Annotated in this window: 43 protein-coding genes and 17 pseudogenes (1 of these 60 running past the window's edge); 34 read left to right on the top strand and 26 right to left on the bottom strand. The window is 58.0% G+C overall.

The window, feature by feature from the left end; translation table 11 throughout:
- Positions 1 to 1,729, bottom strand: a pseudogene (locus QA648_RS34715) (Tn3 family transposase); its annotated part reaches 1,012 nt to the left of the window's first position; the annotation flags it as partial.
- A gap of 185 nt (positions 1,730 to 1,914) precedes the next feature.
- Here QA648_RS34715 and QA648_RS34710 point away from each other — a divergent pair.
- From QA648_RS34710 to QA648_RS34695, 4 genes and pseudogenes are all read left to right on the top strand, one after another.
- Positions 1,915 to 2,483, top strand: a pseudogene (locus tag QA648_RS34710) (recombinase family protein).
- A 126-nt stretch (positions 2,484 to 2,609) separates the two neighbouring features.
- A complete protein-coding gene (locus tag QA648_RS34705) occupies positions 2,610 to 2,921 on the top strand; it encodes a hypothetical protein (RefSeq protein ID WP_283054900.1) in 312 nt (103 codons plus the stop codon).
- A 42-nt stretch (positions 2,922 to 2,963) separates the two neighbouring features.
- Positions 2,964 to 3,263, top strand: a pseudogene (locus tag QA648_RS34700) (sugar kinase); the annotation flags it as partial.
- A gap of 306 nt (positions 3,264 to 3,569) precedes the next feature.
- Positions 3,570 to 3,836 (top strand): annotated as a pseudogene (locus QA648_RS34695) (GntR family transcriptional regulator); the annotation flags it as partial.
- 141 nt (positions 3,837 to 3,977) lie between these two features.
- On the opposite strand, the gene QA648_RS34690 reads toward QA648_RS34695, so the two are convergent.
- Entirely contained in the window at positions 3,978 to 4,673 is a 696-nt protein-coding gene (locus QA648_RS34690; protein WP_283054898.1) for a pirin family protein, read from the bottom strand.
- Positions 4,674 to 4,794: 121 nt separating this feature from the next.
- The gene (locus QA648_RS34685) at positions 4,795 to 5,190 is read right to left on the bottom strand and encodes a DoxX family protein (protein ID WP_283054897.1); all 396 of its coding nucleotides are present in this window, start codon (positions 5,188 to 5,190) and stop codon (positions 4,795 to 4,797) included.
- A gap of 102 nt (positions 5,191 to 5,292) precedes the next feature.
- Here QA648_RS34685 and QA648_RS34680 point away from each other — a divergent pair, with 102 nt between their 5' ends.
- The 5 genes and pseudogenes from QA648_RS34680 to QA648_RS34660 form a co-directional block, all read left to right on the top strand.
- Positions 5,293 to 6,189, top strand: a complete 897-nt coding sequence (locus QA648_RS34680) for a LysR family transcriptional regulator (RefSeq protein WP_283054896.1) — start codon at positions 5,293 to 5,295, stop codon at positions 6,187 to 6,189.
- A 414-nt stretch (positions 6,190 to 6,603) separates the two neighbouring features.
- Positions 6,604 to 7,355, top strand: a pseudogene (locus tag QA648_RS34675) (IS6 family transposase).
- Positions 7,356 to 7,962: 607 nt separating this feature from the next.
- Positions 7,963 to 8,655, top strand: a complete 693-nt coding sequence (locus QA648_RS34670; RefSeq protein ID WP_283054895.1) for a sugar transferase — start codon at positions 7,963 to 7,965, stop codon at positions 8,653 to 8,655.
- 129 nt (positions 8,656 to 8,784) lie between these two features.
- Positions 8,785 to 9,183 (top strand): annotated as a pseudogene (locus QA648_RS34665) (DDE-type integrase/transposase/recombinase); the annotation flags it as partial.
- Between the two features lie 52 nt (positions 9,184 to 9,235).
- Positions 9,236 to 10,602: pseudogene (locus QA648_RS34660) on the top strand (prolyl oligopeptidase family serine peptidase); the annotation flags it as partial.
- 221 nt (positions 10,603 to 10,823) lie between these two features.
- Here the strand turns inward: QA648_RS34660 and QA648_RS34655 are convergent.
- The 3 genes from QA648_RS34655 to QA648_RS34645 all read right to left on the bottom strand — a co-directional run bounded on the left by QA648_RS34655 (position 10,824) and on the right by QA648_RS34645 (position 14,120).
- Positions 10,824 to 11,279, bottom strand: a complete 456-nt coding sequence (locus tag QA648_RS34655; RefSeq protein WP_283054894.1) for a hypothetical protein — start codon at positions 11,277 to 11,279, stop codon at positions 10,824 to 10,826.
- Positions 11,280 to 11,311: 32 nt separating this feature from the next.
- The gene (locus QA648_RS34650) at positions 11,312 to 12,691 is read right to left on the bottom strand and encodes a tyrosinase family protein (protein WP_283054893.1); all 1,380 of its coding nucleotides are present in this window, start codon (positions 12,689 to 12,691) and stop codon (positions 11,312 to 11,314) included.
- A gap of 241 nt (positions 12,692 to 12,932) precedes the next feature.
- Positions 12,933 to 14,120 (bottom strand): IS701 family transposase, encoded by a 1,188-nt coding sequence (locus QA648_RS34645; protein WP_283052815.1) that lies wholly within the window; start codon positions 14,118 to 14,120, stop codon positions 12,933 to 12,935.
- Between the two features lie 593 nt (positions 14,121 to 14,713).
- Here QA648_RS34645 and QA648_RS34640 point away from each other — a divergent pair.
- Entirely contained in the window at positions 14,714 to 15,010 is a 297-nt protein-coding gene (locus QA648_RS34640; RefSeq protein WP_283054892.1) for a hypothetical protein, read from the top strand.
- Between the two features lie 659 nt (positions 15,011 to 15,669).
- Positions 15,670 to 16,737 (top strand): annotated as a pseudogene (locus QA648_RS37115) (methyl-accepting chemotaxis protein); the annotation flags it as partial.
- A 99-nt stretch (positions 16,738 to 16,836) separates the two neighbouring features.
- Here QA648_RS37115 and QA648_RS34630 read toward each other — a convergent pair.
- From QA648_RS34630 to QA648_RS34605, 6 genes and pseudogenes are all read right to left on the bottom strand, one after another.
- Positions 16,837 to 17,166: a group II intron maturase-specific domain-containing protein gene (locus QA648_RS34630; protein ID WP_283054933.1), complete on the bottom strand. Its 330-nt coding sequence runs from the start codon at positions 17,164 to 17,166 to the stop codon at positions 16,837 to 16,839.
- Positions 17,167 to 17,274: 108 nt separating this feature from the next.
- Positions 17,275 to 18,023: pseudogene (locus QA648_RS34625) on the bottom strand (IS6 family transposase).
- A gap of 219 nt (positions 18,024 to 18,242) precedes the next feature.
- Positions 18,243 to 19,718: a lipopolysaccharide biosynthesis protein gene (locus QA648_RS34620; protein ID WP_283054890.1), complete on the bottom strand. Its 1,476-nt coding sequence runs from the start codon at positions 19,716 to 19,718 to the stop codon at positions 18,243 to 18,245.
- A complete protein-coding gene (locus QA648_RS34615) occupies positions 19,711 to 20,892 on the bottom strand; it encodes a glycosyltransferase (protein WP_283054889.1) in 1,182 nt (393 codons plus the stop codon). Before QA648_RS34615 ends, QA648_RS34620 begins: the two co-directional genes overlap by 8 nt.
- Before the next feature lie 114 nt (positions 20,893 to 21,006).
- Complete coding sequence (locus tag QA648_RS34610) at positions 21,007 to 22,080, bottom strand: glycosyltransferase (RefSeq protein WP_283054932.1); 1,074 nt, start codon at positions 22,078 to 22,080, stop codon at positions 21,007 to 21,009.
- A 219-nt stretch (positions 22,081 to 22,299) separates the two neighbouring features.
- Positions 22,300 to 22,719, bottom strand: coding sequence for a MucR family transcriptional regulator (locus QA648_RS34605; RefSeq protein WP_283054888.1), 420 nt, complete (start codon positions 22,717 to 22,719; stop codon positions 22,300 to 22,302).
- Between the two features lie 525 nt (positions 22,720 to 23,244).
- On the opposite strand from QA648_RS34605, the pseudogene QA648_RS34600 reads away from it, so the two are divergent.
- From QA648_RS34600 to QA648_RS34575, 6 genes and pseudogenes are all read left to right on the top strand, one after another.
- Positions 23,245 to 23,370, top strand: a pseudogene (locus tag QA648_RS34600) (prevent-host-death protein); the annotation flags it as partial.
- Positions 23,367 to 23,744: a type II toxin-antitoxin system VapC family toxin gene (locus QA648_RS34595; protein ID WP_283054887.1), complete on the top strand. Its 378-nt coding sequence runs from the start codon at positions 23,367 to 23,369 to the stop codon at positions 23,742 to 23,744. The pseudogene QA648_RS34600 and the gene QA648_RS34595, both read left to right, overlap by 4 nt.
- Before the next feature lie 11 nt (positions 23,745 to 23,755).
- A pseudogene (locus tag QA648_RS34590) lies at positions 23,756 to 24,003 on the top strand (prevent-host-death family protein).
- Positions 24,000 to 25,157, top strand: a complete 1,158-nt coding sequence (locus QA648_RS34585) for a tyrosine-type recombinase/integrase (RefSeq protein WP_283054886.1) — start codon at positions 24,000 to 24,002, stop codon at positions 25,155 to 25,157. Before QA648_RS34590 ends, QA648_RS34585 begins: the two are co-directional and overlap by 4 nt.
- Before the next feature lie 356 nt (positions 25,158 to 25,513).
- Positions 25,514 to 26,329, top strand: coding sequence for a calcium-binding protein (locus tag QA648_RS34580; protein ID WP_283054885.1), 816 nt, complete (start codon positions 25,514 to 25,516; stop codon positions 26,327 to 26,329).
- 207 nt (positions 26,330 to 26,536) lie between these two features.
- Positions 26,537 to 26,680: pseudogene (locus QA648_RS34575) on the top strand (ATPase); the annotation flags it as partial.
- Positions 26,681 to 26,946: 266 nt separating this feature from the next.
- Here the strand turns inward: QA648_RS34575 and QA648_RS34570 are convergent.
- Positions 26,947 to 28,347: an ISKra4 family transposase gene (locus tag QA648_RS34570; RefSeq protein ID WP_283054884.1), complete on the bottom strand. Its 1,401-nt coding sequence runs from the start codon at positions 28,345 to 28,347 to the stop codon at positions 26,947 to 26,949.
- Positions 28,348 to 28,489: 142 nt separating this feature from the next.
- Between QA648_RS34570 and QA648_RS34565 the strand changes: the two genes are divergently transcribed.
- Positions 28,490 to 29,296 (top strand): tyrosine-type recombinase/integrase, encoded by an 807-nt coding sequence (locus QA648_RS34565; RefSeq protein ID WP_283054883.1) that lies wholly within the window; start codon positions 28,490 to 28,492, stop codon positions 29,294 to 29,296.
- Here QA648_RS34565 and QA648_RS34560 read toward each other — a convergent pair.
- Complete coding sequence (locus QA648_RS34560) at positions 29,277 to 29,915, bottom strand: plasmid pRiA4b ORF-3 family protein (RefSeq protein ID WP_283054931.1); 639 nt, start codon at positions 29,913 to 29,915, stop codon at positions 29,277 to 29,279. The genes QA648_RS34565 and QA648_RS34560 overlap by 20 nt on opposite strands.
- Before the next feature lie 124 nt (positions 29,916 to 30,039).
- Positions 30,040 to 30,753, bottom strand: coding sequence for a DUF6791 domain-containing protein (locus QA648_RS34555; protein WP_283054882.1), 714 nt, complete (start codon positions 30,751 to 30,753; stop codon positions 30,040 to 30,042).
- A 70-nt stretch (positions 30,754 to 30,823) separates the two neighbouring features.
- Here QA648_RS34555 and QA648_RS34550 point away from each other — a divergent pair, with 70 nt between their 5' ends.
- Together QA648_RS34550 and QA648_RS34545 are read left to right on the top strand one after the other, a co-directional pair.
- The gene (locus QA648_RS34550) at positions 30,824 to 31,081 is read left to right on the top strand and encodes a type II toxin-antitoxin system VapB family antitoxin (protein ID WP_283054881.1); all 258 of its coding nucleotides are present in this window, start codon (positions 30,824 to 30,826) and stop codon (positions 31,079 to 31,081) included.
- The gene (locus QA648_RS34545) at positions 31,078 to 31,479 is read left to right on the top strand and encodes a type II toxin-antitoxin system VapC family toxin (RefSeq protein WP_283054880.1); all 402 of its coding nucleotides are present in this window, start codon (positions 31,078 to 31,080) and stop codon (positions 31,477 to 31,479) included. Before QA648_RS34550 ends, QA648_RS34545 begins: the two co-directional genes overlap by 4 nt.
- Here the strand turns inward: QA648_RS34545 and QA648_RS37110 are convergent.
- Positions 31,468 to 31,668 (bottom strand): hypothetical protein, encoded by a 201-nt coding sequence (locus QA648_RS37110; RefSeq protein ID WP_349254344.1) that lies wholly within the window; start codon positions 31,666 to 31,668, stop codon positions 31,468 to 31,470. The two genes, QA648_RS34545 and QA648_RS37110, sit on opposite strands and share 12 nt — an antisense overlap.
- Here QA648_RS37110 and QA648_RS37105 point away from each other — a divergent pair, their 5' ends adjacent.
- The 5 genes and pseudogenes from QA648_RS37105 to QA648_RS34520 all read left to right on the top strand — a co-directional run.
- The gene (locus QA648_RS37105; RefSeq protein ID WP_349254343.1) at positions 31,669 to 31,797 is read left to right on the top strand and encodes a hypothetical protein; all 129 of its coding nucleotides are present in this window, start codon (positions 31,669 to 31,671) and stop codon (positions 31,795 to 31,797) included.
- Between the two features lie 37 nt (positions 31,798 to 31,834).
- Positions 31,835 to 32,461, top strand: a pseudogene (locus QA648_RS34535) (integrase); the annotation flags it as partial.
- 402 nt (positions 32,462 to 32,863) lie between these two features.
- On the top strand, positions 32,864 to 34,906 hold the full coding sequence (locus QA648_RS34530) for a methyl-accepting chemotaxis protein (protein ID WP_283054879.1): 2,043 nt from the start codon (positions 32,864 to 32,866) through the stop codon (positions 34,904 to 34,906).
- On the top strand, positions 34,906 to 35,370 hold the full coding sequence (locus QA648_RS34525) for a chemotaxis protein CheW (RefSeq protein ID WP_283054878.1): 465 nt from the start codon (positions 34,906 to 34,908) through the stop codon (positions 35,368 to 35,370). The genes QA648_RS34530 and QA648_RS34525 overlap by 1 nt, the downstream gene beginning before the upstream one ends.
- 58 nt (positions 35,371 to 35,428) lie before the next feature.
- Positions 35,429 to 35,602, top strand: a pseudogene (locus QA648_RS34520) (integrase); the annotation flags it as partial.
- 127 nt (positions 35,603 to 35,729) lie between these two features.
- Here QA648_RS34520 and QA648_RS34515 read toward each other — a convergent pair.
- The 3 genes from QA648_RS34515 to QA648_RS34505 form a co-directional block, all read right to left on the bottom strand.
- Positions 35,730 to 36,203 (bottom strand): chemotaxis protein CheW, encoded by a 474-nt coding sequence (locus tag QA648_RS34515; RefSeq protein WP_283054877.1) that lies wholly within the window; start codon positions 36,201 to 36,203, stop codon positions 35,730 to 35,732.
- A gap of 162 nt (positions 36,204 to 36,365) precedes the next feature.
- The gene (locus QA648_RS34510) at positions 36,366 to 37,007 is read right to left on the bottom strand and encodes an HAD-IA family hydrolase (protein WP_283054876.1); all 642 of its coding nucleotides are present in this window, start codon (positions 37,005 to 37,007) and stop codon (positions 36,366 to 36,368) included.
- Entirely contained in the window at positions 36,908 to 37,408 is a 501-nt protein-coding gene (locus QA648_RS34505) for a recombinase family protein (protein WP_283054875.1), read from the bottom strand. Before QA648_RS34505 ends, QA648_RS34510 begins: the two co-directional genes overlap by 100 nt.
- 95 nt (positions 37,409 to 37,503) lie before the next feature.
- On the opposite strand from QA648_RS34505, the pseudogene QA648_RS34500 reads away from it, so the two are divergent.
- The 4 genes and pseudogenes from QA648_RS34500 (at position 37,504) to QA648_RS34485 (ending at position 42,950) form a co-directional block, all read left to right on the top strand.
- Positions 37,504 to 40,405 (top strand): annotated as a pseudogene (locus QA648_RS34500) (Tn3 family transposase).
- Positions 40,406 to 40,575: 170 nt separating this feature from the next.
- Positions 40,576 to 40,971 (top strand): annotated as a pseudogene (locus tag QA648_RS34495) (integrase); the annotation flags it as partial.
- Between the two features lie 183 nt (positions 40,972 to 41,154).
- Positions 41,155 to 41,385 (top strand): hypothetical protein, encoded by a 231-nt coding sequence (locus tag QA648_RS34490; RefSeq protein ID WP_283054874.1) that lies wholly within the window; start codon positions 41,155 to 41,157, stop codon positions 41,383 to 41,385.
- Between the two features lie 569 nt (positions 41,386 to 41,954).
- The gene (locus QA648_RS34485) at positions 41,955 to 42,950 is read left to right on the top strand and encodes a helix-turn-helix transcriptional regulator (protein WP_283054873.1); all 996 of its coding nucleotides are present in this window, start codon (positions 41,955 to 41,957) and stop codon (positions 42,948 to 42,950) included.
- Positions 42,951 to 43,427: 477 nt separating this feature from the next.
- On the opposite strand, the gene QA648_RS34480 is transcribed toward QA648_RS34485, so the two are convergent.
- From QA648_RS34480 to QA648_RS34465, 4 genes are all read right to left on the bottom strand, one after another.
- Positions 43,428 to 44,675: an MFS transporter gene (locus QA648_RS34480; protein WP_283054872.1), complete on the bottom strand. Its 1,248-nt coding sequence runs from the start codon at positions 44,673 to 44,675 to the stop codon at positions 43,428 to 43,430.
- 2 nt (positions 44,676 to 44,677) lie between these two features.
- Entirely contained in the window at positions 44,678 to 44,941 is a 264-nt protein-coding gene (locus QA648_RS34475; RefSeq protein WP_283054871.1) for a tautomerase family protein, read from the bottom strand.
- Positions 44,942 to 44,944: 3 nt separating this feature from the next.
- Complete coding sequence (locus tag QA648_RS34470) at positions 44,945 to 48,850, bottom strand: amino acid adenylation domain-containing protein (RefSeq protein WP_283054870.1); 3,906 nt, start codon at positions 48,848 to 48,850, stop codon at positions 44,945 to 44,947.
- A 119-nt stretch (positions 48,851 to 48,969) separates the two neighbouring features.
- Entirely contained in the window at positions 48,970 to 49,644 is a 675-nt protein-coding gene (locus QA648_RS34465; RefSeq protein ID WP_349254342.1) for a hypothetical protein, read from the bottom strand.
- A 763-nt stretch (positions 49,645 to 50,407) separates the two neighbouring features.
- Between QA648_RS34465 and QA648_RS34460 the strand changes: the two genes are divergently transcribed.
- From QA648_RS34460 to QA648_RS34440, 5 genes and pseudogenes are all read left to right on the top strand, one after another.
- Positions 50,408 to 50,992, top strand: a complete 585-nt coding sequence (locus QA648_RS34460; protein WP_283054869.1) for a TetR/AcrR family transcriptional regulator — start codon at positions 50,408 to 50,410, stop codon at positions 50,990 to 50,992.
- A 139-nt stretch (positions 50,993 to 51,131) separates the two neighbouring features.
- Positions 51,132 to 51,516: pseudogene (locus QA648_RS34455) on the top strand (IS630 family transposase); the annotation flags it as partial.
- Between the two features lie 405 nt (positions 51,517 to 51,921).
- The gene (locus QA648_RS34450; RefSeq protein WP_283054929.1) at positions 51,922 to 52,839 is read left to right on the top strand and encodes a recombinase family protein; all 918 of its coding nucleotides are present in this window, start codon (positions 51,922 to 51,924) and stop codon (positions 52,837 to 52,839) included.
- Positions 52,840 to 53,039: 200 nt separating this feature from the next.
- On the top strand, positions 53,040 to 53,336 hold the full coding sequence (locus tag QA648_RS34445; RefSeq protein ID WP_283054928.1) for a type II toxin-antitoxin system RelE/ParE family toxin: 297 nt from the start codon (positions 53,040 to 53,042) through the stop codon (positions 53,334 to 53,336).
- A gap of 3 nt (positions 53,337 to 53,339) precedes the next feature.
- Positions 53,340 to 53,645, top strand: a complete 306-nt coding sequence (locus QA648_RS34440) for an addiction module antidote protein (RefSeq protein WP_283054868.1) — start codon at positions 53,340 to 53,342, stop codon at positions 53,643 to 53,645.
- A gap of 440 nt (positions 53,646 to 54,085) precedes the next feature.
- Here QA648_RS34440 and repC read toward each other — a convergent pair whose 3' ends face one another.
- From repC to repA, 3 genes are all read right to left on the bottom strand, one after another.
- On the bottom strand, positions 54,086 to 55,306 hold the full coding sequence (gene repC / locus QA648_RS34430; protein ID WP_283054866.1) for a plasmid replication protein RepC: 1,221 nt from the start codon (positions 55,304 to 55,306) through the stop codon (positions 54,086 to 54,088).
- 154 nt (positions 55,307 to 55,460) lie between these two features.
- Complete coding sequence (gene repB / locus QA648_RS34425; RefSeq protein ID WP_283054865.1) at positions 55,461 to 56,471, bottom strand: plasmid partitioning protein RepB; 1,011 nt, start codon at positions 56,469 to 56,471, stop codon at positions 55,461 to 55,463.
- Between the two features lie 3 nt (positions 56,472 to 56,474).
- Positions 56,475 to 57,671 (bottom strand): plasmid partitioning protein RepA, encoded by a 1,197-nt coding sequence (gene repA, locus QA648_RS34420; protein ID WP_283054863.1) that lies wholly within the window; start codon positions 57,669 to 57,671, stop codon positions 56,475 to 56,477.

Below are 57,671 nucleotides of genomic sequence, written 5' to 3'. Positions count from 1 at the left end.
ACCCGGTCTCGCGCGCGACTTCATGCAACAGTTCGGTGATGCGGATGCGCGGCATCATTGCGTCCAGGCGATCGGCAAGTGCTTCGGCTTCGGTGGAAACAATGGTCTTAACGGGCGAGATCTGTAATTGATCTTCGGCAAAGCGGACGCCTTCGAGCTGATTGCGGTTGAGGCGCTGTGCGAACTTTTTCAGCCGCCAGTCAAGTTCTCGGCCGCGCTGTTCAAGCCATTTATCAGCTACGGTCGGCAATCCGAGTTCGGCCACGATTGGAGCGGCGGCCGCCTCCGGCAGGAGATAGTTATCGAAGCGGCGGTAGGCAGACGACCGCTCAACCCACACGTCTCCCGAACGCAGCTTGTTACGCAAGTGCGCCAATATCGCCGTTTCATAGAGCCGGCGATTGATCTTACCATCCGGCTCTGTCATCAGCCTCCGCCATTCCTCCTTAAATGGCATGGGCGCATCCGGTGGCACTTCGCGCCTCCCCGATTTGTTAAGTTCGCGAAGCTTTTGAACGCCTGCGATCGTTCGCGCGCTCCCCCGACTGGCCTTGAATTCCAGCGCTTCGATCAGCGCCGGAGCAAACTTCCGCAATGTCGCATAGCGGTCTACCGCCACCATGAGGGGGTCGACATCCGCGGTTTCGGAGAGTTCAGCAATCTCATGCCTCGCCTTAAGAAGGTTGACCCAGCCGACAGTTTCATCGATTGCCTCGATCGGGTCCGAATCGTTGTCGACAGCACCGGAAAGTGCATCGATCGTACCGCGAAACAGCCGCATTAGTCGGGGACGTCTTTTGCGGTCGCCCCATAGCGGCGGGCCTGCTTGTTTTGGGCACGGCTGAAGGTGCCGCCAATCAGCTTGTCTGCCATTTCGATGGCCGCATCGGTAAGCCGTTCTTCCAGATCGATCAAAAACGCAACGAGCGTCGCCCGCCGGCGCGACGTCGTGTAACGCTCGATCATATAGGCGGGGGAAAGGCGCCCCTCGCGTACGAACTGCCGGTAGCGGTCTGGGTGAATGGCGGCGCTTAGTTTTGCCGGGATGCCGAGCTTTCTCACCACGCTCAAGCGATCGAGAATGCCTCTGACGTGATCGGGTTTTGCAGCCACCGGGATTGCCTTGAGCCAGGTGAGCGGCATGGTGCCTTTCGAATCGACAGCGAGAAGGGTATCGAGCGCCTGCAGTTGGTCCGCCCGCAGGCCGGAAAGAAGTGCATGAGCCGCCTGCTTTCTGGCACGCGCCCGGCCAGCAATGCCGGCGCGCTCGATTGTAGAGACAGCAGGCAGAAGTGTCTTGGCCTGGCGCAGCGCGTCGATGATACCGGCGGCGATCATGGCACCTCTGTCTGTTCCCCAAGCAAGCAGCCTTGGCGGCCGCCTCGATCATGAAGGGGATATCGATCCGGCTTGCGCCTCGAAGGCCGAGAGCTGAGGCGAGCTCGCGGGCATGATCGGTCATTGTCTGTTCGCGGACGGCATAATCGGCGAAAGCAGTTGCCGGTAGATCAAGCTGCTCGGCAATGAAGGACACGAGTTCTTCGGGAAGCCCAGCGCCGCGTTGAAGAATTTGTGCCAATGTCATGCCGGGATGGCGAAACAGCGCAAGTTGAACGGCGACACCGAGACGGTTGCGGTTCTCTCGGCGAAGCCCGATCAGTTCGAGGTCGCGCGGTTCGAAGGTGTAAAGTCGGGCAAGGTCGTCGCGGCTCGTCGGAAATCCCAGCAACTATTCCCGCTCGGCTTCGTTCAGCAGTTCGTGCTTGCGCATGGTGCTCCTTCCGCCGTCCATAAAAGGACTGGAAAATTCATGGACGGTTCGGGATAAAGAGACATATTCTGTGGACGGAATTACGGTATTCCGACAAACACAGCTTCGGTTGTCCACAAAACGGCCGTTTCGGAGACAGACGAATGGGAACAATACTTGGCTATGCGCGTGTCTCCACTGGAGATCAGGATGTCGCAGGACAAACAATACGGCTCGAACAGGCAGGCGCGATCAAGGTCTTCACCGACGTCAAATCCGGCAAGAGCATGGATAGACCGGGGCTCTCCGAACTTCTCGCCTATGCCCGTGCCGGGATACCCTCGCTGTCGTCCGCCTTGACCGACTGGGCCGATCACTGGCGGAATTACTGGAGACAGTCACGATGTTGCGGGAGCGGCAGATCGCGCTTCTCAGCCTCGAGGAGAAGATCGACACCTCCTCGGCCGCCGGCGAACTGGTCTTCCACGTCTTCGGCGCGATCGCACATTTCGAACGCCGCCTGATCTCGGAGCGGACCAAAGATGGAATCGCTGCGGCCAGAGCAAAGGGCAAACAGCCTGGCCGTCAGCCCCTCGACATGAAAAAGGTCGAAGCGGCTATCACGCTAATCCGGGCAGGAGCGTCACCTGTCGAAGCTGCCAGGCAACTCGGCCTCGGCCGCTCTACCGTTTACCGTGAAATGCGCCGACTGGGCGTCAGCCGTGCCGCATGACGGTACCTTGGTTGTTCGACCCATTGCCGACTAACTATGGCCTTGCAGAAATTTCATTCTGCGACATTGCAAAAATCAGACGCAAAATCGATTCAAAAGTCGGGACTTTCGCGAAGGCTACTCAAGATGACCGATACACTAGAGAAATTGTTATCGATTCTGCGCATAAGCTGGTCCACCGAGACGGGTAGTCAATGGTTGCCTGAGAACCCTGCTAGTGGGCAGTGCAACGTGACTTCGTTGGTTGTGCAGGACCTTCTTGGCGGAGATATTCTTAAAACGGAAGTTCCCGGTGCCTGGCACTTCTACAATCGCGTTGGCAGAGAGCGCTTCGATCTGACCGCAAGCCAGTTCGCAGCTCCGATCCAATACATGGATGTCGAGAGCAGTCGTGAAGACGCGCTCCTGCGAACTGGCAGCAGGCCATTTCCGACTTGATCCGCCGTAGCGTTGTTTAGCGGGAAATCAACGCGATCCCCTCAGGCAGCAGAAGGCTCCGAAGCTGCGAACGGTCTGCTGGACCGCTATACCCGAAACGTCGCGTTCGGGATCCTCAACCTGCAGCAAACCCTGTCGCTCAACTCCTATGTCCTGCATGGGGACATTGCAGGCGGGGGTGCGGACGCCGCTGAGCGCGTCAAGCAACATGTCGAGCGGCTGGTCAGGAAGCGTCCGAACCAGGAAATTTCCATTACTGTCAACGGCATCGGTGAAGGTCACACCGCGCTGCGCGGCGCAGCCGGCCTCGTTCTGTCCAGCCATCTAAAGCTGGTGATCTAGCCTGCAGGGATTGGGGAGCGTTGATGACAGCGGAGATCGAGCGACAATTTGATGCCGCGACGATCTCTATTTTCCATCGGGCCAAGGTCGGGCCACCAGCGAACTTGACGAAGCACGGACACGACTCCTGGCATATGACTACCCGCTGCAGGGGCAAAAGCCCTGACAATATCATTGGCGCGACGGGCGCTAGACCGGCTGGCCGACAAACGCGTAGGAAAAATCTGCCTTCTGGGCGGTCTTGCACCTCATTATCCAAAATGGCTCGCACAGCGCCATCGATCGCGTCTGGACCAGCCCGAGGAGATGCTCTTTCAGTGGCGGTGGCGCTCGCTCTCGCGCGTTTCGGTGTGCCTCAGGGCGAAACTCGATGAGCGACGAGGTTTGGCTTTCCTCTATCGGCAACTTCGGCGTTCGCTCGAAAAGGCTATCGTCTCCGGAAAGCTTAGCAAAGGCGGTGCGCTGTGCGCCGAGCGCGATCTTGCCTCCACCGTACAAGTCAGTCGCGTGACCGTTCGCAAAGCCATCTACGAACTTGTGCGTGATGGCCTGCTCGTGCCCCGAAGAGGCTCGGGAACCTTTGTCTCGCGCTCGTTTGCGCAAGGAAATCGACACGCTTCGCAGGCGTCACGGACGTGGACGGAAGACAACAAGCCCAGTCATGGTGATACGCCAAGCAGTGGAGCCGACCAGGCGTTAGCTGGGCCGCGGTGCTCAAATGAGTTCGACAAGGACGATTTCAGTGTCCCCTATCGCAGAAATCTCGAGGACGGCCTCCCCCTCGACCCTACAGCCGGAGCGTGGCTCGATCGTGACATCGTTGACGTCGACGGATGCTCTTGTCGATACGAGATAGGCGCGGCCTTTGGCGAGCGGCTGGGTGATTTTCTCGCCCGCCGCCATGCGGGCGCCAAGCACCCGTGCATCCGCATTGATGTGAACCGCATCCGCATCCTCAGCCGCCCCGCTCGCCAGAGCACGAAACCCGCCGGTGCTGTCGCCGTCGGGCAGACGCGTCATGTCCCAATTCGGGCTCGCCTCCTTTGACCGCGTCTCCAGCCAGATCTGAAAGAGACGAACTGGTTCATCGCCATCATTGTACTCGGCATGACGAAGGCCGGTTCCAGCCGACATGACCTGCACTTCGTTGGCCACGGCGCGTCCCTTGTTGCCGAGTGTGTCCTCATGCGTGATGGCCCCTTCCCTCACATAAGTGACAATTTCGACATTGTCGTGAGGATGCTCGGGAAATCCCGAACGCGGCGCGACTTCGTCGTCATTCCATGCAATCAGCGGGCCGAGCGCGTTGCCGGGACCAAGGCCCATGCCGTCGTGGACGAAATGGAACCGGGCGTTAAGCCAACCCCGCTTTGCAGCGGGCAGTTTGGTGAAGGGCCGGTGCTCAATCATGGCGATACTCTTGGTATAACTGTCTGCTGAGGTGCAAGTCGCTGCAAAGGGCTTGGACTCGTGGAACGCGCGCCGTTTGGTGGAAAGCCGCTTGGCGGCAGTTCGCGCAGTGGAAAATCTCTCACCGGCCGCCGCGGAGCTGTGCGGTGCCGGCGCGCTGCAGGTAAATGAGCAGGACGATAATCGCACCCAGCACCACGGTATGGATCCAGTCGATGTGAAGGACGGTCACCTGTGCAATAAAAGCGCCGACGTCCACGGCCAGAAGCAGCAGGGCGGCCATGATGGAGGTTCGTGGAACAAGAAGGGCAATGCCTCCGATCAATTCGAGGATACCGGTAAAATGACGGAACCATTGGCCGAGCCCAACCAACTCGAATTCAGCAACCATCTCAGGCTGCCCGCTGAGTTTCATAACCGCGAAGGCGATGAACGCCAGACCCAACACAATGCGCATAATCCAAATCGCGATCGTCTTAGCCTTGGCTATCGGGCGGGTGGTTGCAACGCGCTGCATTTGATCTCTCCTTGATTAATGGTTGCTGCTGCAGTATCACCCCACATCGATTTATGAAATAGATGGATTTTCGATGATATCCATCTTGATTTGAGATAGACCATGATTGGCGCGATCACCCTTGATCAGTTGCGGATTCTGGTAACCGTCGATGAGACAGGCAGCTTCTCAGCAGCTGGCCGCAAATTGCGGCGCGTTCAATCTGCCGTCAGCCATGCGATCCAGACCTTGGAAACCGCCCATGGCGTCGAGTTGTTCGACCGTACCTCCAGGACGCCCAGACTGACGGAGGCAGGACGTGTTTTGGTGAACCAGGCGCGCCAAGTGTTGCGCCAGACCGAACTGTTCGAACGCACCGCAAAGGCGATATCAGCTGGACTGGAGCCGCAGTTAGGATTTGCCATCGACAGCATGGTGCCCACAGAGCCGATAACGCGCAGTCTCAAAGGGTTACAGACAGAATTCCCGGATTTGACGGTTTCGCTTTTTACCGAAGGCCCCTGGTCGACAGAGCAGCGGTTGCGTGACGGAACCGTGACGCTGGCCATCGGCACGATTACTCCTGTGACAGCTCAAAGCCTGAGGGCATATCCCCTTACGTCAATCCAATTGGTTCCGGTCGTCGCCCCGGATCATCCCCTCGCGCAGGTAGACGGACCGGTCACACGAGACCAGCTGTCACAGCACGTGCAATTGATTTTGACGGACCCAACGCAGTCCGGCGGCCAAAGCTTTGGTGTCGTCAGTCCAAAGGTGTGGCGATTCATCGATATCGCGCGACGGCTTGAATTCATTCTTGCCGGCTTTGGATGGGGCAACATGCCCTCCCATCTTGTTGAACGATACCTGATAGATGGAGGGCTCAAACAGCTAGCTGTTGATGATCCCTCCGTTACGCCGACGGCATTGGCCATCTATGCAATTCATAGAAGGGATAATCCACCCGGTATCGCCACCACCTGGCTACTGAACAACTTGCTTGAACAAAACTGGCGATGAAATATCTGGCAAGGTTCGCACATAGCGGCGAGCGCCGTTTCTGCATCGAAGAAGGCGCGTCTCGGTCACGATGGACGTGCCTGTCGATCGAGTAACCGGGAGTTGGCCGGTCTTGATCTGCTGTAACGGCAGACCGGGGTAAACCTTAGGACGCGGGATTTTCTTGGCGCTTCGGCCTGTCGTTGAGTCGGGATTCAGCAATTCCACGAAGGAAATCCGCTCGGGTCACCGCCGACTGCAACAAGGCAATGCCCATGCCGGCTTCGACCAATCCCAAAACGGATGGGATCTCCGGCGCCTTATGGCGAACATCCGGAACGAAACCGTAAAAACCTCACGCCGCGACGAATCGTCCAGTTCGCGATGCACCCGATCCTGTTTCTCAACGAACGATTTCACAGCCCGCTGCCGGCGATGTCACGTTGTCTGCAGCTTAACGGTTGGCGGATAATTGGGCGAGGATGAGCTCGACGACGATCAGTTACAAGAACCACCGCTTTCCGCCGCAGATCATCGCCCATGCGGTGTGGCTGTATTTCCGGTTTCCGTTGAGCCTGCGGTTGGTCGAGGAAATGCTGTTGGAGCGAGGCATTGTCGTATCTTACGAAACGATCCGGCGATGGGGCCGTAAATTCGGGGCGGCTTATGCCAAGCAGTTGCGCAGAAAGAAGCCGTCGCGGAAAGATATCTGGTATTTGGACGAGGTGGCGATTTCCATCGGCGGCCGGAAACATTGGCTTTGGCGTGCCGTTGACCAGGACGGCTACGTTCTCGACGAGATCGTCCAGGCCCGCCGCGATACCAAGGCAGCCAAGCGATTGCTGGTCAGGCTGCTGAAGAAGCAGGGCCTGTCGCCGAAGCGCATCGTCAGCGACAAACTGCGCTCATACGGAGCAGCAAGGCGGGATGTAATGCCCGGCGTCGAACATCGATCACACAAGGGCCTGAACAATCGCGCGGAGAATTCTCACGTGCCGCTTCGAAAACGAGAGCGGATGATGCAGGGCTTCCGTTCCGTCGGCGGCTTGCAACATTACATCTCGGTCTTCTCAGCAATCAGAAATCTCTTCGTGCCGCCACATCAGAAACGCTCAGCCCTGGCCACCCACATTCATCGCATCCGCGCAATGGCGCATTGGAAAGTCGTGGCCGGCGCAACTGCGTAAATTCATCGGCAAACGTCTCGTCGGGGATTAAGCGAACAACGTGACATCGCCTTCGTGACAATTAATCTTTGGACCAGACGATATTGGCGAGCGACGGAGTGCTGTAGATCAGCGCTCGGCATCGAGCAGAACGAAACAATGACTAACCGCAGGGTCGGGGTATCAAGCCATCACTCTTAGCAACCTACCCGCATGGGTAGGTCAAATGCGCAGGCATCTGGTATACGCTCCAAAATCGGTTGCACTCAAACGCTCGAGCCAGCGAACGGACGCCCGAAGCGCGACAGGCAACGTTCGCGGGGAAGCCGGACGAACTGGATGGGGGCATCCGGCTTTTTCTTATGCTATAGATGCGAGCTTTCGGGAGGTTGTCCATTCGGAGTGGATTTAAGGATGATGTCCCGAGAGGTGGTGTAGCTCGATAGCGGTGGTCATCGGCTTTTTCCGGTAGGGTTGGGTTGTTCAAGCACAACCGGATGGAAAGACCACCGATGACCAATGACATGATGGACCTGCACAATGGTCAATACCCGCAGGGTCAATTGTCAAGCTTGAGGGCAACTGGCAGCTTTGTGAAACGGTTCGGCAATGTCGAGAGGTTCAAGAGATGCTGTCGGCTTTTGATGGCTATGCTCATGATGAGCAACCGCTTCGTGATTTGAAACAGACAGCAAGGCGCAGCCGCGCCAAGCGTAGCGTCGATATACTACTTTCGGCCGTAGGCCTGCTGTTTCTCGCCCCGGCGCTTCTTGTAATCGCCATCGCGCTGCTATTGGTCGATGGCCGCCCCATCATCTACCGCCATACCCGCGTCGGCCGAGAGGGCCGCCCGTTCCAATGCTTGAAGTTCCGTTCCATGCGCAAGGATGCAGACAAGCGCCTGGCTGAGTTGCTGGAGCGGGAGCCGGAACGGAAGAGGGAATGGCTGGCCACGCAGAAGCTGATGAACGATCCGCGCGTCCACTGGCTTGGCAAATATCTGCGCATGAGCAGCGCCGATGAACTGCCCCAGCTTCTCAACGTACTGCGTGGCGAGATGAGCTTGGTCGGGCCACGCCCGGTGGTGGCCGCAGAACTCGATCGCTACGGATCGCAATTGTACTGCTACCTGGCACTACAGCCCGGCATCGCCGGCCTATGGCAGGTCAACCGCTGCGCCGACACCTCCTATGAGGAGCGGGTACAGTTCGATGTCGACTACTACCATGCATGCTCATTCTGGACGGACGTCGCCATTCTCTGGAAGACCGTCGGCGTCGTGCTGCTTGCCCGCAATGAAAAGGAACGACTCACCAAATGAAGAAGATGGCGACCGCAGCCCAGACAGCGAGACAAAACAATATCAGCAGCCAACGAAGCACGAATTTCCGGCGCGGAAAGCGCCGGCGCCCGGCTGCCGTGCGATCGGGATCGACGTCCTTCATAACCTGTTCTCGACGAGATCGTCCAGGCCCGCCGCGATACCAAGGCAGCCAAGCGATTGCTGGTCAGGCTGCTGAAGAAGCAGGGCCTGTCGCCGAAGCGCATCGTCAGCGACAAACTGCGCTCATACGGAGCAGCAAGGCGGGATGTAATGCCCGGCGTCGAACATCGATCACACAAGGGCCTGAACAATCGCGCGGAGAATTCTCACGTGCCGCTTCGAAAACGAGAGCGGATGATGCAGGGCTTCCGTTCCGTCGGCGGCTTGCAACATTACATCTCGGTCTTCTCAGCAATCAGAAATCTCTTCGTGCCGCCACATCAGAAACGCTCAGCCCTGGCCACCCACATTCATCGCATCGGCGCAATGGCGCATTGGAAAGTCGTGACCGGCGCAACTGCGTAAATTCATCGGCAAACGTCTCGTCGGGGATTAAGCGAACAACGTGACATCGCCGCTCTATCGTCTGATCGAAGTGGACGCCGCCACCGGCCGCGCGCGATCGCTGATCGACGAGGTGAGCAGGACCTTCGTCGATTACCAATCACTGAGGAGGGACCAGTCGTGGACCGGGAAAACCTACCGTTATGATGTCGATGACGGCAAGGAGATCATCTGGGCGTCGGAACGTGACGGGCACGAACATCTATATCTATTTGATGGCAGGACCGGCGCGCTCAAGAATCAAATTACCCATGGCGATTGGGTGGTGCGGGCGGTCGACTACGTCGATCCGATCCAGCATCAGATTTGGTTCGAAGCAAGCGGTATGAACCCGGAGGAGGATCCCTATTTCGTGCACGCCTATCGCATCGGCTTCGATGGCAAGGGGCTAACCGCGCTTACACCTGATCCGGCCAACCACCACATCGAATTCTCGCCCAGCGGCCGCTACTATGTCGACCTCGCGTCGCGCGTCGATTTGCCGCCGCGCTTGGTGCTTTACCGTACCAAAGACAATACCAAACTGAAGGATGTCGAGACGGCGGAAACCTCCGAGCTCATCGCCGCCGGCTGGCAACCGCCGATCAGCTTTCATGCCAAAGGGCGGGATGGTAAGACTGATATCTGGGGCGTCATTCATCTGCCAGCCAGCTTCGATCCGAAGAAAAGATATCCAGTGGTGGAGCACATCTATGCCGGCCCGCAGGGCTCGTTTGTCCCGAAATCGTTCCGGGCGGTGACTGAGCCGCTCACGCAACTAGGTTTCATTGTCGTGCAGATCGATGGCATGGGCACTAACAACCGCTCGCGCGCCTTTCATGACGTAATCTGGAAAAACCTGAAGGAGGCGGGCTTCCAGATCGCATCCTCTGGCACAAGGCGGCGGCCGCGGAGTTTCCGTGGTATGACATCTCCAATGTCGGAATTTTCGGTGGGTCCGCCGGGGGGCAAAATGCAGTGGGCGCGCTGCTCTTCCACCCAGAGTTCTACAAGGTCGCGGTCGCCAACAGCGGTTGCTATGACAATCGCATGGACAAAATCTGGTGGAACGAACAATGGATGGGTTGGCCGCTCGGAATCGAATATTCGCAGTCATCCGACATAGACAATGCCTACAAACTACGCGGCAAACTGATGCTGGTCGTCGGCGAAATGGATAAAAATGTCGATCCGTCCTCCACTTTTCAGCTTGCTCATCAGTTAATCAAGGCGGGAAAAGAATTCGAGATGGTCTATGTGCCTGGTGCGGATCATGGTGCGCCCGGCACTTTTACTAACCGCAAACTGCTGGACTTTTTCGTTCGCAACATTCTCCGCCGGAACCCGCCCAACTGGAACGCCGTACCGGTGGAACTGCCGAAGGAGAAATCGAGCGGGTGATGCTTCGTCGTTTGACAGATGCATGATTGCGGCCCTTCCAGCCCTGCGGGCAAGGACGACACGCCGCGATTAGCTCGGCGGCGGGATGAAACACGGTTTAGATATCCGTCGTCGGTACGCTGCCTCCATCGCATCCGCCTAGCGATCCGGGTTTGCGGCGGGCCCATGGCAATTATTCCGGTAAGGCTTTTGCGCGGTCGTTTCTAGTCGCGGACGCTAATCTATTCGATGCTCGCGTCGCTGATAGTGATGCTGGCGCCCGCACCGCCGCCTGTTTGAGGCTCCAGCCGGATAATGGCGGTCTCTGGCTGACGGCAGGACGGGTCATCGGGCAAGGGAAAACCAAATCGTTGAGGCTTTGTCCCGTCCGATACCGAAAACGCCTTATTCGGAAAAATGCCAAACCGACCAATTTCACGGACGTCACTGCCGCAGCGAAGCGAAACGACCGTCGTAACTGGTCCTGCTGTCGATGGTTCATAGCCGGTGACAGTAACGACAAGCCGCGCACTGGCATCAGCCGATGCGTGGGCTGCTCTGCCCGAGATGGCTATTGTCACTGGCTTGCTGACAGTTGCCCGCACGTCGCTCTCGTTGGCTTGAACCGGGCTGACGATGCGCAGCACCGATAATGCTACCGCAAAAATAGCGATGGGCAGCCAACGATGATAGCGCATCGATATCTCCACAACTCAGCCCGGCCCGAATGTTAGGCGGACACTATGGCTATTTCTAGTTTCGCCGGTTCCACGACGCCGGGTTTGCCCGCTCCCGCTCCAACGGGAATGAGCTGCAGGTCGATGGCCTCGCCATCCGTTTGCCCCCTTCCGCCGTAAACCCGCTGGATCGCGTCCGTGAGATCGAGGACGAAGGATGGTTTGGGATGATGGTCGCCGCCATGACCGAGAACGGCGAAAGAACCAACATAATGGGGATCGGTGACGGGCGTATCGGCATTGAGGTCGTTCTTGCCAAGAAACACCCGAACGCTGGTCGTGCTGGCACTGGTGATCTCGACATCGCGCAGGAATGCCAACACACGGGGAGCGGAGGCCGCCTGCTCCTGTGCCGCGCCGAAGTCCATTGTTTCCATGCCGGATGGCAGAGGCGGTTGGCGGACGATCTCCTGCAATGCGCCCGCCGGGATCTTGATCGGCAGCGAAAGCGGCGCGTTTTCCGTTGCCGCCTTGCTGTTGTCCGTGGAGGTGGTCGTCACGCCGGCGATTGCAGCATTGGTCGCCGTCGCCGCGATCACGGACGTGAGTTTATCATTCAGGGCCAGCGTTTTGGCGCTCGCCGCCGCAACCTTGAAGTAGTTTCGGAAACCATAAGTGTATCCGAGTTCCTCTGGAACATAAAGGTCGGAGACCTTTGGGGACCAGAAGTTGCCGTCGACATCGTAGAAATTGTCGGTGAACGGCATGTCGGCCCAGAGCCGATCCGTGCTGTTGGCGTTGCGCAAATTCCAAGTCGCCCAGATGCGATCGATGTTGCAATGATGCATGAAGAAGATCGGATCGCGTGGCGACGACCACATCGGCATCCAGCCGCCGATATTGTTGTGCACTTGATTGTGCGGGTTGGATTCCAATGTCCCCTGGGTGCCGCTGCTGGTTATGACCCAAGAAGGATCGAGCGAATTCTGCCCCTCGGGGCGGGTGGTGCCGAAGACCTCGTATGGCGTCGCCGCCAGGATGGTGTTGAGAACCCCCTGTCCGACGATGTCGTCCGGCATCGGTAACGTGACCGGCCAGGTGCGCGAAGGCACGTAAAGAGGATTGTCCTTGCCGTCGGGCGTCTTTTGCATTGTGAACACTTCGGGCAGGTATGGATTGGCGGTCCAGTCCCAGAACGCCATGGCGAAGTCGTTGTTCTTGGTCACGTGCCGGACGATGCGCTCGTACATGGCCGTATAGGCCCTGTGCCATGGCAGGAAATACCAGTTGCCATGTGGGCAGTATTTGACGCCGGCATCGCTGCCGTGGATTTCCGAGAGTTTGACCCAGTTGAATTTGTCTCTGGCGGGCAGGGCCTTGAGAAGGCGCACTGCGTCGCGATAGGTCTCGATGATCGGGTCGTTCCAGGCCAAGCCGTGCAGTGAGCGCCGCCATGGGATCGACGGTATCTGCGCAAAAGCTTTTGTCCCTGCTAGTACTACAGTTGTAAATGACCTCGTTTTCTATAGTGGGCGAGCATGGCCTGCGCCTGATGGTTTCGTCGCCAGAGAGACCAGGCGAGAATGAATCCCCGCTTTGCGGGCTTTCGCATGATCAGCCGAGCGATGAGCGTGCGGATTTCGGCGACGGTGGGGATGAGCCTGATCTTGCGCGTCAGGCAGCGATTTTCGGATTTGGACTCGTTTCGTTCGGTTTGCCGCAGGCCGAACGGCGTAGATCGGCGCCGAGCTTGGCGAGGAAGGCCGCGGCCGCCATGACGAGCGTCATGTGGCGATGCCAGCCATGCCAGGAGCGCGCCTCGCAATGGTCAAGGCCGAGATCGTCCTTGGCGCGCTGGAAGCATTCCTCGATCGTCCAGCGCAATCCTGCCGCGCCGGCCAGTTCCGCAAGCGTAGCCTCGGCGGGTGCAAAAACCAGATAGTAGCTGAGGGCGCGCGGATCCGTTCGGCTTTTGCGGATGAGGACATAGCGGGCATAGCCTTCCTCGACGACATAAGGCAGCGCAATCCGGGCCCAGTCGTAGAGACGCAATCCTTTGGCGCCTTCGCCGGCAGGACAAGCAGTCCAGGCCGCAACGGGCAGTTCCTCGGCCATCTCTTTCGGGTCCGTCTGCAGCAGCCCCTGATCGGTCAGCATTCGCAAGGTATGGTTGGAGCGCACCGCAAGCACATAAGGCTGTCGGCGCTCCTCGAGCATGCGGCGCGTCTGGTAATCGCCGCCATAGGCCGCATCGGCCAGAACCCAGGCGCACGGCACGCCGCGATCAAGCGCCTGTGCCAGCATGGCGCGCGCCATTGCTGGCTTGGTCAAGAATTCCGTCTCCTGTGGAATCCCGGCCGCCTTGCGCCGCGCCTGGTCTTTCGCCCACGCCTCCGGCAGATAGAGCCGTCGGTCGATCAGCGTCTGGCCAAAGCGGCTGGCATAGGCGACAAACACGCCGATCTGGCAGCTCTCGATCCGGCCGGCGGTGCCCGAATATTGCCGCGCCACCCCGACCGAATGGGTGCCTTTCTTCAAAAAACCGGTTTCGTCCACCACCAGCACGCCCGATCGATCGCCGAGCGCCTCCATGGCGTAATCGCAAACGATGTCACGCAACCGGTCCGCATCCCATTGCGAGCGCCCCAGCAGGGCCTGGATTCGCCACGGGCGCCCAAGGCCGGCCTGCTCGGAAAGAAGCCAGCCCGTCTTGCGCTCAATCCCCGATAAAAGCCCGTCGATAAATGCCCCGCAGCCCTCCCGCGCCTCAGAACGTCGGAACACCACGCCAAGACGCGCCTTCAGCACCGACAGTTCCCCTTCCCAGGAAATCCCCGAACCCGACCATTCCGAAACAGACATGCCGCAGCCCCTTCAAAAAACTCCTTGAAGAGAATCATGATTTGCTCCCATTTACAACTGTAGTATTAGATTGGAGGCCGTGCAGCAGGAACTCGCGTTTGGTACTTCTGAACGTAATGTTTCAGCGATAGCGATGAAATGGGGCCAGGTTTGTCGCTCGGTTCCAATATCTACTGCTTGATCGAACGAGCAGAGGTGACGTCGCCCGTTTGGCCACCGATCATGGCAAGCGGCCCATAAGAAGGCGACATTAACTCGACGAAATGTCGACATTAATTCAAATTTTACCTCGTTCATGCAGTGTTGCTGCACATGCTAGCCGAGGTTGCGATGACTCTCCGTAATATGCTGAAGCTTAATTTGACGATCAGCAGAAAGATCCCAGTGTTAATGGTTGGCGTTACCGTTTTCGCCTGTGGCATCATGGCAGGTTATGCGGCTCTGTCTTCGCTCTCGACAGCCCAGGAGTCTGATCGGAACGCATCTCGAATATATAGCCAGCACCAAGAAAAATATGCTGGTCGCAAAATTGGAAGCGTCCAGACTCAATAAAGGCTAGTTGGAAAATTGAGAGAAACGGCAGGTCAGCTCCGATGAATCTAGGCTTGGTTTGCCTGAATTTCGGCATCTGTTTGACGATCGTTCTTGGAGCGTTGGTCGCCCCACGGGGCAAGGAACTGCAGGTGATTACCAGCCCTTTTGTGTCCGAAGCCGACAGGCTGAGCATAATATCAGCTGCGAATGGCAGTTACGTATCGGCGGGTCGCTATGACTGGATCACAATCGCCTATTCAGACGATCCTGGCTTCCCGCTTCGGCTCTTAAAGGCCGGCGCATTACTGGTACTCAACAATGATGCCGAGGTCGGCTGTGGTAGGAAATTACAATGACATCGCTGGATAAGCTGCGCACTCTTGCCGCGAAAGGCATCGTGACCATTCTCTGGATCAACGTGGTATTGATCATCCTGCGGGAATTGATTGGCAATGAATCCCACGGATTTCTAATGACCATGGCGGCGGTGACGGTTACTGCTCCAGCGACATTGTGTTGGTATCGCGACCCCACAGGCGCCACGACCAGAATGATAACAGCGACAACCTTGGCAGCGACTACGGCTCTGCTGGTTTACAGCTTCCATGGTTCGCCGCTTCAGATCGACATTCATATGTACTTCTTCGCCTCCTTGGCAATCTGTGCCACTTGGATCGATTGGAAGGCCATTATAGCCTACGCAGCATTCGTTGCAGTCCACCACTTATTTTTGTACTTCATAGCGCCTTGGGCAGTATTCCCCACTGACTCGGACTTTTCCCGCGTCATACTTCATGCCGTAGTGCTCATTACGCAGGCGGCGGTCATGGTGCCGTTGACCCTTTCTCTTGCGCGAGCATTTGCCTCGGTGAAAGCCGCCATCGAACAGGCGCATGAGGCACAAACCACGGCAGAGGCCGCCACCCGACGAATTGAGGAAACCACCGCCGAGGCGCTTGAGCAGCGCAACGCACACGAAGAAGACCGTCGCCACGAGGCATCGGCCATTCAGAATGCCGTCGACCAACTTGCTACGGCATTGATGCGGCTGTCGGACGGGGACCTGACCTTGACCATCGAGTCCCCATTTATCTCAGCGTTGGAGAAGCTCCGGTTGGACTTCAACAAGGCGACGGCAAAACTTCGCACTACCATGCAAATGGTGGCCGGGAGTGCCAGTGCGATCACAGCGGGGGCCGAGCAGATTCGATCGGCGGCAGATGATCTCTCCAACAGAACCGAACAACAGGCTGCGTCTGTCGAGCAAACGGCGGCAGCGCTCGAAGAGATCACGACCACGGTTGCCGATTCCAGCCGGCGCGCCGAGGAGGCCGGACAACTTGTCCACAAGACCCGTGATCATGCAGAGCGATCTGGACGTGTTGTGCGCGACGCTGTTGATGCCATGGGCAAGATCGAGTCTTCCTCCTCCGAGATCAGCAGCATTATCGGTGTCATCGATGAAATTGCTTTCCAGACAAACTTGCTGGCTTTGAATGCGGGCGTGGAGGCGGCACGCGCAGGTGACGCCGGCAAGGGGTTTGCAGTCGTCGCACAAGAGGTCCGGGAACTTGCACAGCGGTCTGCGAAAGCCGCAAAGGAAATCAAGGATCTGATTAACGCATCCAACGCTCATGTGAAGAGCGGCGTAACCCTCGTTGCGGAAACCGGAAATGCTCTCCGAGAGATTGTGACCCAAGTACAGCAGGTAAGTGAGGATGTCGGCGCAATCGTCACCGGCTCGCAAGAGCAGTCAACAGGGTTGAAGGAGATTAATGCTGCCGTCAATGCCATGGATCAAGGCACACAGAAAAATGTAGCGATGGTCGAGGAATCGACGGCGGCTTCACACGGCCTTGCCAAGGAGGCCGAGAGCCTGATTCAACTCGTCCGACAATTTAATATTGGCGCTGCCACGAGTTCGCCAGAACCTCGTCGTTCTGTGCCGACGGCTGTGACCACTGTTACGCCTCGCGCAGGCCCCAAGGCAGCCAAATCCCCAATACTCCAGATGACTGCAAAGCTCGTAAACGCTTTTGACGCAAATGCGGCGGTAGCGCGGGACACCTGGGAAGAATTCTGAGGTTCCACAGGATTGATCGGGATAGGGGGACGCCTCACGGCGCCACCCCCTCCCACACCACCGGGCATACGGGTCACGTACCACGGCGGTTCGACCAGATTAAGCTTGGGCAGAGAGATGGAGTCGGGGAAGACCGAGTGACTCGAAGTAATGGTTGCGTAGGGCCTGTTGCACCGCGGGGTGTCCTGACATGCGCCAGAATCCCGTCGGCGAACCGGCGGCAATCGCAGCACGGAACTTTGGAACGCCACAACGGCGCAGTTCCTTAAAGCGGTTGTGACCGTTTCCCCATTGCCGCCAAAGATACATACGTAGTCTTCGGCGGATCCACGCTTCCAAGTTCGTAAGCACCCGCGGGGTCTGGCAGAAGCCGAAGTAGCCGCGCCATCCGATGAGGTATGGCTTCAGCTCTTTGATCAACTGCGGCAGGCTGATTCCCCGCGTCCGGCTTGTCAGGTCCCGGATCCGCGCCTTGAACTTGTCGAGGGCGATGTCACGTTGTTCGCTTAATCCCCGACGAGACGTTTGCCGATGAATTTACGCAGTTGCGCCGGTCACGACTTTCCAATGCGCCATTGCGCGGATGCGATGAATGTGGGTGGCCAGGGCTGAGCGTTTCTGATGTGGCGGCACGAAGAGTCTGATTGCTGAGAAGACCGAGATGTAATGTTGCAAGCCGCCGACGGAACGGAAGCCCTGCATCATCCGCTCTCGTTTTCGAAGCGGCACGTGAGAATTCTCCGCGCGATTGTTCAGGCCCTTGTGTGATCGATGTTCGACGCCGGGCATTACATCCCGCCTTGCTGCTCCGTATGAGCGCAGTTTGTCGCTGACGATGCGCTTCGGCGACAGGCCCTGCTTCTTCAGCAGCCTGACCAGCAATCGCTTGGCTGCCTTGGTATCGCGGCGGGCCTGGACGATCTCGTCGAGAACGTAGCCGTCCTGGTCAACGGCACGCCAAAGCCAATGTTTCCGGCCGCCGATGGAAATCGCCACCTCGTCCAAATACCAGATATCTTTCCGCGACGGCTTCTTTCTGCGCAACTGCTTGGCATAAGCCGCCCCGAATTTACGGCCCCATCGCCGGATCGTTTCGTAAGATACGACAATGCCTCGCTCCAACAGCATTTCCTCGACCAACCGCAGGCTCAACGGAAACCGGAAATACAGCCACACCGCATGGGCGATGATCTGCGGCGGAAAGCGGTGGTTCTTGTAACTGATCGTCGTCGAGCTCATCCTCGCCCAATTATCCGCCAACCGTTAAGCTGCAGACAACGTGACATCGCCGCCGATGGTGTTGATTATGGGATGGCCAGCCCTTCGGAGGGCATCGAGTATGATGGTACGCCATTGGGGGAAGAGGAGCCAATCCATAATCAACATCTTTACAACCATCGCTAATTACGGGGCATAAGCGCATGTCGCCCGCTACGCCGCTCGTGTCTTTCGTGCCGTGGTCGATCAGCTGTCTTCGCAATGTCCGCCATCGCTCCCATCGATGCTCATGTGGACGGCCTTCTGGCCTTCAAGAGATTTGACGCAAGTAACGAGAACACCTTTTGCGAAGAGGGTAGAAGCATCACAAGAATGAAAGCTGTACCGTAGTTCAGGACAAGCGAGGCGGCAATCGCGATGATGTCAGAGGAAAGCTGTCCATGTTGCATAAGGAAATAATAACCCAGCCATGCCAGCAGCGATGAAATCAAGAACAGCGCCTGCATTGATAGAAAATCCACGGCCGATATAGGGCCTATGCGCTGCAGGGTCATGGCAAGTACCGGTAGGTGAAGGATGTACCCTGTGATCGCATAAGCGGCGGCAACGCCGACGGCACCCCATTGCAGCCCGATTACAAAGGCGGCAACCGTCGTCAAGGAAGAATAGATGCCCCAATGGAACATCGCCTTCGTTTTTCCCTGGCAGATGAATATCCATCCAGTTGTGTTGTTCACGGGCTGAATGAGGCCGGCGATGCCAAGCCAGACGAAAATCGGAGCAACTGGAAGCCATTGCTGACCGAAAAGCAAGCCGACGACTGGCTCGGCGCTGCAGGTGACGGCAGCGATCCCCGGTATGGTGCAGGCGGCGAGTAGCCAGTTCGTCCGCACGTAGATCTGCCTGAACCGGACCTTGTCATCCTGTATCTGGCTCATAAGCGGGATCATGACCCTTGTCAGCGGCTGGGTGATGTTCTGCAGGGGAAAGAGCAGTAGCTTGTAGGCGCGATCGTAATAGCCAAGCTCGACCGCACCGGAATATTTGCCGATGAGAATGTTGTCGAGGTTGCGGGAGAAGAAATTGACAAGGTTGAACCCCGTGAGATTGGCTCCGAAGGAGATGATGTCGCCGTCGACGCGTAGGACCGGTTTACCTGGCAGCCAACGGGTTGTCCACCAGGCCGCCAGAAGCGTCACGGCCGCCGTGATGGCCGGCCCGATGGCCAGCGACCAATAGCCGAAGCCTTTCCAGGCGGCGAGAGCGGTCGCCAGGAATCCGGCAGCGGCGGAGATGACGTCATTGAACGCCAATTGCCCGAACTGAAGATGACGGTTCATGAGAGCCAGTGGGAGGGCGGCGAGGCTGCCGAGAAAGAGTGGCAGCGCTGTCGCGACCGTGATCGCCGTCATGCGCGGGTCGCCGTAGAAAGCCGCGACGATCGGGGCCGCAATCGTCAGGACCGCCGTGCAGCCGATGCCGATGAAGGTGCTGGCCCAGAAGACCTGATTGAGCTGGTGCTCGGAGATCTCCTTGCGTTGAACAACCGCCTGCTGCAGGCCGAGATTCTGGAATAGGCCGACAAAGGCGGCAATCGGGCTCACGGATGCGATCAGGCCGAAGTCCTCCGGTATCAGCAAGCGCGCGAGCACCAACACCGAAAGGAACTGGATGATGATCTTGAGAACCTGGGCTGCGGCGGTGACAAATCCGCCGCGCAATGCCACGGGGCTCATCGAATGTTTTGCGCGCTCGTCACACATGGCTCCTCGATCCTGCCAACTTCGTCACCATCGTTGCGAGCCGATCATTGAGAACATCGCTATTGTAATCCGCTTCAATTTTTCGCCGTGCGGCATCCGCGAGTTCATCACATAGGCGCGGATTTTCGATGATCCATGCAATCCTATCGGCAAGCGTGTCGACGTCTCCTTCCGCGGCCAGGAAGCCCGTCCTGCCGTCCTCGATCAATTCCGGTATGCCCGAATGATAGGAACTTACAACCGTCAGGCCGGAGGCCATGGCTTCCATAAGGGCGACCGGGATACCCTCAACGTCGCCGTTGCGGGCTGTCACGCTTGGCAGGACGAAGGCATGGGACCGCGACAGCCATTGCTTGACCTCGTGGTGGGCTCGGCTGCCGAGGAATGTCACCTGCCGCAGGAGGCCGAGCTCCCTGGCGAGATATTCGAGTTCTTTACGCAGAGGTCCGTCTCCGATGATCGTATAGTGCCAGTCGAAATCGCCATGGGAGGCGCGAAGTTTTGAAAGCGCGCGCAGGGCGAATTCGATGCCCTTCTTCTCGATGAGTCTGCACACGGAGATGAGCTGAAGCGTCGTGTCGTCGCGCCTGCACCGATCATAAGGAATCTGTTCCACATCGATGCCCATATGGTGCACTGCCGTATGTTCGCAAGGTGCCCCGCATTCGATCAGCATGTCACGGAAACGATGGTTGACGGTCAGATTGAGCGCCCCGAGCCTGAAGAGGTCGCGATACTGATCAAGGCCGTTTTCGCGAAAGGGCACGCCGACGTCGAACCCGTGGAAGATAGTCACGATAGGCGGCCTGATTTCGCATCGTTTCTTCAAGCGAGCCACCCGTGCCCCATTCTGGCCGAAATGAGCGATCACGGCGTCGAAGTCGTTGAGCCTGCGGACGGAGAACATGTCCAAGGCCGTTGACACCTTGTCCTTCAATGCATGCGGCAGCCGCTCGATCTGCGGCCTTAGCCCACCGATCTTGCCCCACCAGTCCCGGGCGTGCGGCATCAGGCTTGCCAACGGCTCTTTCCGGCGTTGCTCGCGATTAGTGCGGGCTATGCCATCGCAAACAATTCCAACCTGAAAGCCTCGCTCCACCATTCCGGCCATCTGGCTGATGACGAAAGTTTCCGACAAAATTGGAAACCGACCGACGACGAAACCGACACGCATGAATAGGCCTTTTGAATTCTATCGTTGCTCCGAGAGTAGGCGCATGGCGCAAAGCCGCTTATTGTGGTCCAAAGCGCTTCGGGACCCGGTGGTCTGGATTGGCGTATGAGCGCTTCATGGCGTTGAAACGCCAATTGTCGCGCTCGAAAGCACTTTCTTAAAGAGTTCGAATTGCACGGACGGTTGCATTTGGGGACGCTTGGAGAACTCGAGGGCCGCGGCGGAAAGCTGTCCATAAAATGCCTGATCACTCCACAATCGGCTGATTGCCTGCACCCAGTCGGCAAGGGGCGCATCGTAGTCGAGAACCATGCCGCCCCGGCCGATGGCCTCGGGAAGTCCGCCACGTTGCGAGCCCACCACGGGGATGCCGCTGCAATGAGCCTCCGAGGCGACGCGCCCCCAGGCCTCTTCCCACTTGCTGGGCGCAAGCAGGATCTTCGTTCGTCCATAAACGGTCTTCATGTCGCTTGTGCGGCCTTTCAGGTGAATGTTCTTGAAAGGCGCGATCGCTTTTTCGACCTGACTGCGATGCTCCGGAGTAAGCGTCCAGCTTTCGACGAAGAGAAATGGGATTTCCGGGCATTGCCCCGCAATACGCACGGCGAGTTCGAAGCCTTTTTCGTTGTAGGGATTGATGAAGGTCACATACTCGGCGCTGCTATTGGTTCCGTAGAGCAGGGGGTCGATCGTCGGCGGAATTACGACGGCGTCGATGCCGAATTTTTCCTTGTATGTCTTTGCGGTGAACTCTGAATTCCCAATGTAGCATGCGGCTTGTAGCTCCCGCAAATCGCCGGCAAGCTCATGGAACTCGATGTTTCGAAGATAAACGACAATTGGAATATTATGTGCCTGCAGCGCTTTTGCGATCGGGACCGATTTGTGACATTGCACGACGGCAACGTCGGGCTTCAGCTTCTCAACGGCGAACCCTGCGGCTTCCCATGGAAACCAGGCGCGGGCAACGGGGTAGCCGGCAAAGCTGTCAATCACTGCGGGCTGGCGAAGCAGTTTCATTTTGGCCCTTGCCTTAAAGCCGAACAGCCCGTCGCCGAATAACGCCGCGAGAACAGCCGGATGATCCCCGTGTAGGCGAAGCTGTTCGGCAAGGTGATGGGTGCTTGATTGAACACCTCCACAAAATTCCGGATAATAACCATTGCCAAAAGCGAAAAGAACATTCATTCGTGTTCTCCTTAAAGCAAATCCCGACGCGTTCCTTCGATATCTCCACGCGATTGCAGGACGAAGCACCCCTTGTGCAAGCCGATGGTGCCCGTCTATGAACTGGGGCGATGTATCACGCCCCAGGGGCCTGATCACTGACAAACATGAATTCCACGCAACGTCTGGTAACGACCGACAATACCGAATACTGGCGATCACCAGCAGCCATCACGAATCCTAGCTTCGGTGTTTACAAAGCCGTTCCGACGCCACCTGTTTACCAAAGCCAGCGTTCTTCGCGAGCTTCGATCTTGTCGCAGCATAGAGCGGAGCAACCATTGGATAATTTGCAGGGAGTCCCCACCGTCGACGGTACTGCTCCGGCGAAAGATCATATTTTGTCTTGAGGTGTCGCTTCAAGGACTTGAACTTTTTTCCATCCTCCAGACAGATAATGTAGCCATCCGTCACAGATTTATATATTGGCACCGCTGGCCCGTGTCCCCAGGATCGTTTCGATTGATCACATGAGGCGATGGCATTGCGAGTATTCACAATAAGCTGCGAGATGTCGGCCACTGGGACCGCGTTGCGCAGAATGTAGGCGGAGATGATCTTCGCAGTCAATTTAAGCGCGCGTTTCCTAGCGTTATCCATCCTGATCCTCGGCAAAGTTCCCTGTCCGTCCAACTGGGCGATTGCACACGCTCGTCACTGCTGCCACCTGGCGACCGTTTTTTTTACAGCCCCGTCCTTGAACAGGACAGCTGCCTGTGTAACGTGGACCGCTAATCTCCCTCAATTTTATTCACCCGCCACGGTCGCTTCAGCCCGGTCCTGTCTCGCCAAGCCGTGGCCTCGGTGGAGGGGTGTTCTTGCAACATGCTTTTACGCTCTCTATGCTGCGGTCATATAGAACACTCGACGATCGACCATGTTTGTGCCGTTTGAGGAAGAACCCAAAAAGAAAAAACCGAACGCGCCCTTGCAACGTCCGGCTTTTCCCGCGACTACCTACTCCGACAGGGCAACCGGTCGGGTAGCATGTCGCTAGTTGGGGCGTATGCACAAGAGCGAATATACCAGTCGCATTTCGCGTGCGCGAACTACCAAGTCAGGTAGTTACTAAACGCTACGGCCTGACACCCCGACCTGCGGTAGCCCGGCCGCACGCTTATCCTGCGCGGCTTACCCGACGATCTGTTCGACGATGTCGATGCCGAACAGGTGGCCATCGACGCCGGCGACTTTAACGACGATACCGGTGTCTGGCAGGGCAGCCGAGCCGACCGCGGGCCCAAGGCATGAAGGTGCTGCTCGATAGCCACGCCGTCTATTGGTGGACGATCGGCAGCGACCGCCTTTCCACAAAGGCGCGATCGCTGATCGAGGACAAGGCCAACACGGTCCTCGTCAGCGCCGTGTCCTTCTACGAACTCGACAACAAGATGCGCCTGAAGAAACTCGATCTGAAGCCGCAGGAATTGCGCGCCGCCGTTGCCGCCAGCGGCCTGCAGACGCTCGCCATCTCCGATCTGCACGCCGAACTGGCGGCAAGCTTCGACTGGGACCATCGTGATCCTTGGGACCGCATCCTCGCCGCTCAGACGCGGTTGGAACATTGCGCGCTCGTGTCGACCGATTTGGTGTTCGACGCTGTATTGCATGAGCGGGTTTGGTGAGAGCAATCGCGATGAAGATTTTTGGGGATATTCCGGAAGCTGCCGAACGATTTGAAGAGTTGATGGATCTTGCCCTGCGTCATGACGAGGTCTTCATCTGCCGAGCCGGGCAGCCTATCGCCGTGCTTACGGCGATGCCAAAGCCGGGCGAGGCACGATGGATGCGTTTTTGGCATTGGCAGCCGAAGGCCGCTCGACGATCGGTGATCAGACCTCGAACCACGATGAATTCTATGACGAAAACGGACGGCCGAAATGAGCGGCGCGTCGCCAACTTCGATCGAAAGGCGTGCTGAGGAACTCGACTCCCTCGATGCCATTCTTCCGTTCGATCGGCGCGACCACCTGGCAGCACTGCTCACCGAAGAAGACGTTGCCACATTAAAACATCTGGCCAAAGAGGGTATGGGCGACAACACGCTCAGGGCGCTCACCTCCGATCTTGGTTATCTCGAGGCCTGGGCCGCCCTCGCGACCGGCTCTCCCCTCCCCTGGCCTGCGCCGGAAAGCCTGCTGCTGAAATTCGTCGCCCATCACCTCTGGGATCCCGTCGAACGCGCCGACAATCCTGACCACGGCATGCCGGCTAAAGTCGACGTGGGATTGCGCGCCCAAAGGCTGTTGCGCGTCGACGGTCCGCATGCGCCGGATACGGTGCGTCGGCGCCTGACCTCCTGGTCGATCCTGACGCGCTGGCGCGGTCAGACGGGGGCGTTCTCCGCACCTTCGCTGAAGTCTGCCTTGCGGCTGGCGGTTCGGGCCGCGCCGCGGCAACGTCGCCGCAAGAGCAAAAAAGCCGTCACCGGCGATGTGTTGGCAAAGTTGCTTTCCACCTGTGCCGGCGATCGCCTGGTTGATCTCCGTGATCGGGCGCTATTGCTGACCGCCTTCGCCTCCGGCGGCCGCCGGCGCTCCGAAATCGCCAGCCTTCGGATCGAGGATCTCATCGATGAGGAGCCGGTGCGCCAGAACCCGGCCGATAAGGACTCCTCTCTCCTGCCCTGCCTCACCATCAATCTCGGCCGCACCAAGACGACGACCGCCGATGACGACGCCCACGTCGTGCTGATCGGCCGGCCAGTTATGGTACTGAAACAGTGGCTGACAGCAGCCAGGATCGACAGCGGACCGCTGTTCCGGCGCATCGATCAGTGGGGCAATATCGACCGGCGCGCGCTGACGCCGCAATCGGTCACTCTGATCCTCAAAGGCCGCTGCAAGCAGGCCGGCCTAGATCCTGAGGCGTTTTCGGCGCACGGATTACGCTCCGGCTATCTGACCGAGGCCGCCAACCGTGGCATTCCCTTACCCGAAGCGATGCAGCAATCGCTGCACAAGTCGGTAACGCAGGCAGCGAGCTATTACAACAACGCCGAGCGGAAGAATGGCCGGGCGGCACGGCTTGTCATCTGAACGCAGGTCTTGGCGGGCCGCAATTTTAATCACCGGTCTCAGGCACAGCCAAGGCGTTTGATGGCCCGCAAAGCTCGCCTTTTTACCGCTTCCGTTCGGCCCAACGAGACTGGTGATGCTGCTTCTGACATAAAGAGGCTGGCGGCTTGACACGCGCCGGAGAACGAATGCCCTGCCATCATACACTTGAGCACGATCTGGATGATTACCTCCAGAGTTCAGATCCAGTTGTGACGCACCGCACGTGTATGCATCCGTTTTGTCGATGTACTCTATTCAAACAATCAATTACCTCAGTTGGCCGATAAGGCATATGACTGAGGCTAGTGGGGCTTGTTTCACAAGGAGGATTGGCGATGGAAAAAACAATTCTGGGTGGCCCCGGTAGCAACAGTCTCTTTGGCAGCAATGGTGACGATATAATAGTCGATCCCACGGGAAATGACTGGATCGACGGCGGTTATGGCAACGACTCCATCTCGGCTGGTGAGGGCAATGACCGAGTCTTCGGTGGCGTGGGCAACGACCACGTCTTTGGCGACGAGGGCAACGACTACCTCTACGGCGACACTGGCCTCGACAACCCGCGCATCCTCGGTGCGGTCATCCTCGGTGCGGACAATGACAAGCTCTACGGCGGCCCCGGCGACGACGCCCTCTTCGCGGGCGACGGCAGGGATTTTCTGATCGGGGGTGCCGGCCACGACACCTTTGTGTTCCAGTTCCACAACCCGCAACCCGGGGTAGATCAAAACTACGGTCCAGGCTCGGACCACACCAGCATTGTGGATTTTGACCCAGCGCAGGATACTTTCACCTTCGACGCGGTGGGCCTTGGTAGCGATGGTCATGATGCGAATTTCGTCAATCACTCGGCGCCTGGCAATCAGGTGGACACGTTCTACAGCGGCCCCGCCAACGGCTCGCACGGCGAGCACGTCGTCGTGATCACCGATCACGGTTTCTCCGATGGTTCAGCCGCAGCCAGGGATATCTCCGGCGAGGCTGCAGGCGATATCGTTGCCTATTTTAATTACAACACCATGACGGCGGAGCTGGGTTATGTTACCTCCGACAACCATGTGGATGACTTCGCGCATTTGGCTAACGTGCAGAGTTTGCTCCACTTGGCCGGCCTGGGTCTGACCGCGTCCGATTTCTTGTTCTGCTAATCCGGAAAATCTTGGGGAACCGCGCCACGCCCTCTAGGAGGAACCGGTAGGGACCAATCCAGCCGATGCGAATTCCCCTGCCCTGCCTGGCAATCCAACTCGGTTGGACCAAGACGATGGCGGTGAATGCAATGGAAAATTCTGTGTGTCTTCTCGGGAAGACCTCGATGCCCCCGTTACATCACTAATCGCGCCGCGCGACGTTATATCATCCGACTGAACGAACTGCTAGACACCAGCCCGGCTGTCGCACTCATCGGCCCGCGTCAGGTCGGTAAAACGACATTGGAACTCTTGATAGCCGACCATCGTCCATCGATCTATCTCGACCTGGAGTCAGCTGTTGACCGAGACCTAAGCACATCCAGTGCGAGCAATCCATGCCCACGCATTCGCCTCTCGGGACAGGAGGATGTTCGCGCCGAGCATCATAGGGGCGTGTTCACCCAGGTTCGGTGGACCCATCTGTCTGATGAGTGGAATGAAGCTCGCCGAATCGGCCGCACCGCTGTCTCTCCCCGACCGTTACTCTGCGTCAGAACCTGCCAAAACGCCGGGGCCGGAGCAGACCCCTTCCAAAACAACCTATTTGGAGAGCATGAGGAATTGTGTGGCAATCAGGCTGCCGCTTGCTTTTCGGCCCCGTCGTGATTGTCGTTTGTCATGCCCGGATACCATTTCTGGAACGTCGACCGTAGCGAGCCGTCGAGGGCTTGAGCTCTGGTTTGCAGGAGCAGGTGCGCGCCGATCCGGCTCCACTGCATCTGCTGCTTTTTGGCGAAGCGCTTGCTGATGACGGCGTTGACGGTGGCCTCGACGAAAGCGGAGGATATCCGCTCTCCGGAGCGGTAGCGCTCGCCATAATTAATCAGGCTGGCGTCGTTCGCGGCAATGTAGGACTGGAATTCGCCGATCGCTGTCAGGAATTTGCGCATGTTCGGATAATCGGCTTCCACGCATTCGGCGTCGCAATACAAGTCGCTGATCGCCTCCCGCGCCCGATACCTGTTCCCATGCCAGAGATACCATTTGATTCGGGAGAGCGTGTCCAGCATATCGTTGCCGGCGTCCTCGTCATGATTTCGAAGTCCTTGGGCAAACTGGCGAAGCACGGTGATGCGCATGGTGATGTGGAACCAGTCCAGGACATGCTCGCTCGCCGGCGCGATCATCTCGGCGAGCGATCGGACTTCCTCGCCACCGTCGGTGATGAAGGTGATATCCTGGTTGGCCTGCACGCCCTGCTTTTTGAGATGATCGAGGATGCGGCGCTGCGGCTTAAGGTCGTAACCGTGGACGAAACCGATGTAGCGCGGTTCGCCGTCTTCGGGCAGCGAACGGCCGACGATCAGTTCGAAGTTTTTCTTGCGGTCGTCGCGGTCGCGCACATATCCGCCATCAAGACCGATGACGATGCGGCCGTCGGGAATGGGCAGGTCCATCCAGTCACGCGGGCAGGAATCCTGCATGAAGGATACCCGCTCTTCCGCCAGTTCCCGTTCGATCCGGCCGGCGGCTCGCATCACATGTTGCCGTATTGTCGTGGCATTAGCGCCGCAGTCGATCGGCAGCACATCGACGAGCAGCTCGGCCGCAGCGGCATAGGGCACCAACGACGCCCAGCGCGTTTCGAGATACAGCCGCTCGGGCGCGACGTGATCCGGGATCAATTGCCTTAACGGCGAGATCGTCGCCGGGCCGTTGCTCGTCTCACCGCCCGGCAATCCATATCGGGGGCTTTTAAGCCTGATATCGCCGAAAAGCGTGTGGAAGGTGACGGGGTAATAGCCCTTGTGCCGCAGCCGGCGACCATCCGCCTGGCGATTTTCCGTCAGCCATAGCTCCACCTGGGTCTCCACCATCTTTTGCTGAAGGTTTGCAAGCAGGGCCTTGCTCTCGGCCAGAGACAGGCCGAGATCCTCGGCGCCCCTGGTGACCTTCTGCAGATCGGCGACGACCTCGCGGCCGATCATTCTGCTGTCCTCACCAATGATTTCCATGACGATCCGAACCTGCATGCCGCACCTCTTCTACGAGTTTTCCAGAACGGGCGGAGTGGAAAACCGGTCGGGCCCGGCCATGCATTTCCGCCCTCCGCATCGGCTGCAAACAGTGATATCTCTCACCAGTTAGCAATCCGGAAATCATCTGGTAAATCGCATGAGTTCTATCGATCGCGCCGCAAGCGCCATTGCAACTATTCTGATCCGCGAGGGTATCGACTACCTGCAGAGCAAGGCAGTCATCAAACGCGCCAGAGCACAGGCTGGTCTGTCCGCGCCGCCGGAGAAAAGGACGTCGATCAACCGGCTGACGATCGAGGAAGAACTGAGGTTTATCGATCATGCCTACGAGGCGAGCGGTGCGACAGGCCTGCTCCTCCAGACATTGCTCGAAACAGGCCTGCGCGTTTCCGAGTTTACGCGCCTGCGCGTTGAGGATGTCAGCCTGGCGGAGCGCGTGATCGTCGTCGTGCGCGGCAAGGGATCAAAACGCCGCGAGGTGCCGATCCGCCGGGAGCTGGCGCAGATACTCAGGCTTCATATCGGTACAAGGCGTGCCGGCCCCCTGTTTCAGAGCAGGGAACGTGGGAACGGACCGCTGCCCTATACTTACAGCCGTCAGCGCGTTGGCCAGATCGTCCGGCAGGTCGCCGGAAAGGCCGGCATCACCAAACGGGTCTATCCGCATCTGCTTCGCCATACCATGGCCACCAAACTGTTATGGCTCGGGATGGACATTACCGACGTGCAGCGTTTCCTCGGCCACGAGAACATCACGACGACACGGCATTATGCGGAAACGACCGCGGCGACCCTGCGCCGCAAGTTCGATCGGGTCACCGCACCGGCGGCGCGGTCGTTACTCACCGGCATTCAGCATCACCACGGTGACGACGCTGCCCTTCTTGCCGCCGATCTTCTCGCAAACGAACGCGGCTCAGAGGTCACATCTGTTGATACATGAGCGTGAGATGCTCGTCTTGCCGCAGGCGCTCGTTCACTTTCCGCCGCGCGAACGGCCTTCCCAACAACGCCTTGCGGTCTTCAATCCGGAAAAGCGTTTCGCGTAACTCCTCGGCGCGCTCCGGATCCTTCAGAGCCGCGAAAGACTGTGTTTCACTGATCTCTTGGATGAACTCCAGCACTGTGGAAAAATCGTTATCCAGCTCATAGCCAAGCGCCTCGTCCACTCGCTCCATCCAGACTTGCGGTCCGCCGCTATCCTCCGGAGGACAATTGCCGTCGCCGCCAATGCAACAGGGATAGCGCGTTCGGGGTGCGTAAGCGAGGCGGTCCTCCAGCCGGACTTCATGCTCCCAGGGAATGTTGAGATCATATTCATACAAAAACCGGCTGGCCTTGCGCAGCTTCAGGTCGTCAAGCACAATGTCGGCGGACTCGGCGGTCAACTCCCATGAGCCGTAGCGAACCGTGTGCACGATGAACTGATAGAGGTGGATGCTGTCCCAACCCATCGCGACCTGGAGAACGCCGTGAAACTCCCGCAAGGTCATCATCGATGGAACCTGTACCCGGCGCCACACCATTGGGCTCAACCCCTTCAGCCAGACCCGAAATTGCAGGACCGACGCCGTGTTGTCGGGCGTCGCAGTCTCACTCGTCGTAGATGATGGGGAACATTTCTTGCGGGGCGGTTTCAAAGATAGCAGGTCTCAACGATAGTCATCGGTCAAATCTATACCGAATTCATCCACACCATCCACCTGCCACACATTTCCTCATGCTCTCCTGGTAGACGTCGGCCTTCTTTCGCCCGAACTCCTGCTCGGGATGAAGGCTTCCTGGGGAACGGAAGGCATTGTGGACGTGATACTCATCGCCATCAAAGCCGCGAACTTCTCTCACCGGCGTCTTGACCATCAGGTCCAAGACGTAGGCGCCCGTGCCGCCGAGCCCAATGATCGCGACGACCTCATCTTTAAACTTCGCCGAGAGCTCTGAGATTTCCGCCCGGCTCGTCAGGGTGTCGCGAATCTTGAACACCGGCTCTTCGATACCCGGCTCAACCACCCGGAAAGTCAGGGGCGTCGCCCCATGACGTTCGATGGCAGGGCCGGAAATAATGCGGACATAACTCTCGATTTTCTCAAAGAAATCCGGAAAGCTTGACCAGACGCTGTTCTTGAACGGCTTGTTCGAGAACTGACGCTGCACTGTCACATCCCGCGCCGCGGAGCTTAGCGCCAAAGTCGTTTCGCCGCCGCCGAGGTTCCCTATTTTCGACCCATCGATATTATGGGGATGGGCGCCGGCAAAGAACACCTGATGGTCTTGCTGAATCACATGGAGTTGATCTGTGAAAACAAGTGTTGTCACGATTGCACCAAACTGCAGCTGGCACTCTGCGTCGAGGTAAGGGATATCGCGGACGATAAGAATCAAGTATCGATAGTAAGCCATCTCACGGCCTTTCCTTGCCATCTCAGGTCGGAACCGCTATATTCACCGGGATTTCGATCAAGGAAACCCGATGTCCGAACCACAACTCTCCGTCCGCAGCACCAAGGCCAGGGACCTGGCCCACGCGCTTGCCAAACGCACCGGCCAGCCGATCAACAGACTGGTCGAGTTGGCGCTTGAGCACTACGACGTCGAACTGCGCCAACAGGACAAAGCCCATCCGCTCGACGCCGTTTGGGAGCTCGCCGCCGAGGGTCGGCGCACGGTCCCGGCCGGCACGACATCGGCGCATGACGATCTTTACGACGAGGATGGGTTGCCGAAGTGATCGCTCTCGATACCTCGGTCCTGATCGCAATCATGCTCGATGAACCTGAAGCCGAAACCTTCAAGGCGGTATTGCGGCGGGAGACGATCATCATCGGCTGGCCGACACTGTTCGAAACACGAACGGTGCTGACCGCCAAGCGGTTTTCCAACCCGGGCGATATCGTCGCGCGTTTCTCCGAAGCGCCCAACATTACCGCCGTCGCCTTTGATAGACAGCATTATCATGCGGCCGAGCGAGCGCTGGAGCGTTACGGCAAGGGCCGGCACTCGGCCAGCCTGAATATGGGGGATTGCCTCTCCTACGCGGTGGCTTGGGTCGCCAAGGCGCCGCTGCTGTTCAAGGGCAACGATTTCGGCCAGACGGACCTGAAACTTCATTCGGCATCAGCCGGCTGACGAAAGATCGCCAATCAAGCCCGAGAGGCCATGGAAGACCGCGTCAGATTTGCCCTCGAAAAACTGCTGACCGTCGCCCATGAGGACACCGGCCGGGGCCGGCGGGTGGCCACCTTCCTGCTCGCCGGATGAAACGCCGAGGTGCATGGCGGCTTCGATCTCACCGATTTGGCCAACGTCGATCCTCACGTGTCCGAGGACATGGCGATCGTCTTCACCTATCTCGGCCGCGAGGAAGACCTCGTCTATCCCACCGACTACCACTCCGAGCTCGAAGAAATCATCGGGCGCTGGCGGCCTCTGCCCTCCCCTGTCTAAGGCGGTGCCGTTCTCGGATCTATTGGAGAATTGGGGCATGATAAGCAATCCTCGAACAGCAAATTGCGGCAGCCAAGCCACCCTCCGCCGCGCCGAAGAACCTGATCCGCTCGACGCTATCCTGCCCTTTGCCTGTCGCCATCAGCTCGCCATCCTGCTGACGGACGACGAGGTCGCCACCCTCAGGCACCTGGCCAGGGAAGGCATAGGCGACCATACATTGCGGGCGCTTGCCTCTGATCTCAGCTATCTTGAGGTCCGGTGCCAGCTTGCGACCGGCGCCCCCCTCCCCTGGCCGCACCCGAAGCGCTGCCGCGGAAATTCGTCGCCCGTCACCACTGGGATCCATCGCACGCGTCGGCGGTCCTGACCACGGCACGCCGGCGGAGGTCGAGGTGGGATTGCGGGCACGAGATTTGATGCGGGTCGACCGCATGCGCCAGACACGGTGAGGCGGCGGCTGACCTCCTGGTCGATCCTGACGCGCTGGCGCGTCCCGACCCGCTCGTTTTCTGCCCCCTTCCTGAAAGGCCGCATTGCGGCTCGCCGTGCGGACCAATGGGCGGCCAAGACAGCATAAAAGCAAAAGGTCGCCGGCGATGTGGTGGCAAAACTGCTGGCCGCGTGTTCCAACGATCGCCTGGTCGATAGTCGAGATCGCGCCCCAGCACGGGTACATGTCTGTCGGATAACATAATGCCATGTTTGCTGGCATTGGCCGAAGGCTTACCCTCACCGCGATAGCGTTGCCTATATTCTGCTTATGCACCGGCTCAAGATCGAAGATCTGTCCGTCGTGATGCCACCGGCCATATCCGTTTTCAACTTCACTATCCATAAAGCGCAGTCTTTTGTACATCGTAGAAAACAGGGAAAAGCTTCATTAACCATCGCAATCAAATTGATTATCTTAGACCGAGATAGCGACGCAGCAATTGCGAATTCTGGTCCTGCCGTTCGAATGATTTGAATCGGTATTTGAAAATCTGACCGGATGAATTGATCGCCCCGCAGCGCTTTAGCAACACTTTGATTGTGGTTTGCTCCTTCCAAAGGCCCACGCTTTATGTTCCAGAACATCATGAACTCCCTGAAGATCAGCACCAAACTGGCCATGCTCTCTGGCCTCGGCATTTTCCTCGTAACTGTTATGCTCGTCACCGTCTGGCAAGGCGGCGAACTCCTTCATGAACGCATGGCGTATCAAAGTGATATGTTGGTCGCGTCGCGTGATATGGTCGAGGCTAAGGCAGCAGTGCGCGGGATGCAGGTTGGAGTACGTGATCTGCGTCTGAGTGAGTCCGCAGAGGACATTGCAAAAGCCATCAACGGCATCGCGGAACGCCACGAGGCTGCGACCAAGTTTCTGGTCGTTGCCTCAAACGGGCTACAATCGCCTGCCGAGGAGGACCGGATAGCCAAAGTCAAAACTTTGGTCGATAGCTACTTCGCCCTGAGCCAGGAGATGGCTAAGATCATGTCAGCCGAGGTGCAGCTTAGCGCCGGAGATCCCGCTCTGGAGGCAAGGGAAACAGAGGTCCAGGGAAAATTGCTTGCAGCCGCTACCGAAGGGGCAAATTTGCTTGATGAAGGTGTGGAATCATTGAAGGCAACAACGACCCAGGCAGAGGACAATGCGAACACCGCCTCGGCCTTGGTCTTGCGCCTCAATCTCGGGGTCGGTCTGATTACCGTCATCACCCTGATCGCTGCTGCCGTGTTCGGGGCTCGGGCGATCGCAAGACCGATCGGCCAGATCACTGCAAGCATGAGCGTTCTCGCGCAGGGCAATCTCGACACGAACATCCCTTTCGCTGATCGCGGTGACGAACTGGGCGCGATGGCCCGTGCCGTGGAAGTGTTCAAGCAGAACGGTATCAAGGTGCGGGAGATGAACGCGCAGGAAGCGGCGTTGCAGGCAAAGAGTGCCGATCTGCAGTCGAGCATAGGCGAAGTGGTGTCGGCTGCCGTTGCTGGCGATTTTACGCAGCGCATCACCAAGAAATACGACAATGCCGATCTCGACCGGTTCGCATCAAGCGTCAACGAGCTGGTGACCTCCGTCGATCGCGGCGTCGCCGAAACTCGCCGTGTTGTCTCAGCGCTTGCCGATGGTGATCTGACGGAAAACATGCGTGGTGAGTTTCAGGGTGCTTTTGGCGAACTGAAGAGCAATGTAAACGCCACCATGGCCAATCTTCGGTCGGTGCTCGGTGAGGTTCGCGCGGCGATCGACACGATCAACGGCGGGGCTGGCGAGATGCGCATCGCCTCCAGCGATCTGTCCAAGCGTACGGAACAGCAGGCCGCTGCCCTGGAAGAGACTTCTTCCGCGCTTGAGGAGATCACCGTTGCGGTGAAAAGCTCGACCGAACGGGCAACAGAAGCCAGCCAGATGGTCGACGAAGCACGCAAAAGCACCGAGCAGTCGAGTGCGGTCGTTAAGGATGCGGTTTCGGCGATGGGTCGGATCGAGCAGGCCTCCGGTGAGATTGGCCAGATCATCAACGTCATCGACGAGATCGCCTTCCAGACCAATCTTCTAGCGCTCAATGCCGGTGTCGAAGCAGCGCGCGCCGGTGATGCCGGAAAAGGTTTTGCCGTCGTCGCACAGGAGGTGCGTGAACTGGCGCAGCGTTCGGCCACCGCTGCCAAGGACATCAAGGCGTTGATCAACCGGTCCGGTGACGAGGTGAACACGGGGGTCAAGCTGGTAACCGCGACGGGGGATGCCCTCGGGCTGATCCAGGGCCATGTCATCAAGGTGAACGAGCACGTGCATTCGATCGCGACTGCCGCGCGAGAGCAGTCGACCGGACTGGCGGAAGTCAGCACCGCGGTCAACCAGATGGATCAGACGACGCAACAAAATGCGGCGATGGTCGAGGAATCGACCGCGGCCACGAACCGGCTGGCCGATGAGGCTTCCAATCTGGCACAGCTCATCGCTCGCTTTAGACTGGATGGCTCGACCTCTGCACCGCGCGTAGCTCGGCACGACAGCAAGCCGGTGGCTTCGCCGGCTCGCGCCTTGACCCAGAAACTTGCCGGCGCCTTCGGCGGACGCAGTGCCGCGGCTGTCGCGACCAAGGAATGGGAGGAGTTTTGATGGAAAGCCGGATTGATAACGCAACGCAGGAAATCATCGCCTTTCATCTTGGCAACCAGCAGTTCTGCATCAAAACGACCTCCATCCGGGAAATTCGGGGATGGGCAGCGGCAACGCCGCTGCCCCACGCCCCGCCGCATGTTCTCGGCGTCATGAACCTGCGCGGCTCTGTCATTCCGGTGATCGACCTCGCGGCAAAGCTCGGCGTGCCGGGGGCCATCGATACCAGCCGCAGCGCCATTGTTGTCGTTGAGGTAGCAGATAGTATCATCGGCCTGGTTGTCGATCAGGTCTCTGACATCCTATCGGTCAGCGGCGATCGCATTCAGCCGGTGCCCGACTTGGGTGCGACTTTCGATCCCACCTTCTCCTACGGAATCATTCCGCTCGAACAGGGCATGGTTTGCTTCCTCAATCTCGAGCACATGTTCTCCAGCATCGAGGATCAATCACAAGCCGCCTAGCGCCAGCCGTTTTCGCTGATCGGCCGCCGGTCAAGGCCCTGAAACACTGGCTTACCGCGGCCTGGATCCTGAGGCGTTTTCGGCGCACGGGTTACGCTCCGGCTATCTGATCGAGGCCGCCAACCGTGGCACAGCGATGCAGCAATCGCTGCACAAGTCGGTAACGCAGGCAGCGAGCTATTACAACAACGCCGAGCGGAAGAATGGCCGGACGGCACGGCTGGTTATTTAGGGACGTCGTGTGGCTCCGGAATGACATTATATGTCTCGCCAACCTGTCTCAGTTAAACCGTCACCGAGCCCGAAGCTAGGCTCCGGCGACGTTCGAGAATATGCAAAGGTCGAATCTTACCGAAACCTCACGCGGCAAAACTGTCGCCCGGTGGGAACATCCGCGCGAGATTGAGGAAGCAAACCATACTATCCTCATAGGTGATGATGCCGTCGGAAATGCCGCGATCGAATGAGGTCGCTATTTCCGGTACGGGTTGAATCTGGTCACCGCGAACGGTGAGAATATCCGATACCTGGTCGACGAGCAGACCGAGTACCATTCCGTGAACATCCGCCACCACAATGGCGCTGCGTTCATTGGGCGCGGTAGCTGCCATGCCAAGCTTGCGGGCAAGATCAATGATCGGAATGACCGAACCGCGCAGGTTCATCACTCCCAGAACGTCGGGCGGTGCATGCGGAACCGGTGTGGAAGGGGACCATCCGCGAATCTCGCGGATGATGGTGGTGGTGACACAGAACTCCTGCCCATGGAGACGAAAAGCGATGATTTCGAGGGCATCGGCTCCGACGCCGATCAGGGATTTAGGTTCGGTCATCAGAATGACTCCCAGCCGTCACTTGCAACCGCGGCATTGCCGTGGAAGGCGGCCGCCACCTTAGTCGCCATTGCAGGCGCAGGAGATGCGACCGGCTTTGAGGCCGCAGTAGCCGGGGCCGGGCGTGTTGGGGTCATTTGCGGGACAGGGCGAGATACTACCTTAAGCGTTCAACACAAGAGGTAGTTCTGTCAGGCAAGTTATTTTGGCGGACGCCAGTGTCGCCTCTGGAGTTCGAGCGTGAAGGAAGCCCCACGGCCCTCGAACAAGAAACACAGCATACATTCCGGCCTTTTGGGCAGGCAGTACATCGTTATCGAGGCGATCTCCGACATAGGCGATTTCGGATGGGGCGAGGCCAGTAACGTTGGCAATCTTGGCGAAAAACTCAGGTGAAGGTTTTTCGACCGCCCAAGTTGCCGATGAAGCAATATAGTCGGCGGGCACACCGCACACCTTCAAGGCAGTCTCGGTCTCCTTTGGCTGATTACCAGCTATCCCAATAGAGTAGCCCGCCTTCTTGAGGGCATGCAGTGTGGGCAAGGCATCGGAATAAAAGTCTTGCGGTTCGATTTTATAATGGTCGCCAGCGTCCCCGCGTGCGCGTACGGCTTGTTCAAAATCGAATCCAGGCACGAGAACCTCGAAGACCCGACGATGATGTTCTCCTCGGGCAATAATTGCCCCAAGCACGCAGCCAAATGTCAGCCGCGGAATTCCCAACCAGTCGGCCCAGGAGAACCAGTGCCGGGTCTCGTCGACCAATGTTTCCCCCACATCAAAAAACACCGTTTTAACAGCCATTTATATATCCTGATCGTTGTAAAGCCGTTGATGCCGCTGCACGATGTCGGCGACCGTATTCTTGCTGATACCAAGGTCACGGGAAACGTCATTCCGTTCATGGCGATCACCGAAACCTTCCAGCTTTCCAGTTCGCCCAGCGTGTTCAGAAGATCGGTCGTCGAGCGGCCCCATCTGGAAAGTTCGGTGACAAGGATCGCATCGACCTGCCTGGCTTGGGCCAGGGCCATCACCTTCTTGCGTTCGGTGCGGTCGAGCTTCGCGCCAGAGCCCGTTTCCTTGAAGATTGCCGTGACTTCGTAGCCCGCCCGCTCGGCAAATGCCGTCAGATCATCTTCCTGCCGCTCACAAGACTGATCGGCGGTCGAAACACGGCAATAGATGACAGCGCGCTGTCCCAATTGAACCTTTACGAATTTTGGTGCCTGAAAGCCTTGATTTGCATGGGCCGATTGTTGTCCAGAACAGACTTTACTTCAATAGGGACAACACCTGCATGCCACGGCGCACCATTCTGACCGAACGCCAGCGCGAGAAGCTGTTCGATCTGCCAACCGACGAACCGTCATTGCTTCGCCACTACATATTCAGTGACGAAGACCTGCGGTGCATCAGACAACGTCGTCGCCCTCGAAACCGGCTGGGGTTTGCTCTGCAGCTTTGCGCCTTCCGATATCCCGGCCGCCTTCTGCAGCCAGGCGAGATGATCCCGCGATCGATGTTGGCCTTCATCGGCGCGCAGATCGGTGTCGTGGCGGAAGAACTCGCCGAGTACGGTGCCAGATCGGAAACGCGCCATCAGCATTCAGCGGCACTGCAGCAACTCTACGACTATCGACCATTGAAGGCCAGGTGCGCGCAAATATGCTCATTTGGCTCAAGGAGGCTGCGGAGAAATCAAAAACGAATGACCTGTTGGCGGCCGACTTTCTGGCAGAGCTGCGTCGTCGCAACGTCATTGTTCCGGCGGCCTCAACCGTCGAACGATGCTGTGCCGACGCGTTGGTCGCCGCGGAGCGGTCAATGGCGTCCCGCATCACTGGGCGTATCGACCCATAGAGCCGAGTTCGGCTGCTGTCCCTGCTTTCCGAAACGGTCGATGGTCGGATCACGCGTTTTGTGTGGCTGCGTCAGTTCGAAGCCGGTCCCAATTCCAACGACATGAACAGCCTTCTCGACCGACTGGAGTACTTGCGCAAGCTCGCCATCGATATTGGTACTCTCGACGACATCCCACCTTTCCGCGTGACTGGTTTGCGTCGGCAAGGCGAACGCTATTCCGCCGATGGAATGCGGGATTTGCCGGAAAATCGACGATTGGCGATATTGGCGGCGTGCGTCGTTGAGTGGTCGGCCATGTTGGCAGATGTCGCTGTCGAGACTCATGATCGTATTGTCGGAAAACTCTATCGTGCCTGTGAACGCAAACGGGATGAGGTCTTGCAGGCCGAGCGCGCCTCGATCGGCGACACGCTGAAAATGCTTTCCCGCTTCGGCGACGCACTGATCACCGCGTATGATGAGCAGGATGACTTGGGCTTGGCCATCACGGCAGACGGCGGTTGGGAATTGCTCCGCCAAACTGTCGCGCAGGCGGCCGCGCTTACAGGCAAAGTCTCGGCTGATCCGTTGGAGTTTGTGACCGACGGATATGCCCGCTTCCGCAGGTATGTGCCTCGGCTTCTGGAAGTCTTGGCATTCCGCGGTGGCCGCGGTGCGGATTCGCTTCTCGAAGCACTGGAAATGCTGCGACGCCTTAATCGCCGGGGACATCGCATCTTGCCGGTGAATGCACCGCTCGACTTTGCCCGAGCCAAATGGCGCAAAAGGATCCTGAAGGACGGAAAACCAGATCGTCAAATATGGGAAATCGGGATCTTGTTCGAACTTCGCAATGCTCTGCGCTCGGGCGACATCTGGCTGGCTGACAGCAGGCGATATCGCGAAATCAGCACAGCCCTGGTCCCGATTGAAAGCGTCTCCGAAACTGCACGGCTGGCTGTTCCGCTAGAAGCAGACGACTGGCTTCACCATCGAAGCCAAATTCTCAAACGCGGCATGACACAAATCGAATGTGCCAATGAGGCCGGTATTCTTGCAGGTGGGGCCATCATCGATGGCAAGCTTCAGATCGATCGGCTCGAAAAGGCAACGCCGGAGGAGGCCGCGCTCGTCTTGAAACTCTATGAAGGTATGCCGCTCGTTCGGATCACGGACATCCTCATTGAGGTCGATGAAAAGCTGCACTTCACCGATGCCTTCACTGATCTTCGCACGGGTATTGCCTGCGGCGATAGGATCGGTGTCTTGACCGTTCTGCTCGCCGATGGCGTCAATCTCGGTCTCAGAAAGATGGCTGACGCCAGCGACACCCATACTTTCTGGGAGTTGCTGCGCATCGGCAAATGGCATGTTAGAGAGGAGACGACGGCACGCGCTCTTGCGATGATTGTTGAGGCGCAATCGAAATTACCTATGGCTCGCTTTTGGGGTGACGGAACCACATCGTCCTCGGATGGCCAGCACTTTCCCGCAGGATCGACCGGAGAAGCATTGAACGTCGTCAACGCCCGATACGGCAATAAACCAGGTCTTTCGGCATACAGTCACGTCTCTGATCAATATGCGCCATACTCGACCCAGGTCATTCCCGCGACCGCCCACGAGGCGCCTTACATTCTCGATGGTCTGCTGCAGAATGACACCGGAAGACAAATCCGCGAGCATTATGCTGACACGGGCGGCTTCACGGATCATGTTTTTGCCATTTGCTCTGTTCTCGGTTTCCGGTTCGCACCGAGAATCTGCGATCTACCGGACAAGCGGATCTACGTTCCTGCGACCAACGAAGTCCCACCGGTGCTGCAGCCGTTGATCGGCGGCCGGATCAATATTCGACTGATCCGTGAAAATTGGCCCGATATCCTGCGGCTTGCTGCGAGCATGGCCGCCGGGACCGTCGTTCTCCCAGCCAGATCCTCCGAAAACTTGCCGCCTATCCACGTCAGAACAGCCTGGCACTGGCGCTCCGAGAGGTCGGGCGTCTCGAGCGCTCGATCTTCATGCTCGACTGGCTGAGCGACATTGATCTGCAGCGCCGAGCGCAGATCGGCTTGAACAAGGGCGAGGCCCATCATGCCCTGAAGCGTGCGGTCAACTTCAACAGGCGTGGTGAAATCCGAGACCGGTCGTCCGAGGGCCAGCAACATCGAATTGCTGGTCTCAACCTCCTCACTGCCATCATCATCTACTGGAACGCATGGAAGCTCGGCGAAATCGTCGCAGAGCAAATTGATAGTGGTGAGCAGATCGACCTTGGGCTCCTGCCTCACGTGTCACCGCTCGGGTGGGAGCATATAACGCTCACCGGAGAATATCGATGGCCGCCGTTAAGGTAGTAAATCGCCCCCTCCCGCAAACGCCCCCTTCACCTATCTCGGCCGCGAGGAAGACCTCGTCTATCCCACCGACTACCGCTCCGAGATCGAAGAAATCATCGGGCGCTGGCGGCCTCTGCCCTCCCCTGTCTAAGGCGGTGCCGTTCTCGGATCGATTGGAGAATTAGGGCATGATAAGCAATCCTCGAACAGCAGATTGCGGCAGCCAAACCACCCTCCGCCGCGCCGAAGAACCTGATGGGCTCGACGCTATCCTGCTTCGACCGTCGCGATCAGCTGGCAGCACTTCTGACCGACGAAGATGTCGCAACGCTCAAACACCTGGCGCGGGAGGGTATGGGGCGACAATACGTTGCGGGCGCTGGCCTCCGACCTCGGCCATCTTGAGGCCCGGTGCCAGCTTGCAACCGGCGCCCCCTCCCCTGGCCGCACCCGAAGCGCTGCCGCTGAAATTCGTCGCCCATCACCTCTGGGATCCCATCGCACGCGTCGACGGTCCTGACCACGGCACGCCGGCGGAGGTCGAGGTGGGATTGCGCGCCCAAAGGCTGTTGCGCAGTGTCGGCTCAAGATTGCCGATGCGGAAGCTACCGGAAAGGCCGACGATTGTGTGCTGGAGTAGGTCCGACGTTCGGTGACCAAAGTGATCTCAGGCGTACCTAACTGCCACGTTGTATATAATTATCAATCCAATCAGTGCGAGAAAAAGGAAGGCCGGTATGGGCCACAGGTCGGACCAGGCTACATCCATGGAATGGTGGAGAACCAAGCTTGTCAGGACGGCGGCGAGGGCCATCGCCCCGAGCGCGAAGAGGATAAAGATCAACATTGAGCTGTCCGGGCCTTTCGATTGGCAATCCCCGGCTACATTAGTTGATGATGGTCTTCAAGGCTCTGACGAAAAGTCCGGCGGTATCGCGGAAATGGACGGCGCAGAAAATCCGCGTGCCAAGGGCGCGGAAGAACCGACCTCATCATAACCGCGTGGGCTAGGGTCAACCAGTGCCCCCAATCGTCAACCCTAGCCACCGGGTCCCCGTCGGGGAGCGGCAATCAATTAGCGCACACCGATGGGGCTGGCGTCAAACTCACATAATTGTCCTGATGATTATCCCAAAGAAGAGGTCGACGAACAGTATCGTGCCCCCTGCCACGCTTCAGGGCACCATAAGCAGCCCAGGCCACCCGCGCTTAACATGACGGCAACCATGCCAGCGAAAGTGACCCTGACACATGCGCCACCTGGGGGAGATTGGAGGGAGCCCTCGAACTTCTGCTTGCTGGTCGATTCTCCTCGAAGTGATCGCGGTTGGCCGGACCACCCCGATGTCGCCACGTTAGGACCGGAGAAGGAGAACTGTCCTGAACAAGATCACAGAAGGCCTGAACGACCGCCCTAAAAGTTCCACCATCGTCCAGAGCGCATGCGCGAGATAGCCTGAAAAGGTTATTTGAGGTCAATCAATTTTTCATTAAAAACAGACAGGGGGTTCAGTTGTTGCCGTCACTCCAAGCGCGCGACAAAAAACAGTGAATTGGGTGGAGCAAGTTGACCGAAATTTTGACGATAAAACTCGAGGCGACGTCACTTACGACGGGCGAAGTGTCCGAATGGCTTAACGGTGAAAAGCACGACAATTTCTATCGGCCTCTCAGTAGCGACAGTCGTGGTCTTTTCTCATTCGGTGTTCATGGCGCCGGCGAAATGGTGGGCTGGACTGGATCGACTTCAACGGACCGCACCTTTTCCGTCTCGATCGAGAATGATGACTTCATGTTTTTCATCGAGCATGGCACCTGCTACGATCTGGCAACAGGCTGCATAAGGCATGCGATTACGCCCTGCACGGGGTTGCTGACGAGGGCCGACCGCTATTCCGGCGTTCACATCCACGCAGGCTCCGTTGCAGAAGGGTTCTGTGTCCCAAGGAGCGCTGTAAACGCCGCCCTGACCAGCACCTTCGAACGTCTGCCGCCCGTCGATTTCGAATTCGTTCCCCTGCAGGACCTGACGGCGGGACCGGCGGCGCATCTTTTCAAGCTCATGCGGTTCTTCCGGGATGAGATCTGCGCCGATCAAAACCTCGTAGTCTCTCCCATTGCCTTGACCAGCTTCCAAGAGATGTTCTGTCTGCTGATGGTGCAGAATCTGCCTCACACGCTTTCAGATACGGGATCGCCGGTGCAGACCATTGCCCCTCGCCAGCTTCGAAGAGCGCTGGAGTTTGCGAGAGCACATATCGCCATGCCGATCACGATCACGGATATGGCAGCTGCCGCCGGTGTCAGTGTGCGGGCACTGCAGATCAATTTTCGACGATTTTTGGATGTCACTCCAATGGCTTATCTGAGGCAGCTCCGCCTTGACGGCGCACGTCGCGATTTGATGACTGCCACGCCGTCTGCGACGGTCAGTGAAATCGCGCGCCGCTGGGGGTTTATACATCAGGGCCGCTTCTCTCAGGAATATCGTGCGGCTTTTGGCGTCCTGCCGAAATACGATCTCGGTCGCAGTTATGAGAAGAATCGGCGTGCGGCGTCATAAAGCACACGTCGATCCCCGTTCCATATCGACGCGTGTCCGCGGATCCTGATGATGGACAAATCGAAGGCGGCGACCTTGCTCGATCCCTTGCTGCCAACACCATACGCTCGCTCCAGGCCGTTTTGCGAATTCACCATTCAAAATGCGCTGTTTTCACCGCACGGATTAGAGCTGAAAAAGCTTCGTTAACCATTGATGTAGAAGTATTACATCAGACCAACTCTACGTCCATGACGCTGCAGACCTAGCCATTTAAATGATTTGAATGGGTATTCAATAACAGCGGACAAATCAGTTGCACACCGCTGCGCCATATTCATACATCAGTTGTGTTTCATTTTATTATTGAGGCCCGCCTCCAGGACAAGGCACCAGCGGCGGAGCACGCACTGCCGCCGCAGTCTTTGGCGTTTGTTCGTGCACCCCGTCAGGACGCGTGCCCGGTGCTGCAATGATCGACACGCGAGAGATGGGCTACTATCGTTTCGCCTGTGCAACGGTGCCCAACGCTGTTGACGTGCTTAGCGACTGAGAAAATCGCTTACAGCTTGCCGGGGAATAGCGCGCGGCCAGCATGATCATCAGCAGCGAACCCGCCGCCATCACCAGCCAGACACGACTGAGATCCGACAATACATCACGCACGGCTCCGGCGATGAGCGGGACAAAGCTCGCGATGATATAGCCACCACCCTGGACGAAGGACGTAAAGTTTCCGGCTGACGTCGGATCATCGATGTGATCGATCGCGACGATAATCGAAAGCGGGAAGAGAATGCCAATGCCGATACCAAGCAAAGCCATCGCGGCATAGGAAAGCTCTAGCGGTCTGAAGAACAGAACAGCAAAACCCAATACCGTCACCAGCAGGGAAAAAGCCAGCGGACCGCGACGATCCGGAAAATGGTGAATGAATGTGGCGATACCCAACGCAGTGATCGCTTCGATCACCGTCAAAACCGAGAGCAGCAGCCCGGCATGGCTCCGCTCGATGCCTTGTTCCAGATAAAACGGCGGAATCCATGCCATGGCGAGCATGAATGCACCGGTGCCCACTCCAAAGAACACCATAAGCGACCAGCAACGGGCACTTCGCCAGAAGGCGGGCGGTGAGGTGTTGGCTGCCGGCGTGCCAGCAGCCTTCTCGCTGTCGCTGGCGGCATGGCGGGAAGCGACGCGCCACAGCAGCACCGCAAAGACTGCCGGCGCGCTCCACACCGCGAGCGCGCCTGCCCAGCCGATGGCATCGCTAATACCGGCGGCGGTTCCCGCGGCGATTGCCGCCCCGACCACGATGCCCGTCGAATAGACGCCGATCACTCGGCTTGTTGAACCGCCGTAGTTTCGCTTGGCAAAGCCCGGCATCAGCGACTGGACGATGGTGATGCCGATACCCGCGCCGACCGCGGTGACCAACAGGCCTGCGCCGGAGGGGAGCCAATATCGTGCCAGACTTGCTATCGCGACGATCAGTGCGCCCAAGGCAATGCCGCCGCTCTCGCCAAGTACGGCGCGCGTTTGCCGGACATAGATCGCGCCGAGGCCCATGAGGAAGACCGGGATCATGGTCAAGAGACCAACCACCGTCGAGGTGATGCCGGTATCCGCGATAATCTGCGACACCAGCGGGCCGATGGCGGCAACCGCCGGGCGCAGATTGATCGACACAAAAAAGATCGCGATCAACAAGAGGGCTGGAGGCGCTTTCCTAAGATTGTCAGACATGTTCAAGGCTCCTTTCTGTCAGCTGCCCGGGCGGCAAGCCGCGAATAGTCAGATATTTGGATGAGCTCGGCGCGCCGCTGGCTGATATCAGGAACAAACACCTGCTCCAGCCAGTCAACCGGCGCGACGGGCCGCAGACTAACCGACATCGCCTCGGAAGCGCAGCCAAGGTTATCGGTCAGCACTTCGGTGAATGCCTCGGCCAGCGACGCCTTCGCCGCATCCATCAGTGGTGTAACGAAGTACTTAATATTGACGTGGGGCATGGATCAGGCTTCCTCGACTCCAAGTTGGGGATCAACGCTTTGCCAGGCTGGCGCCTGCCGCCGGATGGCGTGCACAAGCTCATCGACGCCGCCTTGCTTCAACAATTGATAGTGGTCGGGCGACAACGCGACCACGTCGGCTGCGCTCTGGAGGACACCTACCGCCTGCTCCAGGAAGGAAAGGTTGTCGCCCCGCGCCTTGAACAGCCGTGTAGGAGCGGAAAGCTCCCGCTCCTTCATCTCTAGACCATATCCGGGCGTGTAAGTCTGGGCGACAAGCCGGGTGATGCGGGCAATGATACCGGCGTCGAGCTCCGGTTTTTCGTCCGCGATGAAGTCAACGAAACTCTTTTCGTTCCGCACCTTAGCAATCACCGGAGCTACCCGGTCCGCAGCGATCGTCTGCGCAAAAACCGAATAGAGAATGGTGAGGAACGAAGGATCACGGAACAAGCCCTCCACGTTCCCACGCGTCGGGTCTCCGCCTGGCAGTTGCGGGGAGCCGGGAGCGATGAGGATCAGTTCCACAACCTCCTCACCAGCCTGTTCCAAGTGCCAGGCCGTCTCGTAAGCGACCCGCGCCCCGAAGGAATAGCCCCAGAGAGTGTATGGTCCCTCCGGTTGGCTGTTACGGATCAACGCCGCGTCGCGACACGCCATCTCATGGATCGACTGGCATATGTCTTCGCCGGGGTTCACTCCGAGAGCCTGCACGCCGACAAAGGGACGTGGCGTATCGAGGGTGTTGGCGAGATGGCGAAGGTTCATCGGGTAACCACCAAGACCAGGCCAGCAGAAAATGGGCTTGCCCTGGCCCTTCTTGAGCGTGACGGCGCGCGAAACCGTGCGCTGCGCCCGCTCGGTGTCGAGTCGCACTGCGAGGTCGGCAACCGTCGATGCCTCGAACAGCACCTGCACCGGCAGATCGACGCCGAGCGTCTTGTTGATGCTGAGCACCAGTTGAACCGCCTGAAGCGAGTCGCCGCCGATCTCGAAGAAATCGTCACGGATCGAAAGGTCCTCGACACCCAGTTCTTCGCCCCAGAGCTTAGCTAACCGCAGTTCGGTCTCGTTGCGTGGTTTGACAAGTTCGCGGTCTGCGTCGCTGTCGTGGAATTCGGGAAAGGATTTCAGGGCATTCACGTCAACCTTTCCGGAGGCGCTTTGCGGCATGTTGGCAATCAGCGCGATCTTGGACGGCACCATGTAGTCGGGCAAATTCGCCTGCAGATCCTGGCGGATCAGCTCGGCCGGTCCCTCCATGTGGACACTGTCCTCGTGCATCCCTTCATGCACCCGCTGTGCCTCGCTGATCTTTCCAAAGACCGCCGAATAGCAAGCGGCGGCGCTTACGCCTCGTTCCCCGAGAATGTCACGAAGACGCACCGCCGCGGCAAGGTCGTTGCCCGACTTCGAGCTGTAGCCGGAAGACATTGCACCGATGCCCCGTTCGTTCTGCTGAATCCTTTGAAGGGCCCGCCCGAGGTCAATATAGTCGCGCCAGGTTTCAGCGTCACGGCTGACGATGGAGATCATGCCACTCGCCCGCTCATAGACGCGCTGATTGATGGCAATGACATGGCGGGGCTCGACGAGGTGGGACGAGAACGGAACAAGCTCGCCGTCGCGATAGACATAGTGCCCCTGGCTAAGACCTTTGATCCGATGGCCATGCGCCTGCACGTAGTAGTCAACATTCAGATCGCTCTGGCGCTGATCGCCGGCAACAATATCAAACGCGGCAAGATGGACATGCCCCGCCGCGCAATCCAAGTTGGCGATCGCTGCCGGCTCGAAATGGCCGTCGCCCACGCCGAGCCCATAGGCAGGGAGCACGTGATCGAGCAATCCGAGGATGTGACCGGTTTCGAATTCAAGCACTTCACGGATATTATTCTTGTAGACCGGTTCGATCGCATTGACCTTGCCGACAAAATGCAGACGCATCACAGATGTGTTGGAGGGCTTGCGCACGCCCGTTCGGACGAGCTCGTGACGCGTGGGGTTGTAGTAGTAATAGCCGGGCTCAAGACCGGCGAGGCCTGCCACTTCCAGATAGACCTGGGTTGCATAGAGCGCGCCGGGCGACGCGTAGGCGAGCTTCGGCAACAGACGTTCCGGACTGGTGAACTGGCCGAAATAACGGAGCAGATGGCCGAGTCCTTCCTCCGTAAGGTCGTCAAGCGCACCTGTTTTTCCGACCGGGTATTTCGGTGAGGAAAGAACGCCTAGCAGATCCTCCAGGATGGTCTCCCCGCCTTCGAAGAAGCGATAGGTCTTGCGCGCGAAGGCCAACGCGCGCTGAGCCGGCGTGGCCTCAGCTCCGGGCAGCGCAATCATTGGACGTCCGGACAGTTCCTCATCGCTGCGCAACCCACGATCCGACAACTGCGCCCGTACTTGCAGGCGACTCTTCTTGCTGCGATGGTGAGATCCGGCATTACCCTGGTCCATCAATTGCGCTTCGCGTGGATTAAGTTCGATGCCGGCGGCGATCATCGGCTGCTGCGTTCGAGGATGCGGCTTGATGAACACGCCGGCGGATTTCACCCAGTCGTGGTTTTCGATCGCGACCCTGATTTCATCCAACTCGATCCGGTAACCCCGGAACTTCACCTGGTTGTCGGCCCGTCCCTGGAATACGAGAACGCCGTCCGGTTGCCTGTACACGAGATCGCCACTCTTGTAGAGACGCTCAGGCTTGCCAGTGGCGCGATCGATCCAATGGATGAAGCGTTGGGCGGTCAGATCGGCGCGATCGTGATAACCCTCGGCCACTTGTGAACCGCCAATGTATAGCTCGCCGGTCTCGCCATCCTTCACCTCGACAAGCGATTCATTGAGCACGTAGCAACGGGTGCCCGCCACTGGCAAACCGATCGGGACCATGTCAGGTGCCGCGCCCAGTGCCGCTGGATCGACGGTGAAGGATGTGGCGTTGATCGTGCATTCGGTCGGGCCATACAGATTGACCAACCGGCAGCCCGGACGCGTTTCAAAAATTCGGGCTGAGAGCTTTCGGGTCAGAGCCTCACCACCGCTGAAGAGACTTGTCAGTGTCGTGCACTGGGCGAACTCGGGAATGTCGACAAGCGCCTGCAAAAGCGTTGGAACGCCTTGCAACATCGTCACGCCATGCCGACGGATCTGTTCGATGAGCGCCGGTGGATCCCGATAGACACCGGGTCGTCCCATCACAACCTCCGCCCCACTGCAGACGGCCAACAACTCCCATTGCGCCGCATCGAAGCTCGCTGGTGTTTTCTGGAGAATGACCTCCCCCGCGCCAACCTGCTGACAATCCCGCAACCATGCCAATTGGTTGAGAATGGCTGCCTGGGAAATCCCGACCCCCTTCGGGGCGCCGGTCGTGCCGGACGTGTAGATCATGTAAGCAAGATCGGTGCCAGCCAGCTCAGGCGCGAAAAATTCCTTGCCATCGCTCGGCAACTCAAGAGCATCCAGCTCGACAACAGTCACTCTAGGCAAGATCATCTCGGCGAGTTTGGCGCGAAGCTTCTCCTGGGTAACGATGACTTTGATGCCGGCATCACGGATCATGTAGGTCAGTCGCTCGACAGGGTAATCGGTTCCGAGCGGCAGATACGCCCCGCCGGACAGCAAAATACCCCAGAGACCGGTCATCATCTCGACTGAGGATTCGACAAACAGTCCGACGCGGCCGCCGGCATCAACACCGGCCTCTCTGAGGTTCAAGGCAACGCCTGCTGCTTGGCTGACAAGATCGCAGTAACTTAGCGAGGCCGTATCATCGCGCACCGCGATGTCGGTAGCCCGATGACGGGCCTGCGCGAGCAGCAGACCAGCAAGGGAGGTCGGGGGTGAAGAGGCCAACACCTGCGCTTGTTTAATGTTGTGGAGAAGAGAGGTGCTTTGTAAGGAAGACATCGATGGCTCCTACTACGTTATGGAACGATTGTTACACATTACATGCGGGAGCAGCGGCGATCGGCATATGACCGCGCGTGAATGTTTACCAGTGACGGCAGGGAGAGGCGTCGAGCGGATCAGCCTAGTTCGTAGAGCAAGCCTCGAGCGGGAATGGGGTCGGCAACACCGCAGCTGCGCAACGCATGCCAGTAGAGCACCGCATTGTTGGACAGCACGGGCTTTCCGACCCAGGTTTCGGCGGATTGAGCGAAAGCGGCCATGGGCACGTTGGTGCCGACCTGAACAATGGCTTGCACCTCCGCCCGGTCGACGGCGAGGACGGCATTGCGCAAATCCGAAAGAGTGACATTTGAGATGTTGGAAAGGGTGCGTCCGCCAAGACCGTAAGTGGCCACCACGTCGATCCCGCTTTCGGTAAAAAAGCGCGAGACTGGCTCGTCGCCGAGTTCGAGATATGGCGATATAAGGCCGATGCGACGGATGTCCCCAAGTGCATGAAGGGCAGCGAGGATGGCATCGGCGCTCATGATAATCTTGGCGCCACCACTTAGGCCGGTTAGTTCTTCGAGCAGAGCATGGTGCGCTTTGTGCCCTTGCCAATACCCGTCTGGTGACATCGCCGCGATGATGGCTTTCGTGCCGCAATGACGAAGGCTGCGGATCGCATCAGGTGTCGACCTGCGTATGTCTTCAATGAACTTGTTGAAGCCGACCGCGTGGATCAGCGAGCCATCCTCAATAAGAATACGGCCGATATGGTTTGTGACGCCAAAGGGACGCATGTCGTCCATCTCCGGCTGTGCCGACGTGTTGGTGGAAGGGATAACAATTCCAACTCGCAAACGGTTTCCCAAGAAGTTGCTCACGCACATCTCCTAAATATTGGACCAACCTTTGGCGGCTGACACCGCGATTTCGAGAAAGTTCCGCATCAAATAAGTCACGGCGGCACGATCCGGCCCGGCAAGACGGCGAAGCAGAAAATTTGAAGCATGCCAATTATCTACTGCGAAACACTTCCAGCTCAGCGTCGCTGCAATTACGCGTGCGGGTTGACATTTTTTTGGTTTTCGCCGATGCTGCACTGCAATTATGGAACGAACATTCCTAAACGGTCAATATGATTCTTCACTGAAAGTGTAGTTTATTTTACCGCGTTTTCGCTCGGCTGCCGAAGAATATTCCTCCGTGGCACGCGCCACACGGTTTTGGACGAATTCGCACCGAAATTAATGCTTATAATGGATATCTCATATCATTCTCCACTGCTCAATTATAAAAGAGCGTGAGTTTCTATCTCGATTTATACCTCAAGACCCTCAGGGCTGACGGCACTCTGAATATGTATTTCTGTTCAGTAAAATGGAAGATGTACCGCTGCGAAGGGCGGTGATTATGCTGTATCGCAATATACGCACTCGATTTACACTATGGCCGCTAAACGCATTTTCGCAATTACCGGTCGTATTGGCCGTTGTCATTGTCCCCACGCCTCGCGAGCTTGACAGGCCAAGAAATGCGATTATGGTACGCTCATTCCAAAAGGAGACTCCATTGGCCCGCCCGCGAGAATTCGATGAGGACCGCGTTCTGGATGCCGTCATGGAGACGTTCTGGCGCAATGGCTATGAAGCGACATCGGCACAAAATCTCGTCGACGCGACAGGTCTGGGTCGCGGCAGCCTCTATGCCGCTTACGCCAACAAAGATGGACTGTTTGAGCGAGCCTTGCTTCGCTACCGCAAACGCGCCCAACAGCACGTTGATCAATTGCATCAGGCGGGCTCGGCCATGCAGCGCTTGCACGAGCTGATGGTATCCATTGTCGATGCCGATCTCGACACAACGAACAAGTGCGGCTGTCTTGCCACCAACAGCGCAATCGAGATGGCCGGCCGCGATCCACGCGTGGCAGAGTTGGTTCGCCAAAACTTCGCCATTCTGACGTGCGGCATCGAGGACACAATCAGACGCGGCCAGCAGGCCGGCGAAATTCGGGCCGATGGGGATGCGACCATTCTGGCGTTCTTTATCTTCAACGCGATCCAGGGTCTTCGTGTGCTGGCAAAGACTACCCCACAGCGGGAGCGGAAGAAACTGATCGCCATCGTTGAGCAGACGATGGCGGCCCTGCCCTGATCGGTCTTTTTTCATCAATTATGGAATGATCGTTAAATAACGCCAAGCAGAGGTGACCCATGACACAGAACCAGTCGGCGCAATCCGCCAAATCCGTCGCAGGTCCTTGGCGCCGGGTTCATCGGCGCTGCCGTTGACCGCAATCTGCCCGAAGCTCGGCAAGGCGGCAGCGTTGGTCATGCCTTGGTGCGATACCTATGCGATGACGCAGCATCTGGCCGAAATCGCCCGCCATGTGGATGATGACGCCCATGCCATCCTCATCATGGATCAGGCAGGCTGGCATATGTCAAACAATCTCGTCGTGCCTGAAAATATCACCATCCTGCCACTCCCGCCGAAATCGCCAGAGCTGAACCCGGTCGAAAACCTCTGGCACTTCATGCGCGAAAATTGGCTCTCAAATCGGGTCTTCAAGTCCTACGACGACATCGTCGATCATTGCTTTGATGCATGGCGAAAGCTCGAAAGCCAGCCCTGGCGCATCATGTCCATTCGGACACCGAGAATGGACGAATGAGTTTGAGCCTCTAAAACCGGTATGTCAGCCATCGAAGATCGGCGGAAAGCCCGCAAATTCGGGCTTTTTGCGGCTTTTCATTTAGGATCGGTGGAAAATTTTGCCTGTTAAGTGCAAATAGCGCGCGCTGAATCCGTCGAGTTCCTCCCCTCCCCGGCCGCCTCTCGACATCAGAGCCTGGCCAAAAAGCCAGAGCCGGAGCAGATCCCCTCCGAAAAAGCCAATTTCACGGCATTTCCGCCATGGATGCCCGCTGGTGCACTTTCAGTGGTCGCGATGAGCGCTGTCCGGCTCACACGAGAAAACGTGCTGAATGGCGCTCTATTTGAGTCATAAAACACGCTTGCAAAGGTTCCTTTTCTTACGCATTCATTATCTGTACAAATGCCGCAGAAACGAGCCAAAATCGATGTCGAAGGCCGCAAACGTCAGTTCCCTTCCCCCGCCGCAGCGATTGATCGGCTACGCCCGAGTGTCGACCGACGATCAGCTCACCGACGCCCAGGTCGACGAGCTGCGCGCCGCCGGCTGCCATCGCATCCATCAGGAGCATGGATCCGGCGCGACGCGCGCCAGACCAATCCTCACCAAACTGCTGAAGGACCTCACCGCCGGCGACGTGCTTATTGTTGTGCGCCTCGACCGCTTGGCTCGGTCGGTCAGCCATTTGCTGCAAGTGATCGAAGACCTCGAAGGACGCGGGGTGCATTTCCGCTCGCTGCGCGACCCGATCGACACGTCGACGCCGCAGGGGATGTTTTCCCTTCAGGTCCTCAGTGCGGTCGCCCAGCTCGAGCGTGCGCTGATTGCCGAGCGCACCAAAGCCGGCATCAAGGCCGCCAAGGCGCGCGGCAAGCTCGCCGGCAACCCTGGACTCCGGGAGCGCCGGCCGGAAGCAATCCGCGCGGTCTCGGCGGCCCGCGAACGCGCCTACCTGGACGAACTGATTGTGTCGGCACAGACCTGGCTGCCAATGGTGCGGCAGCTGCGACCGCAGCACAGTTGGGACAATGTCGTGAGGATCCTCAATCGCCGCGGCCACGACTGGACAGTCGAGCGCCTTCGTCGCGCCGTTCATCGCCTGGTTCGCGAGAAGCTCGCGGAGAAGGAACTACTGGCGCGCTCCCCTCGCCGCGCCCCCGAAGATCACCTGATGAAGCTCGTCGCTGCGATCGCCATCGCCGATCCCAGTCTATCCTTACGCGATATTGCTGCGCAACTCGATCAGATGGGCGAGCGGCCAGCACGGGGTGGCCGGAAATGGCAACCATCGTCCGTCAAGGCATTGTTGGACGAAGCCCATCGCTTCGGACTCGTTCGCCCTTGATGGAGCCACCGTCAAATGCCCGTTTGTACCCCGCTTATAAGACGCCACGTCATCTGAGCAAATATGACGATCATCGTGCACATGGACTATCACCTGATCGCCGCGCTGCACGAATTCTCGCTCGAAGTAAGGCGGTGGCTGTTCGCTCATGGATTGCCAATGCTCATTGACTATCTGTCAACTGTAGTTTACACATGACCATGTTCTCGATACGCGAAACAGTCGAATTTTCGAATTGGATGCTGCGCTTGCGCGATGATCGGGCCAAAGCTCGAATTGGTCAGCGCATTATGCGGCTCGCAAGTGGCAACGCTGGCGACGTGAAGCCAGTTGGCGAGGGCGTCAGTGAATTGCGTATCAACTACGGCCCGGGATATCGAGTCTACTTTGTCCGGGAGGGAAGCATTATGATCGTTCTCCTTTGCGGCGGAGACAAGAAAACGCAAAGCAGGGATATTGAACGCGCCAAGGCGCTGGCGAATGCGCTGAAGGAGTAAACCATGACGCTCAAGACACGAGAATTCGATCCAGCTCGCTACCTCGACAGCGAGGATGCAATTGACGAGTATATCTTGGCTGCAAGCGAAAGCGGTGATCCTCATGAGCTCGCGGCGGCGCTCGGCGTCGTTGCAAAAGCGCGCGGGATTACAGAGGTGGCTCGCAAGTCAGGGCTAACTCGGCAAGCAATCTACAAGGCACTCGATGAAGATGGGAATCCCGAATTAGGGACGATCGCGAGAGTCGCTGACGCACTCGGCTTCAAACTTTCACTTGTGCCCAAAAGCGCCATCACGAAAGCTGCCTGAACAAGAAGCAGATTCTGGCGCATCGGTTTCGACATTTGCACTCGAACCTGGGGTGGTTGCCATCCTCCCCATTTGCCAAACGACAAAGGTAAAGATTTGCGCCCCGCTTGAACGATGCCGAGACTTTTCAGCTATACTCGAAAGATCCACCTTTTTGCCGGCTGACATCGGCGACGATTTTCAAGCGACCGCCCAGCGACTCGACGTCATCTCGAAGCGTCGACAGCTTCATATCCGCGTGCTTCTCCAGCCGAGACACATTGGTTTGCTTAAAACCCGTTTTGGCAGATACCTGCTCTTGTGTCTGACCGGCCAGAGCCCTTAATTCGCGTAGATTATGAGCCTCAAGCAACGTCTTAGCACGCCTTTCCACGGCCTGACGTTCGTCGGCCGGCAGATCGGGTTCGGTTGTCGCTTTCTATTTTGTCTGCCAAGCGACATCAAGCCCGTCGACCTGTCACTGAAGCAGTCGCATGCGATCGCATCAGCGCCATCAACATCGGCCCGAGCGAAAACTCGCCCCGCTCCGCCTTGCGGCTGAGATCGCGCAAATATCCGCCGGCCGAGTTGATATGCCCTGCCCTTTCAAGAATGCAGGCCATCACGGCGGCCGCGTTTTCGGGACCCAGTGCATCGCAGGCATCCTGGTAAGCGCTCGGACTGACCCCCAACATCGATCGGACCACGACAGCGGCCGACATCAAGTCTCGCCAACTGCCGACGGCGCCGCCCGGACCGTAATTGACGATCTCCGGGCAGGCCTGCAGGACCATTGCCAGCGGAAACGACTTTATCGGCTCACGCCTCAGCCTGATATTCTGGCTCGATTTTGCCCCCTGCTCTTTTTCAGAGCGAGGTTCAAGTTCATTGCTGGATTCGGATTTTGAATTCTGTATGTGGCATCCGTTTTGGACAGCATAGCCATCCGTATTTTCAGAATTTTCCTGAATTTCCAGCCGGTTGATGATCTCCTCGCGCAACATCTCCATTTCTTCGAGGATCGTTGTCAGATCCGAGATCACCGGTGAGCGCGGAATCCGGGCAACCAAGGCGATGAACAAGGCTTCAATATGGCTCCAGTCGCCGGGAGCGCCCTCTTCCACCGCGGCCGTGATCAGCTTGCGGACATCACGCCGGCAGATTGTCAGTGCCTCTTTGGCAACACGGAAGCGCTTACGTTCCGCGGCCACCTGCTGTGCGGCATGCGCCAGCTCTTCGGCCCGCGCCAATAGCGGCGCCAGGCTGAAGCCGAACGCATCTTCGATCGCGCCCGATCCGTCCTTGCGGGCATAGCGCTTGCCGTTGGCACTGTCCTTGCGGTGGATGAGGCCAGCATCGACGAGCGCGGCAAGGTGCCGGCGCAAGGTCGTGCCAGCGATGCCGTGGGCGCGAACCGAGAGCTGATCATTGGATGGGAAAACCACGAGCCCGCGCTCCTCCGAAAGCTCGTTGTCCGGATAGAACGTCAGAAGCGCGTCGAGGACAGCGAGCGCACGATCCTGTACGCCAAGCATCTCCCTCGCCTCGCATGCATCGCGAAACACTTTCCACTTTTCGGCCGTCTTGCCTGATTTGATTTCGGCCGTCTTCATTTGCCCTCGAACTTGGGCAAGCGAAATCGGCCGCCGCCCGAAGGGCGTCGTCACATTTCCAACCTGCATTTTCCTTCACCTTTCAAAAGGCAAAAGAAATCCGATCACCAAAACGGTGCCAAAGACTCTTGACTGCGATTCATGGAAATGCGATTCTTCAGTTCTCACACATGAAGAGAAGGCTTCCACGACGGCAACGTTTGGGGGCCTTTTTCTTTTGCGCCTAGTCTCCTGTTTGTTTTCGATATTCCGCGTATAGGTTGCTTAGCCTGCTCTTTACGAATTCGTCAAAGCCCGGCGCTTCCTTTTCACTGAATACAAAGGTCGTGCCAGATCCGCTTCGCTTGAATTTCACCGGAAGCGCATCGTCGAACCGCTGCCACGGTGTTGTTTCCCTGGGTTGGTCGGAAGTCATGCTGGCCAAGAACGCATCGAAGCGCTCATCACTGGACAACGCCCGAAAATGATCATCGTCGAGGATGGCAAAAACCTCCTCGGATAAGTTGCCCGCGGGCAATTTATCCGCAAGCTCAGACCATCGCCGGCGGCCGACGGCTGGTGCGGCCCCGATCTTGAAGATAACTTCAGCCGGTATTTGATGCGCCAGCGCGATCATCCGTGACACATTAGTTTTGTCGACGCCAAGAGAAGCCATAATGATGTCGCGTGTGAACCCACCGTCCTCGAGTCGCGCGGCGAACAGGCAGCGCTCTATATAAGAGAGGTCCGCACGAACGTTGTTTTCCTGACCTTGGCTGACGACCAGTTCGTCATCCGTCAATTCGCGAACGACAGCTTTTACCTTGCGTCCAAGTAGCTTGGCCGCCGCGTGCCGCCGATGGCCGTAGGCAATCTGATAAAGAGCCCGATCCTTCGGATAGGGGCGCACCAAAATCGGCACTTGTTGGCCGTGCTCACGGATCTGCTCGACCAGACCGCCCAACTTCGGGTCTATCTCCAGGCGGTCACGGACGAATGCGGAAACGACCGATTCCGGATCGATCTCCACAACGGCGAGGCCTTCCGTGAGCTGGCGCTCGAACTCTTCCGAACGCTCGATCTGCCGAGTGATTTCACCGAGAGTCTTGCTCATGCCGGTGGCAGCAGCCCTTGGCGGTGGCGAAAAGCCGGCGAGCGGTCGATGGTCGCGCAAGACCGGCTCCGAGTTGCCCGCGGGCAACTCTTCTTCCGCTGCCTCGTGACCGACAATATCGAGGAGGTTTTTGCGGGCCATAAATTATGCCCTCCCCCACGTCTTGCAGACCAATGCTTCTATCTCACGATTGACGAGGTTAAGCGACTCTATTGCACGGTCGTAGGTACCTCGCGTGAATTGAGAGCGGTCGACTTCATAAAGCGTCTGTTTGGTTACGCCGGCGTCGGAGATTGCCGTTGATTTCAACATCGCATTCTGCAGCATACGATTACCGAAGATCGATCGCATGAAACCCGTCATCTGGCTCTGCGGCCCGTCGTTCGGCTCGAAGCGCGTTACCAAATAGCGCATCCAGTCATAACTCGTGCGGCCGCCAGCCCGCTCGATGACCGCCATGAGTTCGCTGGTCATCGACAAAAATTGTGACATCGACATCACGTCGAGCATCTGGGGATGCACAGTGATCAGTGTCGCGGTCGCTGCGCACAGCGCCGACATGGTAAGGAAGCCAAGCTGCGGCGGGCAGTCGATCACCACGATGTCGTACAGGCTCTCAATATCGGCCAGCGCCTCGCCGATCCGGGCGAAGAACTTCGACGCAGCAGTCCCCGCCACCATCGCCTTCGGCGTCTCATGCTCGTACTCCATCAATTCGAGATTGCCGGGGATGATATGAAGGCCAGGCGTATAGGTGGCCCGCACGATTTCGGTGATTCGGCGCGGATCTTCGTAGCGAATGGCGCCATAGAGCGTTTCACCTTCGCCTACGTCAAGTTCAGGCTGATGGCCGAACAGGGCGGACAGTGATGCCTGTGGGTCGAGATCAAGTGCCAGCACGCGATAGCCCCGCAGAGCCAGATACTGCGCAAGATGCGCTGCCGTAGTCGTCTTGCCGGACCCGCCCTTGAAATTCATCACCGAGATAATTTGGAGCTTTTCACTGCCGCGACGCGTCGGCACGTACTTAGCCAGATCATTGCGTTGATCGAGGGCGCGGCGGATGCGGTCCATGTCCTCAGCGCTATAGACCCGCCGGCCGTTGGCTTGTGGTGCGGGTCCGAGGCCGTCTGCAGAAACCTGCCGCAGATATCCTTCCGCCAATCCAATGAAAGACGCAGCTTCTGACGGTGTCAGCGGTCGCATGGACTTTTGTGAAGACGGCGGGAAAATGCGTTTCGAATGTGCCTGGAGCTGGTGAGCTAATTCGGCCGCGTCCATCGACAAAAGCGAGGGCAAGTGCTCTCTATCGTCGTCAATGAGATTATTCCGCTGTAGCAT

This window comes from Rhizobium sp. CB3171, assembly GCF_029714265.1.
Classification (GTDB): Bacteria; Pseudomonadota; Alphaproteobacteria; order Rhizobiales; family Rhizobiaceae; genus Rhizobium.
Note: the sequence above shows the minus strand (reverse complement) of the source record. Positions and strands in the feature narration are given on the sequence as shown.

What these genes read in the sequence shown, in the direction of transcription:
- QA648_RS34705 (WP_283054900.1), top strand. Translation starts at nt 2,610, where the DNA reads ATGACCGATACACTAGAGAAATTGTTATCGATTCTGCGCATAAGCTGG.
- QA648_RS34690 (WP_283054898.1), bottom strand. Translation starts at nt 4,673, where the DNA reads ATGATTGAGCACCGGCCCTTCACCAAACTGCCCGCTGCAAAGCGGGGT.
- QA648_RS34685 (WP_283054897.1), bottom strand. Translation starts at nt 5,190, where the DNA reads ATGCAGCGCGTTGCAACCACCCGCCCGATAGCCAAGGCTAAGACGATC.
- QA648_RS34680 (WP_283054896.1), top strand. Translation starts at nt 5,293, where the DNA reads ATGATTGGCGCGATCACCCTTGATCAGTTGCGGATTCTGGTAACCGTC.
- QA648_RS34670 (WP_283054895.1), top strand. Translation starts at nt 7,963, where the DNA reads ATGCTGTCGGCTTTTGATGGCTATGCTCATGATGAGCAACCGCTTCGT.
- QA648_RS34655 (WP_283054894.1), bottom strand. Translation starts at nt 11,279, where the DNA reads ATGCGCTATCATCGTTGGCTGCCCATCGCTATTTTTGCGGTAGCATTA.
- QA648_RS34645 (WP_283052815.1), bottom strand. Translation starts at nt 14,120, where the DNA reads ATGTCTGTTTCGGAATGGTCGGGTTCGGGGATTTCCTGGGAAGGGGAA.
- QA648_RS34640 (WP_283054892.1), top strand. Translation starts at nt 14,714, where the DNA reads ATGAATCTAGGCTTGGTTTGCCTGAATTTCGGCATCTGTTTGACGATC.
- QA648_RS34620 (WP_283054890.1), bottom strand. Translation starts at nt 19,718, where the DNA reads ATGTGTGACGAGCGCGCAAAACATTCGATGAGCCCCGTGGCATTGCGC.
- QA648_RS34615 (WP_283054889.1), bottom strand. Translation starts at nt 20,892, where the DNA reads ATGCGTGTCGGTTTCGTCGTCGGTCGGTTTCCAATTTTGTCGGAAACT.
- QA648_RS34610 (WP_283054932.1), bottom strand. Translation starts at nt 22,080, where the DNA reads ATGAATGTTCTTTTCGCTTTTGGCAATGGTTATTATCCGGAATTTTGT.
- QA648_RS34605 (WP_283054888.1), bottom strand. Translation starts at nt 22,719, where the DNA reads ATGGATAACGCTAGGAAACGCGCGCTTAAATTGACTGCGAAGATCATC.
- QA648_RS34595 (WP_283054887.1), top strand. Translation starts at nt 23,367, where the DNA reads ATGAAGGTGCTGCTCGATAGCCACGCCGTCTATTGGTGGACGATCGGC.
- QA648_RS34585 (WP_283054886.1), top strand. Translation starts at nt 24,000, where the DNA reads ATGAGCGGCGCGTCGCCAACTTCGATCGAAAGGCGTGCTGAGGAACTC.
- QA648_RS34580 (WP_283054885.1), top strand. Translation starts at nt 25,514, where the DNA reads ATGGAAAAAACAATTCTGGGTGGCCCCGGTAGCAACAGTCTCTTTGGC.
- QA648_RS34570 (WP_283054884.1), bottom strand. Translation starts at nt 28,347, where the DNA reads ATGCAGGTTCGGATCGTCATGGAAATCATTGGTGAGGACAGCAGAATG.
- QA648_RS34565 (WP_283054883.1), top strand. Translation starts at nt 28,490, where the DNA reads ATGAGTTCTATCGATCGCGCCGCAAGCGCCATTGCAACTATTCTGATC.
- QA648_RS34555 (WP_283054882.1), bottom strand. Translation starts at nt 30,753, where the DNA reads ATGGCTTACTATCGATACTTGATTCTTATCGTCCGCGATATCCCTTAC.
- QA648_RS34550 (WP_283054881.1), top strand. Translation starts at nt 30,824, where the DNA reads ATGTCCGAACCACAACTCTCCGTCCGCAGCACCAAGGCCAGGGACCTG.
- QA648_RS34530 (WP_283054879.1), top strand. Translation starts at nt 32,864, where the DNA reads ATGTTCCAGAACATCATGAACTCCCTGAAGATCAGCACCAAACTGGCC.
- QA648_RS34525 (WP_283054878.1), top strand. Translation starts at nt 34,906, where the DNA reads ATGGAAAGCCGGATTGATAACGCAACGCAGGAAATCATCGCCTTTCAT.
- QA648_RS34515 (WP_283054877.1), bottom strand. Translation starts at nt 36,203, where the DNA reads ATGACCGAACCTAAATCCCTGATCGGCGTCGGAGCCGATGCCCTCGAA.
- QA648_RS34510 (WP_283054876.1), bottom strand. Translation starts at nt 37,007, where the DNA reads ATGGCTGTTAAAACGGTGTTTTTTGATGTGGGGGAAACATTGGTCGAC.
- QA648_RS34490 (WP_283054874.1), top strand. Translation starts at nt 41,155, where the DNA reads ATGGAATGGTGGAGAACCAAGCTTGTCAGGACGGCGGCGAGGGCCATC.
- QA648_RS34480 (WP_283054872.1), bottom strand. Translation starts at nt 44,675, where the DNA reads ATGTCTGACAATCTTAGGAAAGCGCCTCCAGCCCTCTTGTTGATCGCG.
- QA648_RS34475 (WP_283054871.1), bottom strand. Translation starts at nt 44,941, where the DNA reads ATGCCCCACGTCAATATTAAGTACTTCGTTACACCACTGATGGATGCG.
- QA648_RS34470 (WP_283054870.1), bottom strand. Translation starts at nt 48,850, where the DNA reads ATGTCTTCCTTACAAAGCACCTCTCTTCTCCACAACATTAAACAAGCG.
- QA648_RS34465 (WP_349254342.1), bottom strand. Translation starts at nt 49,644, where the DNA reads ATGGACGACATGCGTCCCTTTGGCGTCACAAACCATATCGGCCGTATT.
- QA648_RS34450 (WP_283054929.1), top strand. Translation starts at nt 51,922, where the DNA reads ATGTCGAAGGCCGCAAACGTCAGTTCCCTTCCCCCGCCGCAGCGATTG.
- QA648_RS34445 (WP_283054928.1), top strand. Translation starts at nt 53,040, where the DNA reads ATGTTCTCGATACGCGAAACAGTCGAATTTTCGAATTGGATGCTGCGC.
- QA648_RS34440 (WP_283054868.1), top strand. Translation starts at nt 53,340, where the DNA reads ATGACGCTCAAGACACGAGAATTCGATCCAGCTCGCTACCTCGACAGC.
- repC (WP_283054866.1), bottom strand. Translation starts at nt 55,306, where the DNA reads ATGCAGGTTGGAAATGTGACGACGCCCTTCGGGCGGCGGCCGATTTCG.
- repB (WP_283054865.1), bottom strand. Translation starts at nt 56,471, where the DNA reads ATGGCCCGCAAAAACCTCCTCGATATTGTCGGTCACGAGGCAGCGGAA.
- repA (WP_283054863.1), bottom strand. Translation starts at nt 57,671, where the DNA reads ATGCTACAGCGGAATAATCTCATTGACGACGATAGAGAGCACTTGCCC.